The 49,795-nt window shown below is 39.3% G+C and carries 46 protein-coding genes, 2 pseudogenes and 1 riboswitch; of the genes and pseudogenes, 20 read left to right on the top strand and 28 right to left on the bottom strand.

The features are described from left to right. The first annotated feature begins 317 nt into the window (after window positions 1–317). On the top strand, window positions 318–554 hold the full coding sequence (locus tag HLH16_RS10250) for a VF530 family protein (RefSeq protein ID WP_131287023.1): 237 nt from the start codon (window positions 318–320) through the stop codon (window positions 552–554). A 730-nt stretch (window positions 555–1,284) separates the two neighbouring features. On the opposite strand, the gene HLH16_RS10245 is transcribed toward HLH16_RS10250, so the two are convergent. Then, a complete protein-coding gene (locus HLH16_RS10245; RefSeq protein WP_067723482.1) occupies window positions 1,285–1,500 on the bottom strand; it encodes a cold-shock protein in 216 nt (71 codons plus the stop codon). A 377-nt stretch (window positions 1,501–1,877) separates the two neighbouring features. Here HLH16_RS10245 and HLH16_RS10240 point away from each other — a divergent pair, with 377 nt between their 5' ends. The 5 genes from HLH16_RS10240 (at window position 1,878) to HLH16_RS10220 (ending at window position 6,015) form a co-directional block, all read left to right on the top strand. Then, entirely contained in the window at window positions 1,878–2,822 is a 945-nt protein-coding gene (locus tag HLH16_RS10240) for an ABC transporter permease (protein WP_171529237.1), read from the top strand. Next, window positions 2,822–3,715: an ABC transporter ATP-binding protein gene (locus tag HLH16_RS10235; protein ID WP_171529236.1), complete on the top strand. Its 894-nt coding sequence runs from the start codon at window positions 2,822–2,824 to the stop codon at window positions 3,713–3,715. The genes HLH16_RS10240 and HLH16_RS10235 overlap by 1 nt, the downstream gene beginning before the upstream one ends. A 71-nt stretch (window positions 3,716–3,786) precedes the next feature. Next, window positions 3,787–4,794, top strand: coding sequence for an isopenicillin N synthase family dioxygenase (locus tag HLH16_RS10230; RefSeq protein ID WP_171529235.1), 1,008 nt, complete (start codon window positions 3,787–3,789; stop codon window positions 4,792–4,794). Further along, window positions 4,791–5,678, top strand: coding sequence for a hypothetical protein (locus HLH16_RS10225; RefSeq protein ID WP_171529234.1), 888 nt, complete (start codon window positions 4,791–4,793; stop codon window positions 5,676–5,678). The genes HLH16_RS10230 and HLH16_RS10225 overlap by 4 nt, the downstream gene beginning before the upstream one ends. A 7-nt stretch (window positions 5,679–5,685) precedes the next feature. Beyond that, on the top strand, window positions 5,686–6,015 hold the full coding sequence (locus HLH16_RS10220; protein WP_171529233.1) for a DMT family transporter: 330 nt from the start codon (window positions 5,686–5,688) through the stop codon (window positions 6,013–6,015). A 112-nt stretch (window positions 6,016–6,127) separates the two neighbouring features. On the opposite strand, the gene HLH16_RS10215 is transcribed toward HLH16_RS10220, so the two are convergent. From HLH16_RS10215 to HLH16_RS10205, 3 genes are read right to left on the bottom strand one after another with little or no spacing between them, the layout of a single operon-like run. Further along, window positions 6,128–7,150 carry an ABC transporter substrate-binding protein gene (locus tag HLH16_RS10215; protein ID WP_171529232.1) on the bottom strand — a complete coding sequence of 341 codons (1,023 nt, stop codon included), beginning with the start codon at window positions 7,148–7,150 and terminating at the stop codon, window positions 6,128–6,130. After that, a complete protein-coding gene (gene atzF / locus HLH16_RS10210; RefSeq protein ID WP_171529231.1) occupies window positions 7,147–8,958 on the bottom strand; it encodes an allophanate hydrolase in 1,812 nt (603 codons plus the stop codon). Before atzF ends, HLH16_RS10215 begins: the two co-directional genes overlap by 4 nt. Window positions 8,959–8,970: 12 nt before the next feature. Next, entirely contained in the window at window positions 8,971–9,411 is a 441-nt protein-coding gene (locus HLH16_RS10205) for a CopG family ribbon-helix-helix protein (protein WP_171529230.1), read from the bottom strand. A 766-nt stretch (window positions 9,412–10,177) separates the two neighbouring features. Between HLH16_RS10205 and HLH16_RS10200 the strand changes: the two genes are divergently transcribed. Further along, window positions 10,178–11,341, top strand: coding sequence for a HEPN/Toprim-associated domain-containing protein (locus tag HLH16_RS10200; RefSeq protein ID WP_171529229.1), 1,164 nt, complete (start codon window positions 10,178–10,180; stop codon window positions 11,339–11,341). A gap of 77 nt (window positions 11,342–11,418) precedes the next feature. Here HLH16_RS10200 and uca read toward each other — a convergent pair whose 3' ends face one another. The 3 genes from uca to HLH16_RS10185 are packed head-to-tail and all read right to left on the bottom strand — an operon-like array spanning window position 11,419 to window position 16,459. After that, window positions 11,419–15,039: an urea carboxylase gene (gene uca / locus HLH16_RS10195; RefSeq protein ID WP_171529228.1), complete on the bottom strand. Its 3,621-nt coding sequence runs from the start codon at window positions 15,037–15,039 to the stop codon at window positions 11,419–11,421. Window positions 15,040–15,043: 4 nt separating this feature from the next. Continuing rightward, the gene (locus tag HLH16_RS10190) at window positions 15,044–15,706 is read right to left on the bottom strand and encodes an urea amidolyase associated protein UAAP2 (RefSeq protein WP_171529227.1); all 663 of its coding nucleotides are present in this window, start codon (window positions 15,704–15,706) and stop codon (window positions 15,044–15,046) included. A gap of 15 nt (window positions 15,707–15,721) precedes the next feature. Beyond that, the gene (locus tag HLH16_RS10185) at window positions 15,722–16,459 is read right to left on the bottom strand and encodes an urea amidolyase associated protein UAAP1 (RefSeq protein ID WP_171529242.1); all 738 of its coding nucleotides are present in this window, start codon (window positions 16,457–16,459) and stop codon (window positions 15,722–15,724) included. Between the two features lie 28 nt (window positions 16,460–16,487). After that, a riboswitch (guanidine-I (ykkC/yxkD leader) is annotated at window positions 16,488–16,597 on the bottom strand. A 316-nt stretch (window positions 16,598–16,913) separates the two neighbouring features. Here HLH16_RS10185 and HLH16_RS10180 point away from each other — a divergent pair. Then, on the top strand, window positions 16,914–17,303 hold the full coding sequence (locus HLH16_RS10180) for a hypothetical protein (RefSeq protein ID WP_131287045.1): 390 nt from the start codon (window positions 16,914–16,916) through the stop codon (window positions 17,301–17,303). 271 nt (window positions 17,304–17,574) lie between these two features. After that, entirely contained in the window at window positions 17,575–18,033 is a 459-nt protein-coding gene (locus HLH16_RS10175) for a universal stress protein (RefSeq protein WP_171529226.1), read from the top strand. A 147-nt stretch (window positions 18,034–18,180) separates the two neighbouring features. Here the strand turns inward: HLH16_RS10175 and HLH16_RS10170 are convergent, their stop codons facing one another. The 11 genes and pseudogenes from HLH16_RS10170 to ureE all read right to left on the bottom strand — a co-directional run bounded on the left by HLH16_RS10170 (window position 18,181) and on the right by ureE (window position 27,435). Continuing rightward, on the bottom strand, window positions 18,181–19,554 hold the full coding sequence (locus HLH16_RS10170) for an amidohydrolase family protein (RefSeq protein ID WP_171529225.1): 1,374 nt from the start codon (window positions 19,552–19,554) through the stop codon (window positions 18,181–18,183). A gap of 121 nt (window positions 19,555–19,675) precedes the next feature. Then, window positions 19,676–20,173: pseudogene (locus tag HLH16_RS15940) on the bottom strand (polysaccharide deacetylase family protein); the annotation flags it as partial. Window positions 20,174–20,365: 192 nt separating this feature from the next. After that, on the bottom strand, window positions 20,366–21,496 hold the full coding sequence (locus tag HLH16_RS10160; RefSeq protein ID WP_171529223.1) for a PIN domain-containing protein: 1,131 nt from the start codon (window positions 21,494–21,496) through the stop codon (window positions 20,366–20,368). 98 nt (window positions 21,497–21,594) lie between these two features. After that, entirely contained in the window at window positions 21,595–23,295 is a 1,701-nt protein-coding gene (gene ureC / locus HLH16_RS10155; protein WP_171529222.1) for an urease subunit alpha, read from the bottom strand. Window positions 23,296–23,336: 41 nt separating this feature from the next. Further along, window positions 23,337–23,645, bottom strand: coding sequence for an urease subunit beta (locus HLH16_RS10150; RefSeq protein WP_171529221.1), 309 nt, complete (start codon window positions 23,643–23,645; stop codon window positions 23,337–23,339). Window positions 23,646–23,661: 16 nt separating this feature from the next. After that, complete coding sequence (ureA, locus tag HLH16_RS10145) at window positions 23,662–23,964, bottom strand: urease subunit gamma (RefSeq protein ID WP_131287082.1); 303 nt, start codon at window positions 23,962–23,964, stop codon at window positions 23,662–23,664. Between the two features lie 188 nt (window positions 23,965–24,152). Beyond that, the gene (locus HLH16_RS10140; RefSeq protein WP_171529241.1) at window positions 24,153–25,043 is read right to left on the bottom strand and encodes an urease accessory protein UreD; all 891 of its coding nucleotides are present in this window, start codon (window positions 25,041–25,043) and stop codon (window positions 24,153–24,155) included. A 28-nt stretch (window positions 25,044–25,071) separates the two neighbouring features. Continuing rightward, the gene (locus HLH16_RS10135) at window positions 25,072–25,638 is read right to left on the bottom strand and encodes a HupE/UreJ family protein (RefSeq protein WP_171529220.1); all 567 of its coding nucleotides are present in this window, start codon (window positions 25,636–25,638) and stop codon (window positions 25,072–25,074) included. 11 nt (window positions 25,639–25,649) lie between these two features. After that, a complete protein-coding gene (gene ureG / locus HLH16_RS10130) occupies window positions 25,650–26,264 on the bottom strand; it encodes an urease accessory protein UreG (protein WP_131287086.1) in 615 nt (204 codons plus the stop codon). Between the two features lie 36 nt (window positions 26,265–26,300). Continuing rightward, window positions 26,301–26,966: an urease accessory protein UreF gene (locus HLH16_RS10125; RefSeq protein ID WP_171529219.1), complete on the bottom strand. Its 666-nt coding sequence runs from the start codon at window positions 26,964–26,966 to the stop codon at window positions 26,301–26,303. Then, a complete protein-coding gene (gene ureE, locus HLH16_RS10120) occupies window positions 26,953–27,435 on the bottom strand; it encodes an urease accessory protein UreE (protein WP_171529218.1) in 483 nt (160 codons plus the stop codon). Before ureE ends, HLH16_RS10125 begins: the two co-directional genes overlap by 14 nt. Before the next feature lie 708 nt (window positions 27,436–28,143). Here ureE and HLH16_RS10115 point away from each other — a divergent pair. The 3 genes from HLH16_RS10115 to HLH16_RS10105 all read left to right on the top strand — a co-directional run bounded on the left by HLH16_RS10115 (window position 28,144) and on the right by HLH16_RS10105 (window position 30,524). Continuing rightward, window positions 28,144–29,292: a hypothetical protein gene (locus HLH16_RS10115; protein WP_171529217.1), complete on the top strand. Its 1,149-nt coding sequence runs from the start codon at window positions 28,144–28,146 to the stop codon at window positions 29,290–29,292. Then, window positions 29,292–29,888, top strand: coding sequence for a hypothetical protein (locus HLH16_RS10110; protein WP_171529216.1), 597 nt, complete (start codon window positions 29,292–29,294; stop codon window positions 29,886–29,888). The genes HLH16_RS10115 and HLH16_RS10110 overlap by 1 nt, the downstream gene beginning before the upstream one ends. Before the next feature lie 87 nt (window positions 29,889–29,975). Beyond that, window positions 29,976–30,524 carry a hypothetical protein gene (locus HLH16_RS10105; RefSeq protein ID WP_171529215.1) on the top strand — a complete coding sequence of 183 codons (549 nt, stop codon included), beginning with the start codon at window positions 29,976–29,978 and terminating at the stop codon, window positions 30,522–30,524. A 258-nt stretch (window positions 30,525–30,782) separates the two neighbouring features. On the opposite strand, the gene HLH16_RS10100 is transcribed toward HLH16_RS10105, so the two are convergent. After that, window positions 30,783–30,965 (bottom strand): hypothetical protein, encoded by a 183-nt coding sequence (locus tag HLH16_RS10100; protein WP_171529214.1) that lies wholly within the window; start codon window positions 30,963–30,965, stop codon window positions 30,783–30,785. Window positions 30,966–31,440: 475 nt separating this feature from the next. Between HLH16_RS10100 and otsB the strand changes: the two genes are divergently transcribed. Together otsB and HLH16_RS10090 are read left to right on the top strand one after the other, a co-directional pair. Next, complete coding sequence (gene otsB / locus HLH16_RS10095) at window positions 31,441–32,289, top strand: trehalose-phosphatase (protein WP_250850268.1); 849 nt, start codon at window positions 31,441–31,443, stop codon at window positions 32,287–32,289. Further along, window positions 32,277–33,710: an alpha,alpha-trehalose-phosphate synthase (UDP-forming) gene (locus HLH16_RS10090; protein WP_171529213.1), complete on the top strand. Its 1,434-nt coding sequence runs from the start codon at window positions 32,277–32,279 to the stop codon at window positions 33,708–33,710. Before otsB ends, HLH16_RS10090 begins: the two co-directional genes overlap by 13 nt. Window positions 33,711–33,805: 95 nt before the next feature. Here HLH16_RS10090 and HLH16_RS10085 read toward each other — a convergent pair whose 3' ends face one another. Next, window positions 33,806–34,996, bottom strand: coding sequence for an MFS transporter (locus tag HLH16_RS10085; protein WP_171529240.1), 1,191 nt, complete (start codon window positions 34,994–34,996; stop codon window positions 33,806–33,808). Window positions 34,997–35,625: 629 nt separating this feature from the next. Here HLH16_RS10085 and HLH16_RS10080 point away from each other — a divergent pair. Then, window positions 35,626–35,949, top strand: a complete 324-nt coding sequence (locus HLH16_RS10080; protein ID WP_131287102.1) for a pyrimidine/purine nucleoside phosphorylase — start codon at window positions 35,626–35,628, stop codon at window positions 35,947–35,949. Window positions 35,950–36,061: 112 nt separating this feature from the next. Here the strand turns inward: HLH16_RS10080 and katE are convergent, their stop codons facing one another. Together katE and HLH16_RS10070 are read right to left on the bottom strand one after the other, a co-directional pair. Further along, window positions 36,062–38,221, bottom strand: a complete 2,160-nt coding sequence (gene katE, locus HLH16_RS10075) for a catalase HPII (protein ID WP_502707645.1) — start codon at window positions 38,219–38,221, stop codon at window positions 36,062–36,064. A 58-nt stretch (window positions 38,222–38,279) separates the two neighbouring features. Further along, the gene (locus HLH16_RS10070; protein WP_171529211.1) at window positions 38,280–39,692 is read right to left on the bottom strand and encodes an iron-containing redox enzyme family protein; all 1,413 of its coding nucleotides are present in this window, start codon (window positions 39,690–39,692) and stop codon (window positions 38,280–38,282) included. 239 nt (window positions 39,693–39,931) lie between these two features. Here HLH16_RS10070 and HLH16_RS10065 point away from each other — a divergent pair, with 239 nt between their 5' ends. The 4 genes and pseudogenes from HLH16_RS10065 (at window position 39,932) to HLH16_RS10050 (ending at window position 42,825) form a co-directional block, all read left to right on the top strand. Continuing rightward, window positions 39,932–40,405, top strand: coding sequence for a CinA family protein (locus tag HLH16_RS10065; protein ID WP_171529210.1), 474 nt, complete (start codon window positions 39,932–39,934; stop codon window positions 40,403–40,405). A 220-nt stretch (window positions 40,406–40,625) separates the two neighbouring features. Continuing rightward, window positions 40,626–40,943, top strand: coding sequence for a hypothetical protein (locus HLH16_RS10060; protein WP_171529209.1), 318 nt, complete (start codon window positions 40,626–40,628; stop codon window positions 40,941–40,943). A gap of 190 nt (window positions 40,944–41,133) precedes the next feature. Beyond that, a pseudogene (locus HLH16_RS10055) lies at window positions 41,134–41,283 on the top strand (lipocalin family protein); the annotation flags it as partial. A gap of 120 nt (window positions 41,284–41,403) precedes the next feature. After that, a complete protein-coding gene (locus tag HLH16_RS10050; protein ID WP_171529208.1) occupies window positions 41,404–42,825 on the top strand; it encodes a cryptochrome/photolyase family protein in 1,422 nt (473 codons plus the stop codon). Window positions 42,826–43,118: 293 nt separating this feature from the next. Here HLH16_RS10050 and urtE read toward each other — a convergent pair whose 3' ends face one another. From urtE to urtA, 5 genes are all read right to left on the bottom strand, one after another. Further along, a complete protein-coding gene (urtE, locus tag HLH16_RS10045; protein ID WP_171529207.1) occupies window positions 43,119–43,817 on the bottom strand; it encodes an urea ABC transporter ATP-binding subunit UrtE in 699 nt (232 codons plus the stop codon). A gap of 10 nt (window positions 43,818–43,827) precedes the next feature. After that, window positions 43,828–44,655 (bottom strand): urea ABC transporter ATP-binding protein UrtD, encoded by an 828-nt coding sequence (urtD, locus tag HLH16_RS10040; RefSeq protein WP_171529206.1) that lies wholly within the window; start codon window positions 44,653–44,655, stop codon window positions 43,828–43,830. Further along, window positions 44,656–45,726 carry an urea ABC transporter permease subunit UrtC gene (gene urtC / locus HLH16_RS10035; RefSeq protein WP_171529205.1) on the bottom strand — a complete coding sequence of 357 codons (1,071 nt, stop codon included), beginning with the start codon at window positions 45,724–45,726 and terminating at the stop codon, window positions 44,656–44,658. Window positions 45,727–45,731: 5 nt separating this feature from the next. Beyond that, entirely contained in the window at window positions 45,732–47,336 is a 1,605-nt protein-coding gene (gene urtB, locus HLH16_RS10030; RefSeq protein ID WP_502707646.1) for an urea ABC transporter permease subunit UrtB, read from the bottom strand. 152 nt (window positions 47,337–47,488) lie between these two features. After that, a complete protein-coding gene (gene urtA / locus HLH16_RS10025) occupies window positions 47,489–48,769 on the bottom strand; it encodes an urea ABC transporter substrate-binding protein (RefSeq protein ID WP_171529238.1) in 1,281 nt (426 codons plus the stop codon). Window positions 48,770–49,474: 705 nt separating this feature from the next. On the opposite strand from urtA, the gene HLH16_RS10020 reads away from it, so the two are divergent. Next, the gene (locus HLH16_RS10020) at window positions 49,475–49,687 is read left to right on the top strand and encodes a hypothetical protein (protein WP_171529203.1); all 213 of its coding nucleotides are present in this window, start codon (window positions 49,475–49,477) and stop codon (window positions 49,685–49,687) included. 23 nt (window positions 49,688–49,710) lie between these two features. On the opposite strand, the gene HLH16_RS15935 is transcribed toward HLH16_RS10020, so the two are convergent. Next, a partial coding sequence (locus HLH16_RS15935; protein ID WP_350643881.1) for an integrase core domain-containing protein occupies window positions 49,711–49,795 on the bottom strand: 85 nt, incomplete at its 5' end.

The raw sequence follows: 49,795 nt of genomic DNA, 5'->3' as shown, positions 1-49,795 counted from the left end.
GTATTTCTTTATCAGACATAGTGATCAGCATCTATATTTTATATCCAGTCCATGATGGTAAAAACCATCATAAACTAGACATTTTTATTGGTGAGAATACAGACACTTTAAATGGTTTCTAACACTTATATTTCGTATAATGTATATTATGTTAAATATTGTGCAATTCAAATTTGAAATATTTTATTCATCAGCACTGTTGTAAATAGGAATATAAGCTGTAATTTTCTATGTTAATTACGTTTAAATTCCAACCCTCTCATTTTCTAACTAGCTCAGGTTATAATAATGGCCTCCCGAAATATGGTTGATCTATTATGAACACCTCCAATGACCCTTTACACGGCAAAAAACTTGCTGAAATTTTGGATGAATTATTGGATTACTACGGTGGCTTTGAAGGCTTAAATCGTAAAATTGAAATTAGATGTTTTTGCATAGATCCAAGTGTTAAATCATCATTGCGATTCTTACGTACCACACCATGGGCACGTGAAAAAGTAGAAAGCTTATATTTGTATGTCTTACGCCAAAAAGCCAAACAGAAATCCTAGCTATCAAACCCTAGCCTCAGCATAATATTTTATACCAAATAGTAAACTACACTTATTGAATAGCCACCGATTTTGTAGACACCTTTTAATTAGTGGTGGACTGCCACCACTATCCTAGACAAATTTAGTCTATTCTTAAGACATTTTTAGTCGAAAAATATATGTGTTTAACTAGGTTCATGAACCTAGAATTTTGTAAACTAGTAATTTAATCGTCTAAGTTATTAAAATTATTGCCAATTAAATATAATTTCAAATATAAACTAAACTTTAGGTAAACATAAGTTAAATGAGATACATCTAAGAACAACTTCATATTTATCTTACTCGCACTTAAATTTTAGTACGATTTTTAGGCAAATTCGGGATTTAATTCTGTCCAAATAAGCTAGTAACTACTTAGTTGTTGATCTGGCTTCATTATGAGAATCCGAAGAGTATTACGCAGAAACTTGATAGCCTGCGTATAGCATCAAGACGGATTTGATTTAAAATTTGCAGATGATTTTTTCAATCATATGTCATCGTGATCAAACGATACTGATATCTTTGAATTGAGCGAAGGCACTTAAAAATGACAGCTTCACTGCCCTGTCGAACAAGTTGAATTACATTGTATATAGACATAAAAAAAGCCGAGATTCTCGGCTTTTTTAGCATACAAAATAAGAAAAATAATTCGTAATTTACATCACATTTAGTTTATCTAATTTTTGTATTTTAATATCTTTTAGATAGCAACGATATTTACTGCATTTGGGCCTTTTTGACCTTGTGCAACGCTGAATTCTACTTGCTGACCTTCCATTAAGGTTTTAAAACCTGAACTAGCGATTTCGCTGAAATGAGCAAAAACATCTGGACCGTTTTCTTGTTGAATAAAACCAAAACCTTTAGTTTCATTAAACCACTTAACAGTACCTTTAACAACATTTGAGTTAGACATAATAAATCCTACTGATTTTTAATAATTTTTAGCCAATTTGTTGACTATTCATAACTTGAAAATAATAAAGAATGGAACTTAAAATCTGAAAAAACGAAGGATTATGACTAAAACTGCGATACTTAAAGAAGATTTACCGAAACAAGACTTTTTTTCTAGTTGAGTTAATAATACATGAATTAAACTAATATTCAAGTTTTTTTATATTTATTATTTATTTTGATGATAAATAAGAGATTAAATTTGATGACAACTAATCTTCCCTACTTAATCAAACAGTAAATTAAAATAGCCCATCAATTGAAGCATTATTCTGGCATTTATTTTGCTTAGCAATATTACAGTTTATAAAAATAGTAATATTGGGGCAAATATAGATGAGTTATGTTGCAAAAGAGCTCAGTCAAAGGAATACGTTATTACTCGGCTTGTCTTCTTTCCTGATACCGATTTTGATTTGGTGTGCGGTCAGCTATTTACCTTTTATTTGGCATCCACAAGTACAGATTACCCATTCAGGTAGCGTGACATATTTACAAGTCGATAGTCGTGTCAATAAAAACACTTTCTATAGTGAAGCGCAAAATGCAGTGAATGCCGGATTAGCCCCACCACAAGGCAAATTGGTCAACCCGATTTATTTACCTGCACCGCATGAAGTTGCAAAAGCTTTGGTGACGGCCTTTGTCACTGCGCCTGTTCAATCGGATGCGCCATGGTTCCATCAAAGTCTGTGGCACAGTATTAAAATTGTCTTTACTGCTTTTTTCATTGCCTCACTGATTGGTATTCCTTTAGGCATTTTATGTGGTTTTTCAGCACGTATTTCGCAGCTGACCGAACCCTTTGTTGAATTTTTCCGTTATTTGCCTGCACCTGCCTTTGGTGCATTGGCGGTTGCCATTTTAGGGATCAACGATGCACCAAAAATTGCCATCATTGTGATTGGGACTTTATTTCAACAAATTCTGATTATTGCCAATACCACACGTATGGTTGATCGCGGCCTGATTGAAGCGGGCTACACCCTCGGCACCAATAAACTGAAAAGCTTATTTCATGTCGTTATTCCGGCAGCGATGCCCGATATCTACCGGGATTTACGGGTACTTTTAGGTTGGGCGTGGACCTACCTGATTGTGTCTGAGCTGATTGGTACGACTTCAGGGATTACCTGGTTTATTACTCAACAAGCGCGTTATCAAAATTTCGACAATGTCTATGCGGCGATTTTGATTATTGGTGTGATTGGGCTGTTATGCGATGTGATTTTAATGAAATTGGGTCAACGCATGTTTAAATGGAAAGTGGGAGCAAAATAATGACAACAGAATTAAAACCAGAACAATTTGATGCACAGCAATATTTTAAGCGTATTTATGCCCGCCCTGTCATCTTAGAAGCAAAAAAACTCAGCCAGGTGTTTGGCACAGGCAAAGCACGGCGCACCGTTTTAAATCAGCTGGATTTACAAATTCATAAACGCGAATTTATTTGTGTGATTGGGCCATCGGGCTGTGGTAAATCGACGTTTAGCCGTGTGGTGGCTGGACTTGATGACTACACCAGCGGCGAACTTTTAGTCGATGGTCAGCCAATTCATGGCCCGAGTCCAGAGCGCGGTATGGTGTTTCAAGGCTACACTCTATTTCCATGGAAAACGGTTAAAGAAAATGTGATGTTTGGCCCAAAAATGAAGGGGCAAAGTCATGCGACAGCAGAAGCTCATGCGCGTGAATGGATCAACATTATTGGTTTGGAAAAATATGAAAACCATTATCCGAATGAGCTTTCGGGTGGGATGAAACAACGTGTTGCCATTGCCCGTGCATTGGTTAATGAACCAAAGGTTTTACTGATGGATGAACCTTTTGGTGCGCTAGATCCGCATACACGACAAAAAATGCAGCGACACTTGATGGACTTATGGCAAAACATCGACATCACCATTATTTTTGTCACTCATGATATGGACGAAGCGATTTTACTGGCTGATCGGATTGTGGCGTTAAAGGCCAATCCGGGTGAAATTAAAGAAATTATCGAAGTAGATTTACCGCGTCCGCGTTCGCCAGAACTGTTACTCACCCCAGAATTTAAACGCTTACGCGAACGGGTCGATTTTCTGGTACATGCACAAGAAGACGAACTTGATCCTGCGCTGGAAGATTTACCGGTTATTCCACGCATGACCAAAGTCAGCACGACAAAATAAATCTTAAGGCCTGTGGGACGACCCAGAGGTTTTCAAGCTGTGTTGGACGACCAACAATTGAGGTGATTGCGATGCAAACGCACTATGTACTCCCCCTTGTTGATATCTCAAAACTGCAAAGTTCTGCATTGTCAGATCGACTTGAGGTCGCGGCGGCTTTGGATAAGGCCTGTAAAGACAGTGGTTTTTTATATGTAACCGGTGAACAGTTTAATTTTGAATATGTTCAAGATCTAATTCAGGTCACTAAAGCCTATTTTGAGCAAGATATTGAACTTAAAATGCAGCGTTATATTGGCTTATCGAAAAATCATAGTGGTTATGTACCGATTGGAGAGGAACAGTTCTCTGACCAGAGTTATGATTTAAAGGAAGCCTACGACGTCAATTATGATTATCAAGGTGCAAAAAGCGACTGTCCATTACTCGGGCCTACGCTTTGGCCAGAGGATGCCCAATTTAAGCGCATCGTGAGTCAGTACTACCAACATTTACGTGCTATTAGCCAACAGATTTTCCGCAGTTTTGCTTTGGCACTGGGGGTAAATGAAGATTTCTTTGATGCCAAAATCACTGATGTGCCGAGCCAGCTGCGCTTAATTCATTATCCCTACAATCCTGAGGTCAAGGATGCCGCAGGAATTGGTGCGCATACCGATTATGAGTGCTTTACCTTACTTTTGCCGACGGCGCCAGGTTTACAGGTATTAAATAAACAAGGCGAATGGGTTGATATTCCGCTGATTGAAAATACCTGGGTGATGAATATTAGCGACATGATGGAAATTTTGTCCAATGGTAAATATCTTGCCACCAAACATCGCGTTAAAAAAGTCTGCGAAGAGCGTTACTCCTTCCCGCTGTTTTGTGCCTGCAATTACGACACCGTGATTGAGCCTATTGTTGAAACAGATACACCTCGATATTCAGCGTTGATTGGCGGTGAACATTTATTTAATCAAACGGCGCAAACCTTTCAATATTTAAAACAACGGATCGCCTCGGGTGAACTGGTATTAAAAAATGCGGTGCCCCTGTCTTCATTCGGTTTAAATGAAATACAGAAGGAAACCACATGAACCTGTTTGAAATTCTCCAAAAAATACCAGAGAGCCAAACGACTGCCGGTCTGATTCCCTGTTACTTATATGGTGTATTCAGACGTAAAAGTATTAGTTTTTTTAATGGACTGACAGATGAAAATACGATTGTATATTGGTTTCAATCACGCAGTTTCAGCATCGATTTACGTTTAAAACATCGCACCGAAACACCTGCCCATGAACGTCAAGGCTGGATTGGCAACACGCTTTGGGATGCAGAAAAAGCACTACTTTCATGGCAGGTCGCTGATGCTTCAAATTATCAAAATCATGTGCAATGGCCAGAGCCCGCAAAACTTCATGCCATTGGAAACTGTATTTTAGAGTTTTCACCAAGCAATGTGTATGTTGAAGACTGGCGTCAGCAAGTCCATTCAGGTCTGTATTTAGGCTTAAGATTAAAAACGGCTGTGGATGTTCAAACAGGTCAACAGCTCAAAATGGATGGTGGCCTGATTATCTGCGATCAGCACGTGGCCTATACGCTGACGCGTTTGCCGGAAATACAAAACATCGTGAGCCATTTGGATCTCACAGCAGATGGGCTAGACACTCATAATATTGAACATGTTGAAAGTTTTGAAGTATCTATAGGCACTGAGGGTCACACGAAATCTTATACCACCTCATTTAAGCAAAGCGATCAGCCATTTAATTTTGACGGTTTTGAAATCATCGATGATTCAACCTTAAAACAACGTATCGGGTTAAACGGACGTCAAATTGATTTGATTTTTGACATCGATATCTATCAGTCAAATTACCTGTTTCAAAAGCAGACGCTCACCACACCAGACAGTGAACACTGGTTAAAGTCCGAAGAAAGTCACCTCTTGTATCACGCTAAATTAACCCTGTAGGTGGCCTATGTCTTTTATTTATTTATCTATTGCGATTATTGCGGAAGTCATTGCAACTTCTGCTTTAAAAGCATCGAATGGATTTAGCATTTTCTGGCCTGCTATCGCCACGATTATTGGCTATGCCATTGCCTTGTTTTTCCTGTCATTGACCATGAAAACCATTCCGATGGGCATTGCTTATGCCATTTGGTCCGGAGCTGGCATTATTTTAATCTCGACAGTGGGTTTATTTGTTTATAAGCAACAACTTGATATTCCTGCTTTCATTGGTTTGGCCTTTATGATTGTGGGCATTATCATTATTAATGTCTTTTCCAAAAGTACAGAACTCTAAGCTTTATATGCACATGATAAAAAATCCCCGCTCTGGGGATTTTTTTAGGTCAATCACTTAAAGATTACAGCACCCCAAATCATGGTTTGGGATGCTGAATTTCATGCCATGCTTATTTCAGTTCTTCCACCAAAGTGGGCACAATCACGCTGTCGACATTCATTTCCGTGGTGTAAATACCATTGCTGACGTTGAATTTATTGACGTGATAACTTGAACCATAAATTGAATCAAATCCTGTTCCCTTGGTGAATACTTTTTTGTTTGCTTCTAGATCGAGCAAATGCGTGCCATTAATAAACTGTTCATAGACTTTTGCATCTACACCGACCCGTTTAGACATAATTGCAGCCGCATCCGCGCGCGTTGCAGGGTCGTTAATGTATTTAACGGTTTTATCCCATACCTGGATAATTTTTTTCCATTGCTCTTTATTGGCTTCTAAATGCGAAGGATTGACCGTTAAGGTATCGTAGATCAGCCCCGGTTTGTCTTTAGAAGTAAAAATAATTTTTGAACCAGCAACTGCGGATAAAGCCTGATTTGCCACCGGCTGCCAAACCGCAATCGCATCAATATCTCCTGTGGCAAAGACCTGAGGCAATTCATTGGTCATGGTATTGACCAGCTTCACATCCTTTAAGCTAATTTTTGCATCATCTAAAGCGGTCGATAATAACAAGTGATCAACCAAGCCTTTTTCAGTGGCAATGGTTTTGCCTTTTAAGTCATTGATGGAATTAATACCGTTTTTCGCAATGATGACATCATTTCCCGCAGAATAATCCGTTGCCATGATCATCACGCCTTTGGTACCCCCAGAACCTGTGACCAGATTATCGCCGTTGGTGACCATGACTGCATCCAATTGATTCGCTGCAAAAGCAGAAAGTGATGCCGAGTAATCGAACCATTTGAAATCGGCATTGACACCTGCCTCTTTTAACCAGCCCTTTTCAATCGCCACTTGCCAAGCCACCCAACCCGGCCAGTCGCTATAGCCGATGGTAATTGGTTTGCTATTTACACTACCTTCAGCTTTGGCTTTAGGTTCAGGAATCTTTGCGGTGTTGTCACAGCCGGAAAAAAATAGCGTGCTGAGCACGGCAACTGAAATGACAGACTTTTTGATCATTGTGATACTTCCCCTATACAAGTGCATTTAAATTTTGTGTTAGTCGTTTTGATCGATTGAATATAGTCACGCCATCCGCCGAAATGACTGATATCCGTTGCATCCGTCAAGGCATAAGCTTCGCAGATAAAACCTTTCACCCAAGTTCCATCTGCCAGTTGCACATTCCCAATACCGAGTGGTGCAGGAACTTCCGCTACAATCTGTCCAAATAAGGCAAACGGGATATCCCAGACTTCAACTTCAATGGCTTGTCCGCCCTTTTCAGTGCATTGCAAGCCGGGTTTTGGCGGTGTGGTATTTTTCAGTGCATACAGTTTGTAGTTCGATGCCGTTTTGGTTTTCTGTAATAAAGTCCCACCACGGGTGCTGAGCTGAAAATTCAGCGGCATCCCCGTAAGATGGGCACCGACGACTGCCAGTTTGACTGAATGTTGAGAGGCTATATTTTGCGTTTTTTCATAGTGCAGACTTGATGTGCCAAGGGGTAAATTTGCCGCGTGTTGCCATATTTGACCAAAATGCGCCAAGGCCTGATCCATCCATGCCTGAGCAATAAAAGTGACACCGCTGGGTAATCCATCAGCCCGAATAGTATTCGGCAAGGCTAATGCAGAAAGATCTGCAAAATTCACGAAATTGGTATACGCCCCCATGTGACTGTTTTTCACGATAGGATCCGCTTCTACATCGCTAATGGTATAAATCGTGGGTGCAGTTGGAACTATTAAGGCATCATAAGACTGTAATGCTAAATTAATTTGGCGCGCTAATTGCGCACGTTCATATTCAGCATTCATGCTATCTACAGCAGTAAATTGATCTGCCTGAGCAATGATTTGGGCGATAACAGGATGTGCCTGTTCACGTGGCACCATTTTTTCTACGGCACTGGTACGCTCAGCCACCCAGGCTTTGTTATATAGTGCAGATGCCAGCTGGTTAAAAATACTAAAATCAATTGCTTCAACTGCATAACCCAATGACTGGACGCGCTTTACAGCCAGTTCAAAAGCTTTTTGGCTTTCGGCATCGCCATAAAATTCCAGTTGTGCCGGAATGGCAATTTTGCCTTTAGAGAATTGCGTTGGTACATTGGCCGGATGCGGACGGGAATATTCATCCGTTTCGTCATAGCCTTGCATGACTTGAGCAACTTGCCATGCATCATCGACTGTTAAGGCAAATATTGAAATCACATCAATGGTACGGCAAGCTGGAATTAAACCTGTTGTTGAGAACCAGCCTTTGGTTGGTTTTAATCCGACAATATTATTGTGTCCTGCCGGAACACGACCGGAACCTGCAGTGTCTGTGCCTAAAGAAAATGGTACCTGACCATTCGCCACGGCAACCGATGAACCTGAGCTTGATCCACCACTGATATATTCCGGATTAAAGCTATTTTTGACTGCACCAAAAGGTGAACGTACGCCGACCAAACCGGTTGCAAATTGATCAAGATTGGTTTTACCAACCACAATGGCACCAGCTGCTTTTAAGCGAGCGACCACACTGGCATCCGCTGTTGCCAAATAAGCCGCTTCTTTACATGCAGCAGTAGTATGAAAGCCTGCAACATCAATATTGTCTTTGACTGCAAATGGAATACCGTAGAGTGGTAAATCTTGTGCAGATTGATCTTTTAAAGCATCAATTTGTGCCTGAATATGCGCGGCTGAAGCAATTTCAATCCAGGCATGATCATCGTTATTGAATGTTTTGATGTACTGAATTAAATCGCTAAGCTGAATCTTTTGCGTTAAATACGCCGTTTTCCAATCTTGAATAGTCCATAACTTTGACATAGTCAGTCTTCCTTATTTTTCATGATTTTGTGGAATGGGTGGCATCACGGCATCCATCATCTCCAAATGCCCTTTGATGACCCCTTTTAAAGCAATAAATTGTTGGCTAATGTGCTGTAGTTCATCACTAACACCCTGCATTAGCATCACTTGTAAAATTTTTTCGTCATCGAGCTGAATATGCAGCGAACTAATGACTTGAGATAAAAACTGTTGTTGCAGGTCAATTAGTTGTGTACGCAAGGGTTTTAGGCTCACGTCATAAAGTAAAGTCAACGTGCCAACCATCACCGCGTTATGTTCGATATGATCGGCAATTAAATATTTATTGATCATGTCGACAATAGCTTGCGAACGACTTTCGTAGTGCTGCTCTACAATTTTTTGATCGAGCGCATTCAGCGTTTGTTCAGGCACAGTAATACTGATACGTGCCAGTTTTTGTTTTGGCACAGTGCTATCCTCGCGAATGATCCTGTTTCACGTATAAACCGGCACGTGCACTTAAAAGTTCAATTAAAAATTTTTTCCATGGATGCAGTACTTTTTTCTGTTTGGCAGCGTTCATGTACATCTCCTTTTTTTGGGTATTACCAAAATTTTGTTTTGTATTACTCAAGGAAATGCAGAAAGCGTGCCAGTTTTGGCTTTTATTATTTAGATGACAAACTCAGATAAAATGGCAAAAAAAAAGCCCCACTACGCTGAGATGGGGCTTGCTTGGAATTAAGCTGAGTTGATTAATTCACCGGCTTATTTCATATTATTGCTCATGTACTGTAATTTTTTTTATACATGATGAGTTGACCGATGATTGTAGTTGAGTGATCAAGTGGATTGCTCTCCTCTGTTTAGGTGGTATATAAATAAAAGCAGAAAGCGTGCCAAAATTTAAAATTAAGTGAATTAAGTCGTAATGGTGTATAAAAAGCCCTACGAAAGCCTAGTGAAACAAAACGATGGCGATTGACCTATCTTAAGTATGCTTAAAAAATGTACCACAGTGCACCATTGGGGTTCACTAGTGCATCAAAGCGTGGCTTGTCTTGTGTCAAGCTGTGTGACATTAGGCCGTAGTCATAGCGATTTACCAATAAATTTGGGGGTGTTGATTCGTGCATGGTGGAGTTGGTATTTGGCTGTTAAGTAGTAAAACAAACTGATATATGTAAAATAAAGGAAAATTAATTAATTCAACAATCAAGGATAAAAACTTTCTATGGGAAGTTATGCTTCGACCCTTATAAATAATTACGAATTATTCTATATGAAGAACCATTTTGACCAATGGTTCTTTCATAAAAATGACCGAGTCCGTATCATTAAAAACGGAGAAATAAAATTTATTGGTTATAGGGTCGATTTACACACACTGAAAAGAAGACTTAATCTTGCGGGATTTGATAAAAATTTTGCTATAAATGACTTTAATGAAACCATAAATCAATGGATTGATTATTTAAAAATAGTACCTTCAAATTTCGAAGATGAGGAAATTCTTAAATTATCCAAAGAACAATTAAATTTATTAATGGATATAGATTTTGATAAATGGTTAAGGCTTTTGCCCGATTTTTTAAACTCTAGCTCAAATCAACTTGATACAGATATAAAAAATAATGAATTAGCTTCATCACTATCTAATATTATTCTTAATTTTGATATTAGCGTCATGGCGAGTGCATCATGTTCTTTTCCATGTAAACACTTAGAAAGCTTAACTATAGCTTTAATTGAATTAGAAAATACTAAGGGATTTTGTGAGGTTGACTTAACTGATCTGTATCAAGGTGGTTGGATTGAAGACTTTGAAGATTTAGCTCAACAAGAAAATAATAAAACTTATTTTTTTGAAAATTTTGAGATATCTATAAATGATTTGAGAAAACTTCAAACTTTAGAAGCTAAAAATCCTGTATTAAATAAGATGCTCCTATCTAGTTCAATATCTGCAATGGAAGCATATTTATTCGATACATTCAAAAAACAAGTCTTAGAGCGAGAAACGATCAAACGAAAATACGTTAAAAGTTATAAAAGTTTTCATAGAGGCGGTAAATTAGATGCAAATGAACTTTTTGATTTTTTAGATGCCTTAGACGAAAAAATTTCTAGAGAAATTGATGAAATATCATTTCATAATATTAACCTTGTAAAAGGACTTTACCATAACATTCTGCATTGCCAATTCAATGAGTCTTTTCTATCCAAGCTCAATGAAATTATAAAAAATAGACACGATATTGTTCATCGTAATGGAAAAACCGTGTCGAATGAAATAATTTCAATTTCTAATGATGATTTAAATAATGCATTTGAATGTATTTTTAATTTTATTAAAGATATTGATTCACAAATTATTAATCATTTATTAGATGAGTAAAAAACCAATTTCGTTAGAATTGCTCATAATACGTAAATAAAAAGACCGCCTAAGCGATCTTTTTTATTCCTATCTTATCAAGCCACTGGCGCCAAGGTAAACAACACCTGCCCCGTTTTCACCGTTTGCCCTTTTTCAATAGTGATGGCATCTACACGCATACGCTCAGGCGCAATAATAGGAATCTCAATCTTCATCGCTTCAATGACTGCAAGCGTTGCACCTTCTTCCACAATATCCCCCGACTGACATTCAATTTTCCAGATTGAACCCGGCATATGCGACTCTACCGCACAGCCACCTTCAGGCACTTCAACACCTTCACCATCATCCACAGCATCCAGGCTTTCAGAGACATATTCTGCAAGACCTGCTTCATGCCAACGACGGCGTTCAGCATCAAAGTTGACCTGTTGCACGGCTTTAAAGGCAGAAATCGATTCTTGATTTTCAATTAAGAAGTCGTTGTATTCTTTCAGGTTCAATACGCCTTCTTCAATACGAAGTTTTAAACGACCCGCCTTAAAGTCCTCACGCATTTGCATGAGTTCGGCTTCAGAGACTTCATAAAACTTAATTTGGTCAAAGAAGCGCAATAACCACGGCATACCTTGCTCAAAGTCAGGGTTTTTACGGTAGCGTGACCACATTTGCGAAGTACGACCGACAAACTGGTAGCCACCTGGGCCTTCCATACCATAGACACACATATAGGCACCGCCAATACCGACAGCATTTTCAGGGGTCCAAGTCCGTGCAGGGTTATATTTGGTGGTGACCAAACGCTGACGTGGATCAAGTGGGGTTGCCACAGGCGCGCCCAAATACACATCGCCTAATCCCATGACCAAATAACTGGCGTTATAGACCACATCTTTTACAGCTTGTTTGTCTTTTAAGCCATTAATACGACGGATAAATTCGATATTGTCCGGACACCACGGCGCATCTGGACGCACGGTTTGCATATAACGTTCGGTTGCCAGTTGCGTTTGAGAATCTTCCCAAGCCAGTGGCAAATACACCGTACGTGATGGCACTTGCATTTCGGCCACATCAGGAAGTTCTGCTTCAGCCACTTGAAGCATACGCAACAAATCAATCTGATCAAGCTTAGTCGAATCAAAGTGAATTTGTAGCGAACGAATACTCGGAGTGAGGTCAATAATGCCTTGAATATTTTGATCTTTCACCCATTGCATCAAGGCATGAATACGGAAACGTAGATTCAGATCTAAAACCAGCTCGCCATATTCCACCAACATATAGTTGTTGCCGGCAGGACGATAGACCACATCAGGTGTGCCATTTTGACCTTTTAAGGTATCTAAAATTGCAGATTTTAAGGTGCTAATTTCAGGATAGAACGACTCATCAAATGTCACATCTTGCGTATCCGCTGATGTCAATTGCGCATGAAATTTTTCATTGAGCAATTTGGCTTGGTGGTAGCTGACAGGCACAAATTTAACTTTATCACCTGCTTTGACTTGACCGAGTTTCCATAACTCAGAGTTGATCACCACCGCAGGACAGACGAAACCACCTAAACTTGGACCATCTGGACCCAAAATAATCGGCATATCACCGGTGAAGTCAATCGCACCAATGGCATAGGCATTATCATGAATATTCGATGGATGCAGACCTGCTTCACCACCGTCTTGACGTGCCCATTCAGGTTTAGGCCCAATCAAACGGATACCAGTACGGCTTGAGTTAAAGTGAATTTCAAACTCGTTGGCAAAGAAAGTATCAATATCGTTTTTTGTGAAGAAATCTGGCGCACCATGCGGACCATACATGACCGCAATTTCCCAAGTATTTGAGAATGTCGGGATTTGATCTTCTGCCAACGCTTTCACTTCATCCGATGTAAATGCCGTAATTGGAAGCATATCGCCAATCAATAAGTTACGACCGGCATGACCACCAAACTGACCTAAAGTAAAGGTCGCTTGTGAGCCTAAGTATTCAGGTACATTCAGACCGCCTTTAATCCCGATATAGGTACGGCAACCTGTGGCGATCTTGCCACATTTTAAAATTTGACCTTTACGGACATTCACGGTTTGCCACATTGGAACGGCAACACCCTCCAAAGTTGATGGCATATCGCCACCTGCCAAGACAATTTGGCTATCGCAATGGAATTTTAAACTTGGTCCTTGGAGTGTACATTCTAAACCTGTGGTATTGGGTGCATTGCCCAACAGTTGGTTCGCCACATTTAAAGACAGTGGATCAATCGCACCGGATGGTGACACACCGACATCCCAATAGCCCAAACGACCTGTGACATCTTGCACGGCGGTTTGAATGCCCGCTTGCAGGACTTCAATTTTCTGAGTTTTCCACTCAAAGGTATTTAAAAAACGAGTAGTTTGTGTGCCTGCTTTAAAAACATCGCAGTCGATAATATTTTGTAAATATTCAAGGTTGGTTTCAATCCCTGCCACTTGCGTTTTAGAGAGCGTATCGGTCATGGCTTGAATCGCTGATGCACGCGTGTCGTTCGTGACAATGATTTTGGCAATCATCGGATCATAGAATGATGAGACGTTTGAGCCTGTTTCTACCCATGTTTCATTACGGGCATCGGCATCAAACTCGACATGAGTGAGTAAGCCCGCACTTGGTTGGAAGTTTTTGATAGGATCTTCCGCATAGAGACGTACTTGAATCGAATGCCCTTTAGACTCGAGTTGTGTTTTTGGTGCAACCCAATCGCCACTCCCTAAAGTCACCATCCATTCGACAAGGTCGACACCGAAGACTTGCTCCGTCACCCCATGTTCAACTTGAAGACGGGTATTCACTTCCAAGAAATAAAATTCTTGGGTTTCGGTATCCATCACAAATTCAACGGTTCCGGCAGAACGGTAGTTGACTGATTGCATTAGTTGAATCGCGACATTTTGCAAATACGTACGTTGTTCATCATTCAGGTGTGGTGCAGGTGTTTCCTCAATCACTTTTTGGTTACGACGTTGCACCGAACAATCACGCTCGCCGAGTGCCAAGATTTGACCTTGACCATCACCAAAGATTTGCACTTCGATATGACGGGCATTTTGTACGAATTTCTCTAAATACAGCCCTGCATCTTTAAAGTTGGCTTGCGCTAAATAGGACACGGTTGCGTATGCATCTTTCAGTTCTTCAGCATTCCACACCAAACGCATGCCGATTCCGCCACCGCCTGCGGTACTTTTCAGCATCACAGGATAGCCAATACGGTCAGCCTCAAGCAGTGCTTCGGCTTCATCAGCCAACAACTGACTGCCCGGAAGTAACGGCACATTGGCTTGAATCGCCAATTCACGCGCCGTGTGTTTCAAACCAAAAGCTTTCATCTGCTCTGCATTTGGCCCTAAAAATACAATGCCTTGGGCTTCACAAAGATTACAGAATTCTGCATTTTCAGACAGGAAGCCATAACCCGGATGAATCGCTTCAGCACCGGTTTGTTTTGCGACTTCTAAAATTTTATCGACATTGAGATAGCTTTGGCTAGCAGGTGCATCACCTATCAACACCGCTTCATCGGCTAAAGTCACATGCAATGAATCTCGATCCGCTTCTGAATACACCGCAACCGATTGGATACCTAATTTTTTAAGGGTACGAATAACACGACACGCAATTGCACCACGGTTGGCGATGAGAACTTTATTAAACCCATATTTTAAAGTCATAGTCTTATACCTCGCCTTCACGGACAATCAGTTGAATTTTAGTGGGGTTATAGGCATTGCATGGGTTATTCAGTTGTGGGCAATTCGAGATCAGTACGATGAGATCCATCTCGGCTTTAATTTCCACATATTTGCCCGGTGCAGAAATACCATCATCAAACTTTAAGTGACCGTCCGAAGTTACTGGTACATTCATAAAGAAGTTAATGTTTGGCCCAATGTGACGCACATTTAAACTATGCTTTTTGGCAATTGGATGTTGCGACAATGCAATCATGAAGTTGTTACGGCAACTGTGCATTGGGTATTTGTCTAAGCTATAACGTACCGTGTTACTTTCACATGAACATGCACCGCCTAAAGTGTCGTGGCGACCGCAATTGTCATCGTTGATGGTGGCGATTTCATTGCCAAAGTTGGTATAAAGCGTTGTGCCTTTTTCTAAATATATTTGACGATTCATCGCCAAAGTATCGGTTGCGCTATAACGCTCTTCAGGATTGGAAGCAGAAATAAACAGCGTATCGACTGCTTGGTTACCTTCTAAGTCGACGATACGGAAATACTGTCCTTTTTTGACTTCGCACATCCACGCTTCACCGGCAGGACATACTTCACTTAACACAGATTTATCCTGATTTTGTGTTGGGTTGACTAAGGCTGTCATGTTGTATTCCCCCAATTAAGCGCTAAGAGCGTAATAACGATTGTTGTTTTGGAACGCTCGCTGATTTTGCGGGCATGAATCACGGCACACGTCGGTATCGCCTAAAGGCAGTGCTTTAAACAGTGACAGTTGAATATCGGCAGGTGCATATTCAGTCGAATTGTCTAAAGCATGTGGTGCACTTGATAAAAATACTAAGCAGTCCATTTCAAAACGCAGTTCAATCACTTGATCGGTATTGTCAGATGCCACATAAGACAAGTTACCATTGTCATCTGGCGCGACTTTGGAAAAGAGATTTAAGGTACTGCTTAAGTCAGTTGCAGATAATCCAAATTTGGTCATCTCGAGCAATAAGCTGTCTTTGCCATTGCGGTACATATCGTTGCGTGCGTCTTGGAAAGTCTTAGCGCCAAACTGCGCTTCAATTTGCTGTGCGGTACTTGGCGCACAAAAAGCGTCATTCCAACCGTGATCATCTTTGACAATGGAAATCATCGCACGTCCAAGGTCAGAGGCTAAGATATGCCCTGTACTCAAAAATGCGGTGTGTTGAGCTTTTAAGCTGTCTGGCATGTTATAGGCTTCAAGCTTATCTTCTGCATTGACGCAGAATAGAGAAACATTGGCATTTTCACTTAACGCTTTAAGTTGTAATACTGCGCCACGCTGAATGCGTGCAGACCAATGATGTCCACCCGGCAAAACCTCAGTCCAAAGTGATTGATTATTATGATAGTTGCTTAAGCCCATTGCGGTTACCTCTTCGGTTGTTGGCATGACCTCCCGGGCTTTTATCCCTCCGTGTAGTTCTTGCGAACCGTGAACTCTCGGTCTCAGGCATATGTCACGTGTGGAGCGAAACATATCGGAACCCTAGATCACTTTTAATCTAACAAGGTCAATGCAAAGGCTGTGCCAATTTAGTAATACTTTTTTCTGTTTTAGTCATACTATTTGGGTTCAAAAATGATACATTTAAGATGGACGGTAAAATGCATGCACCATGATTGATCAATTTCTATAGCTTATAATACATACTTGTTTTTATATTCTTGGTTTTTAGGGGCTATTGGCAACATTTCTTATTGCTTTTGCCCTCCATTGGTTTGAACAAAATTTCGATTCGTCTGATTTTCTAATGTTGTAGTTGTGTAAATTTTGACTGTGTGGTTAGATCATTAAAAAAATAATAAGGAATAAAAAAATGAAATTCCATTTGCTCGTTGTTTATATGGCTTTGACTTGTAATTTTGCTCATGCAGCACAATGCTTATCAACAAGTGAATCAAAAGAATTAAATAATATTTATCAAAATTCGAGTGAATTTTATCGCCATGTCAAACTCGATTGTCAGTCTAGCAATGAAATAGTTCAAAAAAACTGTGCCTCTCCCGAACATAAAAAAATATTAGAAATATATCTTCGGACTGCAATCTATGATTATGAAAATACTCATGGAGAAACATTAACCGGTAAACCATACCAACGTGAATATCATTCTGCGTTCAAAGAAGTTACCAATAGTTTTGATAGTTGTGACGATTTAAAAAAATCTTTGAAATATTTCTTATCTACGTCTATCTGGGCGGATTGATGAGTATTTAAAGTATTTCCTAAATGATTGGGTTTACGTTCAAGCTAACAAGCAGTTTATAGATCATGGTTTTATTCGTTTTTTGGTGAAAAGGAATAAATAGTCACTGCTGATAAATACCGACAACCACTATGGGAACTGCAAACGCTAATGCTTTATAAGAGAAGTAAAAGATGTATTTTTATCCTTTTTTATCACTGTACTCTAGCTATGTTAATCTTTGGGTAGATTTTGCGTAGATAACAAATCTTGAAAAAAAGAGGAACGTATCATGGGTTACCAACACATATTACTGGCTGTTGATGATTCCCCTATTGCCATTGCTGCAGCTGATCAGACTATTATTTTAGCCAAAGCATTAGGCAGTAAAGTCACCATAGCGAGTGTTGTCGTGATAGATCCTTTAACCAGTGTCAGTTTTTATAAAAGTGTACCTGGAATAACGGATTATTATATGGAAGCAAAAGCTCATGCTAAAAACATTTTGGCTGAGTTAGGACTGAAATTTACCAATCTAGGTATTGAAACCCATACAAAACTTCTCAGTGGTCAATCCCCAGCGGAGGCCATCTCTAAACTGGCTGATGAATTAAATGTTGATTTAATCGTCGTCGGTTCTCATGGGCGTACCGGTTTTAAAAAAGCTTTTCTCGGCAGTATGGCCCAAGAGATTTTGACCTCAAGCCATGTACCGGTACTTGTGGTAAAACACACAAAAAATTCGGGATGAATAATAAATTAGCCCACGCAAAAGTGGGCTAATTTATTCTATGATTCCCTATAAAGATGGTTATAAAAGTAATTAAAAATATTTAAAAAACCGATTTATACAAAATAGGTTGTCCATTGGCTTGATTGAGCAATTTAGCTTAAAAGCTTAAGATTCTTCACGCTGTAATTCATTCACCGTTTGTCTCTGCTTTGCAAACCACTGATCACGACGCTCAAATAAACGTGGCGCCGCGTGATTGACCTCATCAATTAAAGCCTGTAAATCGGCATTTACCAAGCGACCATTTTCAACCACAATCTGTCCCGCCACCATTGTCATGACAACATCTTGACCTTGAACTGCATGGACTAAATTGGTATGCAAATTAAATAACTTTCCTTGGTCAATCAATGGCGTCATACGGGGAGTAGCAATATTCACTGCGATCAGATCTGCTTGTTTACCGACTTCCAATGAACCAATTTCATCTTGCATACCCAAAGCTTTAGCTCCTGTGATAGTCGCCATTTGGCAAACTGACCAAGCATCCAGTGCGGCCGCATCCAGCGAAGAAAATTTGGCTAGTAGTGACGCCGTTTTCATTTCTTCAAATAGATCCAGGTTATTGTTTTCTTTTTCCCCATCAGTACCCAGACCCACCGCAACGCCTTGGCGTAGCATTTCAACGACAGGCGCTGCACCGGAGGCCAATTTCATATTGGAAATCGGATTATGCGCTACACCGACCGCATGTCGCCTTAAAATCTGAATTTCATTTGCATCTGCCCAGACGCAATGTGCCAACAGGGTTTTAGGCAGATCCAGCAAGCCCAGTTTTTGCAGACTCTCAATCGGGCGAATGCCTGAACGGCGCAGGTTTTCCTGTACATCAAATTGGCTTTCATTGCTGTGGGTATGAAAACCGGTTTGATAATCCTGACAAAGTTTCTCAATACGGCTTAATGCTGAAGCTTCAGCATAAAACAGGTGCTCTAAACCCACCCAAACCTGAATGCGTCCATTCGCCTGCTGATGCCAACGGTTGATTAAAGCCTCATTACTTTTTAAGGTTTCAAAATAATTGTGATCCGGATGCTCTGCGACATAAGGCACAAGAACAGCACGAATTCCCAACGCTTGCGCAGCTTCAGCACTTCCGTCCATATAGCGCCACATATCGACAATGGTGGTGGTTCCCGACAAAAGTGCCTCGGCATAACACAAATAAGAGGCAATTTTCGCATCCTCTGGTGTCAACACCCGGTGCATCGGGTCAATATACTGCTGTAACCAATCCCAAACCGGTAATCCTTCTGCCGTGCCACGTAATAAACCGGAATGACAATGGGTATTGATCAAGCCCGGCATCAGGATCGTTTGTGGGTAATCCTCAATGAGCACCTCTGGATAGCATTGGGTTAACTGTGCCAATGTACCAACTGCTTTTATTTGGTCTCCATCAATCAGTATCGCGCCATTTTTAATACATTCATTCTGCGCATTCATGGTCAGGACATAGGAAGCTGTTAAAATTTTCATGATTTATACTCAAATCTATTCTATTTATGATGAATGGCTGCGGTTATGGCACGAAGGTTTTACCTAAAGAAGATGGCAAATTCATTTTGAGTACTTTTTTATTCCGCGAAATCATGACCAGTACCACAATGGTGGCTTGATCCATGTGTTGGCGTTCAAGTTCAATGGGCATGTCCTGATAATGCAGCCAGCGCTGTCCATGAGAAACCACGTCATAATTGGCTTCTTTGATCGCCTCGACAATATAGGGGTTACGTACCAATGCCATACCGACGCCGAAAATGGTCATGGGTAAATTGCGTTTTTTAAACTCTTTATGAATCCGCCAAAAGCCAGCACGTGAGCCGTATTCATACATTGAATCCATCGACATATGTTTGTCAGGAAAACTTGCTGCGCCAATAATGTCAGATAAGAACTGTTCGGAGCCGACATCACCATGTTCAACGTGGTTTTCGCCACCTTCTTCATAATTCAGTACAAACTGTACCGCGATACGGGCTTGGTTTGGCCACTCCACTTTGGGTGGTTCGCCATGGTAGCCAATCAGGTCACGTGAATAGGGCGCGCTGCGAATGTCATCAATGAGTTCTTGGCCGCGTAAATAAGTCGTCGTCACGTTAAATCCCTAATGTGTTATATCAAATCATCAATTTTCTATAACAGCGATAAGCAATTTATGCGCCAAAAGGATTCATTTAATTCTTTCTAAATATATCCACCATCTTAGCTAATTGCTCCATACCATCAAATGTCGTTGGAATTTTGTCATAGGATAATACGAGTAGTAAAAATAGAATATTGGTGAGTTTTATTCTTCATACCAACTTTCATCAAAGGCTTCAATATATCCGAAATCAACAATATCGTTATCCAAACTAAAATTTTCAATTGAAATTTCTATATTATCTAAATCTTTCAATTTTTCAGGTTCGAAATCACAAATCACAATAGCTTCAAAATCTTTTTCAAACTCACCACTAACCATCCGACTACTTAAATTTATCTCTTCCTTATCAATTGAATCCCATACAGAAAAACTAAAACTAGCTTCAACCTCAAAATTAATTGATCCTCTTAATTTTATTGAAAATTCATTAATCTCATGATTAATCTCAATTAATTCAATTGATTGATAGTCTGCTGAAATAAAACTGAGATTTTCAACTTCATTATCACATGTAGATAAATGTGAATCAGCTTCAGCATGAATATATTCTTGTTCTAAAATAACTGAGATTTTTCCGTCCAATTTTTGATTCAAAGCATTTAAAAATACAATATCAAATCCATTATCTTCAAACTGTTCAAAAAACTTATCTTGATTATTTTGCAAGACTAGAATTTCTATTGCCTCTGATAATTTAGTTCGAACATCAAGTTCATTAGATTGTGAACAATACTTCCCCCAACCCTTATCCCCGGAAACAGTTAATATATTCTTTTCATGGGTCTCGGCATAACCTTCTAATACTAGTAAAGCAATTGCATCAGGAAATTCCCTTTTCTTTTTTTCAGTATTTTCAAAAGGTAACTGAGTATTTTTATATAAATCAATCAAACTGTTGACATGTAAATATTCAGATGAATTCAGGATTTTTGCACCTGTGGCTTGTAAAAAACTTTGAATTCGACTATCCACTAACTCTGCTATTTCATCGGTTTTTAAATTCCTCATAACCTCTAAAGCAGAGTTCAATTCAGGAAAAAAATTTGCTTCTATTATTGTTTTAAATTCTTCAATTTTTGGCTTTGCATTAATTGTATCTTGTAGTAAATGTTTCTTTATTTCAATTAAGATTATATCTGGTACTAAAAGCTCAACCCCTGTATCTTTGAATTGTTCTAACTTATTTAATAAACTTTTTTCAAAATTATATTTAAGTGACTTTAAAGTTGAGTTATCGATACTAATCGCATTGTATTTTGAAAACTTTTTCATTTTTACTACCATTTCATTATTAGTATCAAAATAAATCAAAATTCGATTACGCGATAGTATTGATGCCCTCTATTTTATTAGAGGGCATCAATACTTGATTAAAACAAAAAATACCTCTGCGCCATCGGCAACACTTCAGCTGGCTCACAAGTTAAATGCACTCCATCTGCCCGCACTTCGTAAATTTCTGGATCAACTTCCATCACTGGGGTATAGGTGTTGTGCTTCATGTCCGCTTTAGAAATATTTCGGGTATTTTTCACGGGTGAAATTATTTTTTTAAGCCCTAATTTTTCCGCTACACCATTTTCAATACCCGCTTTCGACAAAAAGGTAATACAGGTGTTATGTACACCTCGTACGTTTGCACCAAACATCGGACGGTAATGCACAGGCTGCGGAGTTGGGATAGAGGCATTAATATCCCCCATCGGTGCCGCGGCAATCATGCCGCCTTTAATAATCATGGAAGGTTTTACACCAAAAAAAGCCGGCTTCCATAACACTAAATCTGCCAGTTTACCTTCTTCAACCGAACCAATTTCATGGCTTAGACCATGGGTAATGGCAGGGTTAATCGTATATTTGGCAATATAACGCTTCACCCGATTATTATCGTGCGCGGCATTATCACCTTCAAGTACACCTCGTTGCACTTTCATTTTATGTGCAGTTTGCCATGTTCGAATGATCACTTCACCAACACGGCCCATGGCTTGCGAATCTGAAGACATCATCGCAATTGCACCCAAGTCCTGCAAAATGTCTTCAGCTGCAATGGTTTCTCGGCGAATCCGACTTTCTGCAAAGGCAACATCTTCTGAAATAGCCGGGTCAAGGTGATGACAAACCATCAACATATCTAAATGCTCATCAATAGTGTTGATGGTATAGGGACGCGTCGGATTGGTTGAAGACGGCAAAACATTGGGCTGACCGATGGCTTTTAAAATATCTGGTGCATGTCCGCCACCCGCACCTTCGGTATGATAGGTATGAATGGTCCGGTTTTTAAATGCAGCCAGAGTTTCTTCTAAAAAACCACTTTCGTTAAGCGTGTCGGTATGAATCGCGACCTGGACATCATATTCATCTGCCACCGTTAAACAATTGTCGATGGCTGCCGGGGTTGATCCCCAATCTTCATGCAATTTCAAACCCACCACACCAGCTTCAATCTGTTCACGAATCGGATCCGGCAAACTCAAATTGCCTTTGCCGAGTAAACCAATGTTCATGGGTAAATCATCAATAGCTTGTAACATGGTGGCAATATGCCAAAGTCCCGGAGTAACTGTAGTTGCAGAAGTCCCTGCCGCCGGTCCTGTACCGCCACCAATCATGGTGGTGGTACCAGACATGAGTGCTGTTTCAACTTGTTGCGGGCAAATCCAGTGAATATGGGTATCAATTCCACCTGCGGTGAGAATCTGTCCTTCGCCGGCAATGACTTCGGTCGCTGCACCTAAAGGAATGGTGATATTGGGCTGAATATCTGGATTTCCGGCTTTACCAATTTTCCAGATTCGGCCATTTTTCAAACCGACATCGGCTTTGACAATGCCCCACCAATCGATAATCAAGGCATTGGTAATCACTGTATCAGCAACATCTTGCGCCAAGAGTTGGGACTGCCCCATACCATCCCGAATCACTTTACCGCCGCCAAATTTGACTTCTTCGCCATAGGTGGTCAGATCTTTTTCAACCTGAATGAACAATTCAGTATCGGCCAAACGAACGCGATCCCCCAGCGTTGGACCAAACATTTCTGCATAAGCGCGGCGTGACATTTTCATACTGGCTACCTTCATTTTTTAAATTTTTAATTGGGTTTAATTTAGTCAAGTTTGCCCATGACACGACCAGCAAATCCGTAAACTTCACGCAGTCCGACTAAAGCAATCAATTCAATCGAGCGACTTTGCCCCGGTTCAAAACGCACAGCGGTACCGGCAGCAATATTTAAGCGGTAACCACGCGTAGCCTCACGGTCAAATTGCAGCGCATCATTGGCTTCAAAGAAATGAAAATGTGAGCCGATTTGAATCGGTCGATCGCCGGTATTGGCTACAGATATTTTTAAAGTTTCACGACCGACATTCAGCTCGATATCGCTGTCTGGAGTAATGACTTCGCCAGGAATCATAATCTTGTCCTTATTATTAAAGAATCGGCTGATGTACCGTGACCAGTTTAGAACCGTCCGGAAAAGTCGCTTCAACTTGCACTTCAGCAATCATTTCAGCAATGCCATCCATGACATCATTGCGGCTAAGTAAAGTCGTGCCGTAATGCATCAATTCACTGACGCTCATACCGTCACGCGCCCCTTCAAGTAATGCCGCGGAAATAAAAGCAATCGCTTCCGGATAATTCAGTTTTAAGCCGCGAGCTTTACGACGCTCCGCCACCAAGCCGGCAGTAAAAATCAACATTTTGTCTTTTTCTGTTGGATTGAGTTCCATAAACGGTTCCTAATTCATGTATTTATGTCTAAGCAAAATGTGTGCAAGATTAGATATTGGGTGTTCTCCCTCCCTTTGGGATGAGAGACAATGTCTGGCAAGAGAGGGAGGATTTTAATAAATGTTTAATCACCTCTCCCTTGCGAAGCAGTGCTTCTCATCTTCTATAAGGAGAGGGAACAAAAGGATCATGTCCGCCAAATTCTTGGAAACTCTTCGTCTAAATCAAACCAATAACGTCTTAATCGTGCTCGAATCGCGGCAAAAGCGTCATGACATTGCCGTACATCATCCCCTAAAAAACGTGCGCAAATGACATCACCCAACACCGTCAAAGTGACCTTGATTTTCATCCGGGTGATCAGCTCGCGAATCACGGTAACGTATTCATCTAAGTACAGCGTAGCGCGATATTTTTCCGGTGCAACCGCCCATAAACTGCCCATCACGGCCTGACCATTCATGCCCAAACAAGAGCTTAACCAACGGTCATTACCGACAAAATTTAAACTGTCTGCCACCAACAATTTATTTTCGCGCAGCAGCTTAAAATGATTACGGTATTGACCCTCACTAAACTGTTCTGCACAGGCTTGGCGACCAATCACCAACATGTCCCAACCAATAAAGCTCGATGTTCGATCTAACTGAACGGTGGTTTCTGAATGTGCGTGCGCTCCATTGAATAGCATGGTTTCTTGCGGCAGCCATTCGAAAATAGCGTTGTCTTTTAAACGAATCTGAATATGTTGAAAGGCCGATTTACCGGTGGTTTTGTACCATTTCCCGGCACCCGGTGTAGTCACCAAGGCATGTGCGTCAGCATCCACCTGCATATCAAAAGTCAGATGATCCCCCCCTGCAATACCCGCAGGAGGATGGACAATAATGGCATGACAAATCCCGCTCTTTTCCGGCCAAAGCATTTTTTGCACCCGTACAGGTCCGCTATGTTTTCGATGCGCCAAGGTCGTGCGTTGCTGCGCAGCTTGATAACGAAAGCCTAGCTCGAGGCAGGCGTACCAAAGCTGCGATGGGTTCTGTGCATCAGCTGTTTTTGAAAGGGGTAAATTCAACATATTCATGATCAATACTGCTTAAAACGCATTAAGCCAGACCGATAACAGCAAGGATTGCAGCCAGTGCGGCTATAATTTTTCGACCATGCGGCAGGTATTTCTCAGTCAATGCACCTAAGCCTAAACCCGTCAGATAAATGATCGACATCGCAGAAACCATACCCAACATGAGTGGCAGCATGTGTCCTGATTGTCCCAGTTCATTGCCATGTGCCACACCATGGAAACTTGCGAGTAGCATGGTCGCGACAGCAAAAATACCATTGGATTTCATCAATAACGCTGTCGCCAAGACCGCTAAAGATAAAACAATGCCGTATTCTGCAAAAACATTGGGTAATACCTGCTGCTGTCCTAAAACAAAGCCTGCAATCATGGCTACCGCTAAACCGAAAAAGCCTACGACTTTCCAGCGTTGTGTGGCCGTCCAGAGCAAGACACCGAAAGCAATCGCCATGGTTAAATGATCCAAGCCGGTAAAAGGATGGCTAAATCCATTCCAAAAACTGCTTTCATGCGCATGACCAGGATGTGCCATGGCGATCATCGGTAAGCTTCCCATGACAACAGCAAAAAATCTTTTTAACATTGACATCACACTCCTGCTTAAGCCTTAAATAAGCCTTGTTTTTCAATAAAGGAAATGATGGATTCCAGTCCATCCTTGGTTTTCATATTGGAAAATAAGAACGGTTTCTCGCCACGCATGCGTTTGGCATCTTGATCCATCACATCCAGGTTGGCACCCACCATTGGCGCCAAGTCAGTTTTATTGATGATCAGTAAATCGGATTTGGTAATCCCAGGACCGCCTTTACGTGGGATTTTTTCTCCGCCCCCCACATCAATCACATACAAGGTTAAATCAGACAATTCTGGACTAAAGGTTGCCGCCAAATTGTCACCGCCACTTTCAATAATGATCAGTTCTAAACCGTCAAATTTTTCACATAGGTCATCAATCGCCGCCAGGTTAATCGAGGCATCTTCACGAATTGCGGTATGGGGACAACCGCCAGTTTCCACCCCCACAATGCGATCGGGGGACATCGCTTCATTGCGGGTCAAAAAGTTGGAGTCTTCTTTGGTGTAAATGTCATTGGTGACCACAGCCATATTGTATTTTTCACGCAAGGCCTGACATAAATTTAAGGTTAACGCCGTTTTACCCGAACCGACTGGTCCGCCAATTCCAACGCGTAATGGACTACGTTCTGACATCTGTATTTCCCCTCTTATTTCTTCAATTTTATATATTTATGATCTAAACAATCTTGAATATTGGTTTTCATGCTGCATGCTGAGCATGGCATAGCGTGGTAAAGCGCTACTGATTTCGGCATCGTCTAAATTCAGAGCGCGCTGAATTGCGTCAGGAATAAGACTATGTAAATGCCATAAAATCCGTTGTCCACTCATTTGTCCTAACGGTACTGTTTTGACCGTAGCCAACACTTGGTTTTCTAATACAGTGAAGGTATAGGCAGTGAGTACATCGGCTGAATTTAAGGCTAAAGTGCCACACAAATGCCCATACACCGGCATAAAACCTAGTTGTTTTTTAACCCTGACCGGTTGTTTTAAAACGTCGCGGATCCAGGCATTTAAAGAAAAAGCCAATTGTGTTGATTCTGCGAGTAGCTCTTTGCTTTCACGACTAGAACGATAGAGATTTGCCCAATACTCAAATTGCGCTTCATCATCAAAGGACTGCATTAAGCGCTTAAGTAAAGGCAACTCGAAACGAACCAGCAACATCTCAAGCACTTCTTCAAAATAAGCAATGCTGGATGCCTCATCATGAATCATGCCGCAATCAATCGCACTCTCCACTCCTTGCGAGTAGCAATATGCTCCGATCGGCAACGCCGTAGAAGACAGCGTCAGTAAACTGAGCAGCTGCGCCGCATTAGTGATGGACATGCTGTAAAGCTTTAATTGGGCTTAGACGATGATCATGTTGATGCTGGGCATAGGCGCCACTTTCAGGCTCAAAAGGATGTAAAGTTTCTATCACGTACAGTCCTAAGCCTGTGACCATTTCAGCCAAAACATGATCGGGTTCAAAATAAAGTGCCGTAGGCGTTAACATTAAGGGAACATGGCGATTGCCCAAGTGATAGGCGGCTTTTAATAGATCAAATTCAGTTTGTGCTGTGACTTGCATGAGTTTTTCAGCTTGTGCATTGACTTGCAACACATCACCCTGTGCTGTTGCAATATAAGAGCCACTACGTAAAATGCCGTTGCGCGGCAAATCCGCACCAATATCAACCCCATTTTGTAAGGTTGCACGAAAACGGCTCTTTTGACGCACATCAAAAGTTAATTCAATGGTTTCAAACAGCTCGTTATGTTTAAGTTGTTCTAATCGTTGAGTATAAATTTTCATTTTTGCTCCATTTTAGTATCCCTTGATTTCACCTTTTGATCCAAAATAAAGCAATAAAAACAGCATGGATATAAAAGTGCATCATTATGATTATTAGGCAATTTTCGTACCAAGTTGTTTTTATAGAGTCGGTTTTAGAGAAAATGTCCAAGACATTAATGAATGATGTAAATACCGAAATTGAAGCATCTTGCTGATACGCTGCTGGGTAATATCATCCACTTTTCTAAAGCCAAAAATAAACAGCACAGTAAATCGTTAAATCTGTATGGTGACAATTCCACTCGTAAGATCAACGCTTTCCGACAAGCACAACTTGCTTAATATAAGGTGAAATGTAGGGATGCCACTCTTGGTAGGACTAGTCGACTAATCACACGCAACGTATAAAGCATAAAATTAAATGCTTACGAAAAAAATCATCTTTGAAATAAAATGCTAACGAAAAAAAGTATCTTTGAAATAAAATTTTTACGAAAAGAATTCCTCTTTGAAATAAAACGCTAACAATTGAAGCGTAAGCTACAGCACAAAACGAGTTGTTACACCAAACCAATAATTAAAAAGCGTATTGCTCAGACTGAAAAAATGGAATTCAGAAATAATTTAGCTCAAAGAGGCATTGGAGGTGGTGAACAATTTTGGAGTTGTTGCACATCAGGCTGAATACTACAAAAGCAATATAAGTTATTACCAGGAATCAATAACATGCCTATCCAAATTAAACAGAATTCACGTACACGCCACGTCCGTGATTTAGGTGAGTTCAGTGTTGTATCAGGAGCGATTCGCTTCACTGACCCTTGTTATGCCAATGATGTTTGGTGCAAAGGTTCAATGCCAGCAGCCAATGGCAAGTATCAAGCCCAGATTGGTTTTTTCCGCGATCCCTACGATGAACGCAGTATGTTGGAAAAAATCGACCAATTTAAATACCTGCTGCACTATCACGCAAAGTTTGGAGAGAAGTACAAAGATCACTTGTTCTCTTTTGAAAAACTGGTCAGTAAAGTGCGTAATCAAGCCAATTGGGATGACAAGTTACAAAACGTTGAAAAACTCTTTCAATTGATCAAAGAAGAACCGGATGTTGAAAAACAACGCATCTATAAAGAATTAGCAGACGATGCGGTGGAATGGTATTCGAAGTGCTATGTGTCAGAAGAATACAATTATTGGGAAAAACAAAGTTGGTTGCTGTTTGAAATCAATTCCACTTTTGCCCACGCAAGACATTCGATCAGCACTCGTCCTTCCAAGTTCCGTGCCTTAATGCTTGACCAGCACAGCCAACACCTGACCGAAGATCAGATCAGAGAAAAAGTAAAGAAAATTGAAGCGGAAGAACGACGCGACTTTATTGCCAACCTCGAAAGAAAAATCACTGACCTGCAAGATACTTATGCTGCAGGTAAACCGCTTCGTACCCACTTTCTGCGCATCAAGCATGAATCCATAGCCAGCTTTAATCCAATTGAAAATGGGAAATGGCATTTCAACACTAACTTTGACGTAGGTGTTGATTCGGGACAAGCCGGATTTTTTGATGAGCTTTGGTATGAACGTTATAACGGAGATCGTAATAACCAGGACCTTAGCTCTTACTTCAACTTATGCACTTTATCATCAGGTGGTAATCACGATCGAAGTGTCAAAAAATCAATGAAAGAAGGTGGTGTATTTGATTTTGGTGCCAATTCTCACACTGCTCATGGTGACGGTTCGGCTCCCCTATTTTATCGCCTCAACAAAGCGGGTGAAGTGATTGAAGCGGCCTATCTATATGACGTAAATTTTGAGGAATGTGAAAATGCATTAAACGATAACAAAGCAACTATAAAACAGAAGGTAAAATAGTGAAAATTAACGATTTCAATAAAATCTTTCAAGTAACCGAACATCTAAGCGCAGAAGAGTCCCATTTAAACGGTTTCTTAAATGAAACCTCAAAAGTAGATGACCTAAATAAAATTACTTTTATCGTGGGTGAAAACAAGAATATAAGACTTGACACCTTAAAGAAGTCGACACAGATCAACAATGAATATGACCCTGTTTCATACAATGCAGGAAAGGTCATTTTCAAAAAAACAAATTATGAACAAGCTGTTTTGGATTTGATGAATATCGATAACGAGACTCAAAAAATTTTTAAAAAAGCAAAGTTTCAAGGTTTTGTAATTGGCTTTTGGCATGAGGACAAATTTGCATTCGCTAATATTTCGAAAGAGCTAAATGAATCTGGACAAACCCATGCCAATGCCCACTTCTATGATTCCCCTCGATACGCCACTTGCATGTTGGATCTTTCCGAAGCCGCCGAGCAGCTTGTGCATATTCAAAGTGTATCTGATGAACGTACGTTTCAAATCTTCGTGCTGTATTTAGGTGAGACAAAATCAGGCGAAATCTATTTGCCGCTTCCCTTGTACTTCGAGGAAATGTTCCTTTAAAGGCAGGACCTTTTAAAGCTGGATAACCTTGTTTTCCAGCTTATTTTTCATAAATTCTAAAAATATGTTTTTTTCAAAGGGTATGATATGAACGACATTCAAGCAAAACGCCACCTATTAGAAACAGTGGACAAGTTAGTTCGTAAGCCAACAACAATAAGCGAACTGGATTTGGTCAACATCTTTGTTCACTTAGGCTCAATTCTAAAAGAATCTTTCGCTGAACCTGTCGAGATCACGCCAATTTTTTCAGGTCGCAAGTCTATAGTGCCTATTCCGCTTGGGGAACTAACTGCAGAAGAAAAGGAGGCTGAACGTCAAATGTTCATTCGCTTCCTCAAATTACAACCTCATGTTTTAAATATTGGCTATAACACAGAGACACAGCAGTTCCTTCTGAAAGAAGATCAGGCAGCATGGGATGCCTGGTTGTATCGTGCAATGATTGCACGCAACCTTCTTAAGTCAAGTGAAGTACCCAAAGATCTACTCGAGCGCTTCGATACACACTATAAGAAAACGCCAAAAGGTTATAAGATCTCTGAGACTGTAATCAGCTTTTGGAATTACGACTGTCAGCGTTTTATGATTGATGAAATTCAAAATGAATTTGAAACCTGGTCAAAGGCAAGTTAATAAAATAAAAATGAACAATAATAATTTGCAAAGATAAAACCAGGAAAAAGCACATAATTCTTGCAGGACAATCAATTTATGCTGTTCCGGAAACTTGAGACCGGAAAGTGAATCGATATTTTAGGTTCTTGTTTGTTTGGTGAATCCAATCCAAGAAAAAATGTATTGCATGATGAGAGCTGTAATCCCTCATCATGCAATTTAATGTCTGAACTTACTGGAAAATACCACAAGGTTTTTACAGGATATCAAGCAGTTTTATTTTGAAACTGCACTTCCACAACCCATAGCTTGAATCTGAATTACCCGAATCAAACGCTCAACGTCATTCCCCTGTAATGACATCGCAACTAAAATCACACCACTTGGAATATCATACCTGCAATTAATTAGGTTTGGTTTTGCCACACTTACGACATTCAACTTCTTCGAAATATTCATAAGTGTGCATGCAGAATAATTTACGGAAAAAGTGAAACATCTCGTTGACCTCCCGCCATAGCAATCAAGCAGTACCCCCAATTGGGTATTGTTATGTTTGGGTCTCATATATTTATATGGGGACATTAGATCGGAGTTAAAGATTTCAAGTTCAAAAGGTTGGCTGTTTTTGTTGCCTAATAGAAACATTTTTATATTTTTTAGATGATAAAAACCATTCATTAAAATAATAGGATTTACTTTAATTTAGCACTCATTAAGGTTGTTTTTTCTAATTTTTTAATATAAAAAACCATAAATCACATTGATAAAAATGGTAAGCACATGTAAATAAAAACAAAAAATAAACAGAGTTAAAATAACAAGAAAATATGTAAACTTTATTTAAATTGTGTGGGTTTAATAATAAATTGAGGTGATCTTTATATTTTTAATGCTATTAGTTAATAACCAGAATAAGTAGTAGATATCAAATATGCATAAGGCTACCACCCAATTTGTAAATAATGAATCTTATTCTTCAAACGTATTACAGCTTATTTCTCATCATTTTTCTAAAGAAAAACAATACTGTTTATTTCTTGATATAGATGGGACACTTTCCGAATTCCATATAGATCCTTCACAAAGTTTTATTCCTAAAACTACCTTGCAAACATTGCAGCAACTTATAGATTTAGACATTGCTGTTATTGCTATGACTGGACGTTCTGTAAAAGTAGCATCTCGGCTATTTTTTCCTCTTCAGGTACCCATTGCGGGGACACATGGTTTAGAAATATACATAGATCAGGAAACGAAATTAAATACATGCGTTGATGAAATTGATATTTCTTTGCTCCAGCATAATGTTCAAAAGGCATGCCTTGCCTATCCTCAGCTGTTAATTGAAAATAAAGATTATTCGGTGGCTATTCACTATCGTGAATATCCTAAACTGGCGGAAATTGCAAAAAAAATTGCAAATGATATCCAATGTATGCACCCCAAATTTAAAATTAATGAAGGTAAATATGTATTTGAATTATTACCTGCGGAGGCTGATAAAGGACGGGCTATTCAAAAAATTTTAGATCATTTTAATTTCCCCCATGTTTTACCCATTTTTATTGGGGATGACAAAACAGATGAATCCTGTTTTAAAATCATCAATCACTATCACGGCGTCAGTATAAAAGTTGGAGAAGAACAAACCCAAGCGCGCTATCGCCTTAAAAATGTCGCAGATGTGGCTCATTTTCTGGATTTATTTTCACAATTCTTAAAAACACATTTTTCAAGACAGTCTCAAGTATCAAATGGAGAAAAAGCATGTCTAAATTAATCGTATTATCGAATCGTGTAAGTTTACCCAATCCCGACAAGTCCACTGCTGGTGGCTTAGCTGTAGCTCTACAAGATGCATTGAATGATATCGGAGGAATTTGGTTAGGCTGGAATGGAGAAAAAATTGAAAATCACCATGATCCAAATTTTAGCCCGACTGAATATGAGGGTGTGGAATACATTACCTGCCCGCTAACTGAAGCACAATATAGCGGCTATTATTGCGGCTTTGCAAATAGTACCCTTTGGCCAGCGATGCATAACCGTGCAGACTTAATAGAATATCAACCAGAAGAATTTAAAATCTACCAACAAGTGAATCGTTTATTTGCTCATCAACTTGCTCAAATCGCTCATCCAGACGATATCATTTGGGTTCATGATTATCATTTTTTAAGTGTGGCGCATTATTGTCGTGAATTGGGTATGCAAAATAGAATCGGATTTTTTTTACATATTCCCTTTGCTGATTTAAATATCTGGAATCTACTTCCAACTGCCCACTCCCTCATTCAAGATCTTTGTCAGTATGATGTAATCGGATTACAGACTGAACAAGACCAAACACGATGTATGGAGGTATGTCAGCATTTTTTGCCATCTCAAGTCATTCATTCCAATGTGCTGCACTATAATAACCACCAGATCACTATTCAATGTTATCCAATTGGTATTAATCCGGAGCTTATACAAAAAGTCGCTCAACAAAAAAAAGAAAATCCTAATCCTATCTTTGAATTTGAGGATTTAATTGATCAAAAAACAATTATTAGCGTCGATCGTATTGATTATTCCAAAGGTTTGATTGAGCGTTTTAATGCTTTTGAAGAATTTCTGAAAAATAACCCTGAATATCATAAACACATCACCGATTTACAAATCGCCTGCCCATGCCGCATGGATGTCCCTGCTTATAAAAATTTATATGAACTTATAGATTCAAAAGTCGATTTTATTAATCACGAGTTTTCACAGGATAATTGGCAGCCTATCAATTGTAGCCATGAGACTGTAGCGCATGATGACTTGATGAAAATTTATCTTCAGTCCGATATCTGTTGGGTCAATTCATTACGTGATGGAATGAATCTGGTTGCAAAGGAGTTTATTGCAGCACAAGACCCTGATAATCCCGGTATTTTGATTCTTTCTAAATATGCCGGGGCTGCGGAGAAAATGTCAGAAGCCATTATTGTCGATCCTGAAAATCGTGGCGATATGATTAAGGCATTAAAGACAGCTTTAAGCATGTCAAAATCAGAGCGTTTAGAGCGTTATAAACAGTTAATGCAGGGTCTAAAAAGTTTTGATATTAATGACTGGCGTAATGCTTTTTTAAAGGATCTTAGACGAGCTCAAGTATTACCTATTTTTAAATCTCCCCTTCGAAACTCCTATAACCGAATTGTGAGTTATTAAAGATATGCATTAAATCATCTCTATATTTAGCGACAAAAAAGCCGATATATCATTTGATATACCGGCTTTAGATTTTTTAAATGAGGGATTAAAAATTAAGAGGTTTTGACCTGAGTAAAATGATTTAAAAAGGCAATCAGCATTAATAAAGCGGCAATCATCCCAAAAACAAGGGTGAGTCCCATCATTTCACTGGTCATTCCTACCAAAGCAGGCCCCAATAAAGATCCGCTATAAGCCATAGTCGAAACGCACGATAAAGCTGCTGCTTTGGGCATAACATTTTGACGACCTACACGTGAAAACATTACTGGGACAATATTAGAACAACCTAAGCCCAGTAAGGAATAACCGAACAGCACAACCATCCAATGTGGCGCCATGACTACAGTGAAAAGACCCAGCGATGCGCAAATTGCACTATATACAATGATATTTTTTTCACCCAGTATTTTTTGCAAGTAATGGCCAGCAAAGCGACCAGCAGTCATTGCGATCGCAAAGAATGTATAAGCAAGCCCAGCAAATGCCGGCTTTAAGCCATACTCACTCACTAAATAAATACCACTCCAGTCCATGGCTGAACCTTCTGAGAGAAAAGCAATAAAACAGACCAGACCAATCAGTAGAATCAATGGGCTGGGTAATTTTCCAGGCTTATTCTGTATTTCAGCAGAATTGATTTTTTTATCATTTTCAATTTCAGACAAACTATTCGGAACAGCAATTAAACTGATAATCACCAGTAAAATACAAATAGCCAAAGCACTCAACAGTGGTGATACGCCTATCGCAAGCAATGCTGTAACCGTCATTACTCCCGCCAAACCACCTAAACTGCACATACCATGAAACTGAGACATCATGCTTTTAGCACTATTTTTTTCTACAATGACTGCTTGTAAATTAATCGCAACCCCTAAGCTACCGGCAGCTGTACCAAACAAGAACAAAGCGACTGACATGATCAAGACACTACTGCTCAAAGCAAATGTAGGTAAAACCAGTAATAAGAGTAAAATTGCTACAGATATAACCGCACGACAGCCAACTTTTTGAATCAATAGCCCTGTTGCCGGCATAGCAATCATGGAACCTAATCCTATACTCAGTAACAACATACCGAAGTCAGCATGATTAAGATGAAGTCGTTGCTGCGCATAAGGAATAAGCGGAGCCCAAGCCGCAGTACTCAATCCTAAACTGAAAAAACACAGCAGTGTGGATAGACGCTGAGCATGATGTTGTTTTGCATGGTCTAGATGTGCTGTTTTGGAAGAAAACATGTGTGAGCCACCACGGTAAGAAAGTTTTGGCATCCCATTCCAAAATAATTTCCATAGAAAAACCCCTGTAGACTTATAGGAAACCCAATAACTATACAGAGGCTAAATTTGGCGAAATTATACACAAAAAAATTGTCAATAAATTGCTTTTTTCAGTATTTGAAAAATGTTTTGTAACTGCCTTAATGGCTACAAAAACCACCTGCCTATAAGCTATAGATAAGATCTTAAAATCATGGATGATTTAATCTGAGTGCTTAAAATAGCGCTCACTTTTATGAAAAGACCCGCCATCTCAAATGAGTTGATGGTCAAAAATATTGTTTTTGGACTGAAGTCGTAAACTTGAAAATTCATTCGCTACACGAGCCTTTAAGTGACTACTAGGCGTGCTGAGTGTTCAATAATTTAGACTCTACAAGCCAACCTATCCATTGGATTTTATGGATTGGTTCTCGGAGGCTTTAAATGCCTGTCTGTCTCAAAGTTATAATTTTTGTGCAAAAAACTACTGTATGAAATTTACACAATTAAACAAAAAAATATATATCTTAGGTACATGTTTTTATTATCATTATATATTCTGTAAGAGCTCAATTATTATAAAAATACCTTTCAGGAGCATCTTAATGTCAACTCAATTCGATTTTGTTTCTGTAGTAAAAAAACCAAATATTTATTTTGATGGTTTATCTATTAGCCGTACGATCCAGTTCAAAAATGGAATAAAAAAAACACTAGGCGTCATTTTACCTACAGAACGACCTTTAACCTTTGAAACATCTGTAGCTGAACGTATAGAAATCATTTCAGGTAAGTGTCATGTTCAAATAGCAAATGACCTAGAGGGTGAGATTTATTATGCGGGACAATCATTTTATGTCCCCAAAAATAGTCGTTTCAAGATTATGACAGATGACGTCTTAGACTATATTTGTCACCTAGAAGACTAAATTTTCTCATAAATGATGATGTATCACTGGATGGAGAAACATTGCCGTTGCCCCATTCAGTGATAATTTGTTCTACAAGCGCTTAATAATAAACAGATGCTTTGATAAGCATTTAAGCAGGAATTGCTTCCGCATTTTTTTCCCTTTCCCAAATACGATGATGACGAATTAAATCCTTAAATTTATCCTGTACTGTAGAAAAACTGTCCGTACTCAAAGTCCCCTCATCAGTAACCAGTTGCAGGGCATCAAGCAGTTTTTGCTTATCACCTAAAAATACAATCGGTTTTAAATGCTTATAAGCTTCAAGAATATAATGTTTGGTCACACCATCTTGCTTCACCACTTCATAGTTGTCACCATCTACAACAATCACTGCATCATAAGCGATAGATGGCTCTGCTTTCTGCATACCATTGGAATCCAGTTTGGCTTGTTTGCTATTTAAAACGGCTGCTGGCGTAGGCGTAAGTATATGAGCAACCGCATTTTCAGTTTTAGCCCACTGCTGAATGGCTTCAATATTCTCTTGGTTCACCTTGTCATGAACCAGTACAGCAATTTTTCTGGCTTTTATATCTTCAGGAATAAAAGCCTGCATGGTAAATTTTGCTGATTTTTCTACTGTGGATGACTTCATATTTTGTGCTGACTCAGCAACTTCAATTCCCAGGTTTTTACCCACTTGTTGAGCTAAATCCAAATCAATATTTGCCAGTACTTTTTGCACTTCCCTTTCTCGGATATGTTTGCGTTGCACTTTACTTAACTCAAAAGTATAGGCATCGACCACATGCTTTTGTTCGTGAGGCGCCAAGCTCTTATAGTACATACGTGCATGAGAAAAATGATCAGAAAAAGACTCGCTGCGTGCACGAATTTTCTTACCATCAATGCGTTCTTGATAGCTTTCAAAACCACCATTTTCTGCAGCAGGTGCTGTTTCTACCGGCCAGTTATTGTCAATCGAATTCGGTTGATAAGATGCCTGACCTTTATGAATCGTAGTTTGATGCATCGCATCTCGCTGGTTATTATGAAATGGACAAACGGGCTTATTAATCGGCAGTTGGTGGAAATTAGGTCCACCCAGACGGCTCAATTGCGTATCTGTATAGGAAAATAAGCGGGCTTGCAAAAGTGGATCATTGCTAAAATCAATTCCCGGTACAATATGTCCAGGACAAAATGCGACTTGTTCAATTTCAGCAAAGAAATTATCAACATTGCGATTCAGTACAAATTTTCCTATGGGTGTAACAGGAACCAGTTCTTCAGGAATAATTTTGGTTGGATCAAGCAAGTCAAAATCAAACTTCATTTCATCTTGTTCTTGTACAATTTGGATGCCCAGTTCCCATTCAGGATAGAAGCCATTTTCAATTGCTTCATATAAATCCCGTCGATGAAAGTCTGGATCCTTCCCTGCCAATTTTTGCGCTTCATCCCACACCAACTGGCTCAAGCCTTGTTTTGGTGTCCAATGATATTTCACGAATATGGCTTTACCTTCGGCATTAATCAACCGGAAGGTATGGACACCAAAACCCTGAATTGAACGTAGATTGCGAGGAATCGCCCGATCAGACATGGCCCACATCACCGCATGAGCCGATTCAGGAACCAATGAAACGAAATCCCAGAATGTATCATGGGCAGAACCGCCCGTAGGTACTTCTGTATGCGGTTCTGGTTTTACTGCATGGACAAAGTCAGGAAATTTAATCCCATCCTGGATAAAAAAGACCGGTGCATTATTACCGACCAGGTCGTAATTTCCTTCCTGCGTATAGAACTTGATGGCAAAACCACGAATATCACGTACGGTATCTGCTGAACCACGTGGTCCTTGAACTGTCGAAAAGCGTACAAAAATTGGCGTTTGAATATCGGGATCAGTCAAAAAACTGGCTTTGGTATATTGTTCATTTCCTGCATAAGCTTGAAAATAACCGTGCGCACCTACACCACGCGCATGCACAATTCGCTCAGGTATACGTTCGTGATCAAAATGCGTGATTTTTTCCCTGAGTATGAAATCTTCTAATAAGGTTGAACCTCGCACTCCAGCCCTTAAGCTGTTTTGATTATCGGCAATTTTTACGCCTTGATTGGTTGTCAGTGCTTGATCCGTGGCATCACTACGGAAGGCATCTAACTGTTGTGTTTTTGCGCTTTGATTTTGTTTATCTAAAGTATCCGTGCCTGCCACTTCACTTTTGTTCGATTTATTGTCCATTTTTTTACCTATATAATTGATCAAAATAATCATTTGAGGGGGATATCGTTTAAATCATCAATAACTGTCAAAACCTTTTATCGATATTCAGCTAATGGAGTGATGAATTTTTATCGCTCAAAAATGGAAAAAGAAAATTGACAAAACGTTGAGTACACCAAAGTCCAATTTCACTGTGGTGGGAATGAGGTGCTAAATAAGGAAGCAATTTATTCATCTTCATCGCGAGATTGCCTGTTGCTGAAATCTGATGTTGAATCGCCTCCAACTCTCCGTCAGACAAATAACTAAATATAAAATCATTTTTATCAGCAGGATGGATTTTCTGCGTATTTAAATTAAAGTTTTTAGAATGATCTCCTGCAATCCAATCATAAATAATCTGCTTTTCTGTCGAATTAAAGACACCATACATTTTTCCCTCTTCATGACTAATCAACTGCCAGAAGCGACTTTCTTCAGGGTCTTGATCCATCTTGATCCATTGTTTCTCAATCAAGACTTCTACAAATTCTTCGACTAAATTAGGAGTCGAAAGCCACTCATTTATGGATTTAGAATTCAATTTACATTTATCGCTATGAATCACATTCCCCACTAAAGCTTTACGTTTAAGAATTTTAAGTACCAAAGCTTCTAAATTGAGGTTTTTAATAATCTGTAATGAACTCAATCCTTTATTATTTAAAGCAAAACCCGCCTTTACTTTATCCATAAAGGAATTTTTATCCTTGAATTTACTATAAATTTTCTCAAGTGCTTTAATAGATAAATTTGCATGACCATTATCCATATTGTCTATGGTGATATGCAGATTAAAATATTGGGAATTTATGCCTAATTCTTTAAGCTCATAATTGGTAATCAGAAGATGTAATGGAAGTTGCTCATATCCCAAATTAAAACCAATAATTTCTGGAATAAATTCTGGTGGAGCGTATGCAAGTGCTAATTGAATTGCAGGATGATGATAATATTCATCTTCTAGTTCTAATACGAAATGTTCTAAACCTAAATTAAAAAGTAAATCATCAAATAAACAAACATGATTCGACTTAGCCCGTCCTAATCCTAATTCTTCAATATAAATCTGGATTAAGTCTCTGAAAACCGGGTCATTCCAGTAATGAACTATGCTATATAACCATGAACCGTCTACTCGCTTTACCGGAGCAACTTTGATTAAAAATTCAAATGCTTGCCCTACATTTTTAAAATATTCACGCTCTGCCCCGCTATTTCTTCTTTCTTTGTATAATTGATATTCATGACATTGAATTTTATTGTTATTCACAATCCATTGATGAATTTCACCTAAACTGGAAGGAAAATTGAAATGACTCGAATTGAGGGTGTGAATTTCTTTTTTTAAAAAAATAGATGCTTTTCGTTCCTTATCGGGTGTAGAAATATTTGAATCTAGAAAAAAACTCACTAAATCGCAATAACTTTGATGGTTGTTATCAAGTAAATCTAGCAATTTTTCTTTTACTGCTACTGGCATTTTTATTCTCCACGCGGTAAGTCTGCTATAAACCTAATTTACCAATATGACACGGTGAAAGATTCAAATTGTTATTATTCGTTTAAGTTATGTTTAATTAATTTTTATCTATTTATAAAATTCAATCACTTAACACATATAAATCCAAAAATTTTAATAAAACACAGCTAAAAAAAATATTGTGAATATCTAAATCCCTCCTTAAAATAATAGGATTAAGTCCGAATAAAGTTATAGATATGTCTATTACTAAATGCTGTAAATTAATAGCCAAAAATAAACTTAATATTACTTTTATTGAAAGTGCTTCTGCAGGTTACTTGGCTTACCGCTTTTCCTTTGGTCCATTTTCGGGTGAAATTTTAAATGGTGGACTGGTTTGTTATGATTTAAAAATAAAAGAAAATGTTTTAAAAATCCCATCGAGAATGATTAAGAAGTACACACCTGAATCTTCTAAAATTACAGAAGAACTAGTTAAAAAATCAAAAAAAATATTTAAATCAGATATCTATGTTGGATGTACTGGGCTGCTCAAACAGGGTGGTTCAGAAACTAAGGATAAGCCAGTCGGAACTTTTTTCTATTCCGTTTTATATAATAATAAAATATATAGTTATCGTTGCTTTTGCAAAGGAGAAAAGGAAGAAAAATTAAAAAAACTGATTAATTATATCTCCAAGAGTTTAATTAAAATCATTCAAAATAATTAATTTTTTAGTGTTTTTAAATTTTAATTTTAATTAGCTATTACTTTTCTTTTTAATTTATTAATACATTTCCACTATATACCTTGTTTTAAAATAACATTAATTAGATATTACACAATGTGTAACATCTATTGGGTTTTTTAATCTAAAATTCATGCTAATAATTATCTCTGGTTTATACGGATTTTATAAAATCACGAATATATTATATTGAGGTGTAGAAATGAGTAATGTAAATAATCAGCAAGATCAAAATAATAGTAGCCGCAATAATCCAAATCGACCACAACAGCAAAATGAAAATCAAGGTCAGCAGCAGCAACAAAATGATTCGCAGCGTCAACCCAACCAGCAAAACCCGCAAGATCAGCAAGATCAGCAAGATCAGCAAGATCAGCAAGATCAGCAAGATCAGCAAAAGCAACAGCAACAGCAACAGCAACAGCAACAGCAACAGCAACAGCAACAGCAACAGCAACAGCAACAGCAACAAAATCCTAATCAACCTTTAAAACATGTAAATGATGATCAGCAGCAATAAATATTGTATTAACGGTTAGGTTTCAAATTTTCAGCTGTGGAAAGTATTCAATAATACTCTCCCATGCGGGTTCAAAAAATCAGGAGTTAAATAATGGCGACCAATTTAGAAAATAAAAACCGTACTCAAAATAGTGAATCTGATCAATATTGGCGCGAAAACTAAATCAATCGCCCTTATTACACTGATTTACAGCGTGATATTAGTCGGTGAACCCGATACAAAATACATGTGGATTCTTTCTCGTTCACAGCAGCCTCAACCAGAAGTCGTACAGGAATATTTGGATTATGCTGAATCTATTGGATATGACTTGAGTGATGTGATCAAAACAAAATAGATTCAAAAGTAATTTTCATAATGAATCATTTGAAGCATGGACTTGATGTTCATGCTTTTTTTATGCCTCAATATTGCATAGAATCATAATCAATATACCTTCTCGAGACATTATACATCCATGCAATTCATTTGGTTTCGACAGGATTTACGCATTCAAGACCATGCTGCTCTTTGGCATGCCACACAAGCGGGCCCCTGCATTGCATTGGTCGTCATTTCACCTGAACAATGGGCTTTACACAATGATGCTGCTGTTAAAATAGATTTTTATTTAAGACAGCTTCAGGCGCTTAAAACACAGCTAAAAACGCTGAATATTCCCTTAATGATTCGGCATATTCCTTTTTGGAAAGATGTTCCACAAGGCGTTTTGCAGCTTGCACAGCAACTCAATATCAATAGCATACATGCCAATATTGAACTGGGTGTAAATGAGTTAAAGCGCGATGCCCAGCTTCAAAAGCTCCTAGATAAATATAATAAATCACTTGAGCTGTATCATGACCGTACTTTATTTCCTGTGGGCAGCATTCGCAACAAGAGTCATCAACCTTATCAGGTTTTCAGCGCATTCAAGAAAAATTGCTATGAACGACTCAGTGTGAGTTTACCGCAGTGTTATCCTCCAATTGAAGTACAGGCTAATCTTCAATTTGAATCACTCGAGGATGAGCCGGTTTGCACTTTTGCAGCATTATATCCAGATCATCCTTCGATAAAATTACAGGATCATTGGCCCGTCAGTGAAGAATATGCCTTAACTTTGTTGGATGATTTTATCAATGATAAAGTGATTCACTATGAGAAAGAGAGAGACTTTCCTCATCTGGATTCAACCAGCCAATTATCTCCCTATTTAAATTTAGGCATGATTTCTATCCGTCAATGTATTCAGGCCTTATTTCATCGACAGCATGGACATTTCCATATAGAACATTTAGGTCAGCAAACCTGGCTTGATGAATTATTATGGCGCGAGTTTTATCAACATATCTTATTTGATTTTCCGCAAGTGTCTAAACATCAGCCCTTTAAGGCAGATACACAAAAAATCCAATGGCGTGATGCACCTGAAGACTTGGCTGCCTGGCAGCAAGGGCAAACCGGTATTCCGATTGTAGATGCAGGAATGCGTCAATTATTGGCAACGGGCTGGATGCATAATCGTGTTCGCATGATCACAGCCATGTTTCTGACCAAAAACCTGCTGATTGACTGGCGATTGGGTGAACAATGGTTTATGCAACATTTAATTGATGGTGATTTGGCAGCAAATAATGGCGGATGGCAATGGTGTGCCTCTACCGGCACGGATTCAGTGCCCTATTTCCGTATATTTAACCCCATCAGCCAGTCGCAAAAGTTTGATGCAAATGGTGACTATATTCGCCAATGGGTTCCTGAACTGACTCATTTAGATGCCAAAACCATCCATGAGCCTTATGCCAAAAATTCTAATTTGGCTTTAAATTATCCCAAACCGATTGCGGATTTGAAACAAACGCGAATTCGGGCAATAGAGGCTTTTAAAAATATTTAAATCAATCAGCATTAGCTATTTAAGCTGAAATAGCAGAATCAATACACAATAAAAAATCCCAACATGACTGTTGGGATTTTTTATCTCTTTGCGCTGCCTTACTTCCCTGATCTTAAAACTTATAATTTTTGTTTTTTGTTCCGGAACATCCTGTTCCTGATGTCTTAATCATAAATAATAGTCTATTTGCAAAATATAAGAGATAGACTTGAATTTCTGTAAGTTAAAACTGACAAAAAATAATTAAATTTTTTCATACAAATTGGAGATTTTTTTTTGGCTTTAGGAGAAGGCTAAATCGCCACCAAATCTTTAATTCCTTTCTCAGGCATTTCACTTCCCTCACCATGAGCAATCACTTGCCCACGTGCCATGACCGTATAGCCATCTGCGAGTTCTTCAGCGAAGTCATAGAATTGTTCCACTAAAACAATGGCCATTTCCCCACCATCCGCAAGTTTACGAATCACCTTGCCAATATCTTTAATAATCGATGGCTGAATGCCTTCAGTCGGTTCATCTAAAATCAATACACGCGGTTCAGAAGCGAGCGCACGTGCAATCGCAAGCTGCTGTTGTTGACCACCTGATAAATCTCCACCACGGCGATGTTTCATTTCATCCAATATCGGGAAAATTTCATAAAGATGCTCAGGCACTTTCTTGGTTTTAGCGCCTGAAAATTTGGCCATCCCAATCAGGATATTTTCTTCCACAGTCAAGGTCGAAAAAATATCCCGTCCTTGTGGAACATATGCCAAGCCAGCACGAACACGTTGTTCAGGACTCAGTTTGGAAATGTCTTTTCCATCTAGCAGGATCTGTCCCGATTTGATTGGCAAGATGCCCATCAAACATTTCAATAAAGTGGTTTTTCCTACTCCATTGCGTCCAAGGACAACCGAACATTCACCTATAGGGGCTTGCAAGGATACGTCACGTAAAATATGACTGCCGCCATAAAACTGATTGACGTCTTTGACTTCTAACATGGTCTACTCCTTAACGTCCTAAATATTTTTCAATCACATCTTCATTGGCTTGAACTTCTGCCAATGTACCTTCCGCTAAAATTGCCCCTTGAGCCAATACCGTCACTTTTTCGCTGATGCTATTAATGAAACTCATGTCATGCTCCACTACAATCAAGGTATGGTTTTTTTTGAGTTCCAGACAAAGTTCAGCCGTTCGTTCCGTTTCAGCATCGGTCATTCCTGCCACGGGTTCATCTAGCAAAATCAGTTTTGGACGTTGCATCAATAACATGCCAATTTCCAACCATTGCTTTTGACCATGAGACAATAAGCCGGCAGGTTTGTTAATGAATTCTTTTAAACGAATTTGCTCGAGTGACTGTTCCAAAGCAAGTTGAGCATCTGGCTCTAGCCTGCTGAAAAAACTTTTCTTTACCTGTTTATTTTTAGGTGCAGCAAGCAACAGGTTTTCCATCACGGTGAAATTTTCAAACACGGTGGGTTTTTGAAATTTACGTCCAATCCCTGCTTCAGCAATTTCTTCGGTACTCATTTTCGCGAGGTCATAGTTTTGACCGAAAAATGCTGTGCCTTCCGTTGGGCGCGTCTTCCCGGCAATCACATCCATGAGTGTGGTTTTACCTGCCCCATTTGGACCGATGATGCAACGTAACTCACCTTCCTTGATGTAAAGCGACAAATCGTTTAAGGCACGAAATGCATCGAACCAAACACTGACTTTTTCTAAATATAAAGCGATGCCATGGCTAAAGTCAGGTCCTGCTTCTTTTAAACGTCCATAGCCTTCGCCCAGTTGACCACCATGTTGTTGTGCGTTTAATCCTAAATCTGACATTTAGTTTTTCTCCTTTTTAAAGCGGTCGAACATGCCAATCACCCCTTTTGGGAGGAAAATCGTCACCACAATGAAGAGTGCTCCTAAAATGAGCAACCACGCTTCTGGATAAGCCACAGTGAAATAGGTCTTCACGCCATTAATCAAACCTGCCCCTAGAATAGGTCCAATTAAAGTTCCCCGGCCACCTGCCGCAACCCACACAGCCATTTCAATGGAATTCACCGGATTCATTTCACTGGGGTTGATAATCCCCGCCTGTGGGACATAAAGCGCTCCTGCAATGCCCGCAATGACTGCAGAAAGTACCCATACAGACAGCTTGTACCAAAGTGTCCGATAACCTAAATATTGCAGACGATTTTCACTATCTCGAATTGCCCCCAATACACGTCCATAAGGTTTATTCATTAAATGACGTAAGCCGATAAAACACAGTAACAATACTAAAGCGGTAATAAAGCATAAGCTTGCACGCATTGAGGTAGAGGTAATATCCATACCTAAAATGGTTTTAAAACCGGTAAAACCATTGTTCCCGCCAAAGCCTGTTTCATTGCGGAAGAACAACAATGCAGCTGCGAAAGTCATGGCCTGGGTGATGATGGAGAAATACACGCCTTTGATTTTTGAACGGAAAGCGAAATATCCGAAGATAAAAGCGATAAGTCCCGGAACTAAAATCACCAAGCTGAGTGACCATAAAATATGGTCTGTTCCCACCCAATACCACGGTAGTTCCGTCCAGCTTAAGAAGCGCATAAAGTCAGGTAAACCGTCCCCTGCGGATTCACGCATCAGGTACATGCCAAAGGCATAACCGCCGAGGGCAAAGTACAAACCATGCCCAAGACTTAAAATGCCGGCATACCCCCACACCAAATCAAGCGCTAAAGCCACCAAGGCCAAACACATGATTTTGCCGATCAAGGTCACCCAATAAGCAGAAAGATGCAGACTTGAATCGCTTGGCAGTAAATGAAACCAGGGTAAAATCAGCATGATGGCAAAACACACAGCAATGGCCACTGCGCTATAAGGTTTATCGGATAGGAATGATGTGATTTTCATAGTGCTTACTCCACAAATCGACCTTTAATGGCGAATAAACCTTGTGGGCGTTTTTGAATAAACAAAATCACAAGAACCAATAAAATAATTTTTGCAAGCACAGCTCCCATTCCAATCTCAAGGACTGTACCGCTAATCCCTAAACCGAGTGCTGCAAGAACTGCACCCCAGACTTGTCCTACACCACCGACGACAACAACAAGAAAAGCATCAATAATGTAGTTTTGACCCAAGTCAGGGCCAACATTACCGACTTGTGCCAAAGCACAACCCGCCAGGCCGGCTAAACCTGAACCCAAACCAAAAGCCAGCATGTCGATACGGCTTGAACGAATCCCTACAGCACGTGCCATTTGACGGTTTTGCGTTACGGCACGAACGAATAGACCAAAACGTGTTTTATTCAGTAGATAAACCAAGAGCAGAAAAACTGCCACAGTAAAGACAATAATGGCGATGCGGTTATAAGGCAGCATCAGGCTTGGAGTGATTGAAATGCCCCCTGAAAGCCATGAAATATTGGAGACTTCGACGTTTTGTGCACCAAAAATCATACGTACCAATTGCATAAGAATCAGACTGACTCCAAAAGTTGCCAATAAAGTTTCAAGTTGACGACCATACAAGGGACGAATCACGGTCCTTTCAATCAACATGCCAATCAATGCACTGACCACAAATGCTGCAGGAATTGCAGCAATTAAGTACCAGTCGATATATCCTGAAAAATGGGTCTTGAACAGGCTTTGCACCACATAGGTGGTATATGCGCCAATCATGATCAGTTCGCCATGCGCCATATTGATGACACCGAGCAAACCGTATGTAATGGCCAAACCTAAGGCAGCCAACAATAAAATACTGGCTGTACTCAAACCTGAAAAGACATGTCCTGTCCATTCACTGGCTTGAAGTCGGGTTTTTATACTGCTTTTAGCATCCCTTAATGCAGCTTTTAATTCTGGATTTAAATTTGGTTGTTGCAGTTCTTGTTCAACCAAAGCCAGTACATCGGGATGATTCGATTGTTTTAATACTTTTGCCGCTTGGATCTGGACCAATACATCTGTACTGCTATAGTCCAAACGTGCTTTGAGTTGTTCTAATCGGGCTTTAACCTTGTTATTCGTTTCATTTAAATACAGCGCATTCACCATTGCTGTATCCAATTCGGATAAATTATTTTCCAAAATTTCAATAGCTTCTAAACGCTGAGAAGCATCTTCAGACTGTAATCTTACTTTGGCTTGTCCAAAGCTCAAGGCCTTACGCAAGGTGTTCACCAAGGTGACTTGAGATAAATCTGATGGCCAAGTTTCTATGACTTGCTCATTTGGATAGCTGAATAATTTTTCATCATTTTTTAAAATATAGGTTTGTCCAGAACCATCTGTATACAGTTCATTTTTATTCACATAGGCAACCAAACGATCGAGCTCTTCAATGCTGGCTGGCCATTGGTTTAACATATTGCGACGTTCAGAAAATCCCGCATGGACAAATTGTTGAATCGTATCACCCGATGAGGCAACTGCCTTATGCGTGTTTTCAGCCTGAGTAATGACTTGAGAATTTTCTGCTGAAGAAGAATTTGGCGTCTCTGCATTCAAATTTTGCAGGAAAAAAAATTGAGTAATAATGAATAGAATAGTGGGGTAATTTATTCGATAAATCATGCTAAGCCTCCCTATTAAGTGTTAATCCCATGAGGGAAAAATAAATCAAAAAAGCCTGCTGCACATGCAACAGGCTTAGGGAAAACTTATTTAGGAATATACGGGCTCCATGGCTCCGCTTTTATAGCATTCGGTGTTTTGTAAACGATATCAAACTGACCATCTCCACGAATCTCACCAATCATGACCGGCTTATGTAAATGGTGATTGGTTTCATCCATTTTCAAGGTATAACCCGATGGAGCCGCAAAAGTTTGCCCTGCCATTGCTTCACGCACTTTATCTACATCTGTAGTACCCGCTTTTTCTACCGCTTGCTTCCACATGTTAATACCGACATAGGTCGCTTCCATTGGATCATTGGTTACAACCTTCGCTGCATTCGGTAGCTTGTACTCCACTGCAAATTGTTTGTATTTATCAATAAATTTAGTATTAACCGGATTTTTCACGGTCATGAAATAGTTCCATGCCGCCAAGTGTCCTACTAGTGGTTTGGTATCAATGCCGCGGAGTTCTTCCTCACCCACTGAAAATGCCATAACAGGAATATCCGAAGCTTTTATACCTTGGTTACCCAATTCACGGTAAAAGGGTACATTTGAATCGCCATTGATTGTGGAGATTACCGCAGTCTTTTTACCTGCAGCAAATTTCTTAACATTCCCCACAATGGTTTGATAGTTGCTGTGACCGAAGGGTGTATACTCTTCCATAATATCGGCTTCAGCAATACCTTTGGATTTTAAGAATGCACGCAAGATTTTGTTAGTGGTTCGTGGGTAAACATAGTCTGTACCTAACAATACAAAACGCTTAGCGTTACCACCCTCTTCACTCATAAGATATTCAACAGCAGGAATTGCTTGTTGATTTGGTGCAGCACCGGTGTAGAAAATATTTTTTGATTGTTCTTGTCCTTCATATTGAACTGGATAGAACATTAAGCCGTTTAATTCTTCAACCACGGGTAATACTGATTTACGCGATACTGAAGTCCAGGCACCAAAAATCACTGCTACTTTATCTTGAGTGATTAACTGACGTGCACGTTCTGCAAACAAAGGCCAATCGGAAGCCGGGTCAACCACAACAGCTTCCAATTTTTTACCTAATACCCCCCCATTTGCATTAATTTCATTGATCGCCATTAATGCGGTATTTTTTAACGATGTTTCAGAAATTGCCATCGTGCCTGAAAGGGAATGTAAAATACCGACTTTGATCGTATCGCCACTTGTCGCAGCTGCTTTTGCTTCAGGCTGAGTTGCTTCTTTTTTTTCAGCAGATTTTGAGCATCCTGCAAGTGAAATGCTTGCCAGTAATGCAGCAGTAAGTAAACTTTTAGAAATCAATTTTTGTTGCATCATCATTTATTCTCCGACCCTTTTTAAGGCATTTTCTTGTAAAGTCAGAATGTGTTATTCAAATAATGTGCCAATTGTGACTACCTATACTTAAATTAATGATTATTATAAATATTAATGATTAAATGGTCGGCGCTTTCTATTCTATGAGCACTAAAATGGAACGAGTGCTACACCATAGAAATGGAATAAATATAAATAATTGACCGATGAGGATGCAGAATTGAAAGTATCCAGGTTGAGTTCATTTTTTAAGTAGATAAGAAAAATATTTAAAAAAATAAAGCCTTATAGTCTCTCCCAAAACTATAAGGCTTAGATCTGTTGCTTCCTCTTCATAACTTACCTTATTATAAGTTAAGTTATGTGTTTATAATTATTATTATGCGATTTCCATCTATACATGATGGAATTTATTAAATGAATAATTACATATATTTAAGCTAAATTATAGTGACAATTACTTGTTTTCTTGTAAGCATTTACCTACAAAAATAAAGCGCAATCAATTTTGTAGCGCTATTTTCAATCATCTATTTGCAATATACATCCAATGATTTGTACGAAACGAAAAATCGAAGTAAAACTCCCATCCTCTACTCGTTTTTAGGATTGAGTCCTGTTTTTTCATGCTGACTTGAAATATATGAACTGAGCCACATTATAATGAATAAGGCTTTTATTAATTAAAAGTGAGTAGAAACCATGACACCTGAACAACGCTTGCAAGCAATATTTGCCAAATCAATACAACATGATGGTGAGCAATCTTATCGATCTAAATTGGACAATAAGCTGGTCGCAAAAAGTCATGAACTTAAAGAATTGGCGCATAAAATTGAAGAAAAAGTCACGAATTTAATATTTATTGAGATGGATAAATTCTTGGAATCTCAAGGATGGGTAATCCTCCCATAAATAACCGAAGTTAAAAGTAGAGGTTAAGCAGCCATTAAAGGTGGCTTTCCTTTGTTAGCCTGATGTGGTCTTTCATGATTGTAATGCCACAGCCAACTTGTTGCATAA

It is taken from the genome of Acinetobacter sp. ANC 5378, from assembly GCF_013004315.1.
GTDB lineage: Bacteria > Pseudomonadota > Gammaproteobacteria > Pseudomonadales > Moraxellaceae > Acinetobacter.
Note: the sequence above shows the minus strand (reverse complement) of the source record. Positions and strands in the feature narration are given on the sequence as shown.

Coding starts and splice junctions, on each gene's coding strand:
- HLH16_RS10225 (WP_171529234.1), top strand. CDS start 4,791: ATGAACCTGTTTGAAATTCTCCAAAAAATACCAGAGAGCCAAACGACT.
- HLH16_RS10105 (WP_171529215.1), top strand. CDS start 29,976: ATGAACGACATTCAAGCAAAACGCCACCTATTAGAAACAGTGGACAAG.
- HLH16_RS10190 (WP_171529227.1), bottom strand. CDS start 15,706: ATGACAGCCTTAGTCAACCCAACACAAAATCAGGATAAATCTGTGTTA.
- HLH16_RS10090 (WP_171529213.1), top strand. CDS start 32,277: ATGTCTAAATTAATCGTATTATCGAATCGTGTAAGTTTACCCAATCCC.
- HLH16_RS10115 (WP_171529217.1), top strand. CDS start 28,144: ATGCCTATCCAAATTAAACAGAATTCACGTACACGCCACGTCCGTGAT.
- HLH16_RS10240 (WP_171529237.1), top strand. CDS start 1,878: ATGAGTTATGTTGCAAAAGAGCTCAGTCAAAGGAATACGTTATTACTC.
- HLH16_RS10230 (WP_171529235.1), top strand. CDS start 3,787: ATGCAAACGCACTATGTACTCCCCCTTGTTGATATCTCAAAACTGCAA.
- HLH16_RS10250 (WP_131287023.1), top strand. CDS start 318: ATGAACACCTCCAATGACCCTTTACACGGCAAAAAACTTGCTGAAATT.
- HLH16_RS10135 (WP_171529220.1), bottom strand. CDS start 25,638: ATGTCAATGTTAAAAAGATTTTTTGCTGTTGTCATGGGAAGCTTACCG.
- HLH16_RS10065 (WP_171529210.1), top strand. CDS start 39,932: ATGTCTATTACTAAATGCTGTAAATTAATAGCCAAAAATAAACTTAAT.
- HLH16_RS10140 (WP_171529241.1), bottom strand. CDS start 25,043: ATGTTGAATTTACCCCTTTCAAAAACAGCTGATGCACAGAACCCATCG.
- HLH16_RS10060 (WP_171529209.1), top strand. CDS start 40,626: ATGAGTAATGTAAATAATCAGCAAGATCAAAATAATAGTAGCCGCAAT.
- HLH16_RS10180 (WP_131287045.1), top strand. CDS start 16,914: ATGAAATTCCATTTGCTCGTTGTTTATATGGCTTTGACTTGTAATTTT.
- HLH16_RS10050 (WP_171529208.1), top strand. CDS start 41,404: ATGCAATTCATTTGGTTTCGACAGGATTTACGCATTCAAGACCATGCT.
- HLH16_RS10170 (WP_171529225.1), bottom strand. CDS start 19,554: ATGAAAATTTTAACAGCTTCCTATGTCCTGACCATGAATGCGCAGAAT.
- ureA (WP_131287082.1), bottom strand. CDS start 23,964: ATGGAACTCAATCCAACAGAAAAAGACAAAATGTTGATTTTTACTGCC.
- HLH16_RS10185 (WP_171529242.1), bottom strand. CDS start 16,459: ATGGGCTTAAGCAACTATCATAATAATCAATCACTTTGGACTGAGGTT.
- atzF (WP_171529231.1), bottom strand. CDS start 8,958: ATGTCAAAGTTATGGACTATTCAAGATTGGAAAACGGCGTATTTAACG.
- urtC (WP_171529205.1), bottom strand. CDS start 45,726: ATGAAAATCACATCATTCCTATCCGATAAACCTTATAGCGCAGTGGCC.
- HLH16_RS10160 (WP_171529223.1), bottom strand. CDS start 21,496: ATGAAAAAGTTTTCAAAATACAATGCGATTAGTATCGATAACTCAACT.
- HLH16_RS10220 (WP_171529233.1), top strand. CDS start 5,686: ATGTCTTTTATTTATTTATCTATTGCGATTATTGCGGAAGTCATTGCA.
- HLH16_RS10100 (WP_171529214.1), bottom strand. CDS start 30,965: ATGAATATTTCGAAGAAGTTGAATGTCGTAAGTGTGGCAAAACCAAAC.
- HLH16_RS10080 (WP_131287102.1), top strand. CDS start 35,626: ATGTCAACTCAATTCGATTTTGTTTCTGTAGTAAAAAAACCAAATATT.
- HLH16_RS10020 (WP_171529203.1), top strand. CDS start 49,475: ATGACACCTGAACAACGCTTGCAAGCAATATTTGCCAAATCAATACAA.
- urtD (WP_171529206.1), bottom strand. CDS start 44,655: ATGTCAGATTTAGGATTAAACGCACAACAACATGGTGGTCAACTGGGC.
- ureC (WP_171529222.1), bottom strand. CDS start 23,295: ATGAAAATGTCACGCCGCGCTTATGCAGAAATGTTTGGTCCAACGCTG.
- katE (WP_502707645.1), bottom strand. CDS start 38,221: ATGATTATTTTGATCAATTATATAGGTAAAAAAATGGACAATAAATCG.
- uca (WP_171529228.1), bottom strand. CDS start 15,039: ATGACTTTAAAATATGGGTTTAATAAAGTTCTCATCGCCAACCGTGGT.
- HLH16_RS10175 (WP_171529226.1), top strand. CDS start 17,575: ATGGGTTACCAACACATATTACTGGCTGTTGATGATTCCCCTATTGCC.
- HLH16_RS10150 (WP_171529221.1), bottom strand. CDS start 23,645: ATGATTCCTGGCGAAGTCATTACTCCAGACAGCGATATCGAGCTGAAT.
- HLH16_RS10235 (WP_171529236.1), top strand. CDS start 2,822: ATGACAACAGAATTAAAACCAGAACAATTTGATGCACAGCAATATTTT.
- HLH16_RS10125 (WP_171529219.1), bottom strand. CDS start 26,966: ATGTCCATCACTAATGCGGCGCAGCTGCTCAGTTTACTGACGCTGTCT.
- HLH16_RS10085 (WP_171529240.1), bottom strand. CDS start 34,996: ATGTTTTCTTCCAAAACAGCACATCTAGACCATGCAAAACAACATCAT.
- HLH16_RS10200 (WP_171529229.1), top strand. CDS start 10,178: ATGGGAAGTTATGCTTCGACCCTTATAAATAATTACGAATTATTCTAT.
- otsB (WP_250850268.1), top strand. CDS start 31,441: ATGCATAAGGCTACCACCCAATTTGTAAATAATGAATCTTATTCTTCA.
- ureG (WP_131287086.1), bottom strand. CDS start 26,264: ATGTCAGAACGTAGTCCATTACGCGTTGGAATTGGCGGACCAGTCGGT.
- ureE (WP_171529218.1), bottom strand. CDS start 27,435: ATGAAAATTTATACTCAACGATTAGAACAACTTAAACATAACGAGCTG.
- urtE (WP_171529207.1), bottom strand. CDS start 43,817: ATGTTAGAAGTCAAAGACGTCAATCAGTTTTATGGCGGCAGTCATATT.
- HLH16_RS10215 (WP_171529232.1), bottom strand. CDS start 7,150: ATGATCAAAAAGTCTGTCATTTCAGTTGCCGTGCTCAGCACGCTATTT.
- HLH16_RS10245 (WP_067723482.1), bottom strand. CDS start 1,500: ATGTCTAACTCAAATGTTGTTAAAGGTACTGTTAAGTGGTTTAATGAA.
- HLH16_RS10070 (WP_171529211.1), bottom strand. CDS start 39,692: ATGCCAGTAGCAGTAAAAGAAAAATTGCTAGATTTACTTGATAACAAC.
- urtA (WP_171529238.1), bottom strand. CDS start 48,769: ATGCAACAAAAATTGATTTCTAAAAGTTTACTTACTGCTGCATTACTG.